Origin of the sequence: Pseudomonas sp. MWU12-3103b, from assembly GCF_023100615.1 — a bacterium.
In the GTDB taxonomy this organism is placed as follows: Bacteria; Pseudomonadota; Gammaproteobacteria; order Pseudomonadales; family Pseudomonadaceae; genus Aquipseudomonas; species Aquipseudomonas putida_A.
Map to the genome: position 1 here is coordinate 57,672 of NZ_JALMEY010000017.1, position 54,069 is coordinate 111,740.

The following is a 54,069-nucleotide window of genomic DNA, read 5'->3' on the forward strand; positions in this document are numbered from 1 at the left end:
CCCAGTGCGCCAAACGCTACTGGCGCGGTGTTGGCAATCAGGCACAGGCCGGCGGCGTACAGCGGATTGAAGCCGAGGCCGACCAGCAGCGCGGCGGTGATCGCTACAGGCGCGCCGAAGCCGGCAGCACCTTCAAGGAACGCACCGAAGCAAAAACCGATCAGCAATACCTGCAGGCGCTGGTCGTCAGTGATCGACAGCACCGAACTGCGAATGACCTCGAACTGACCACTCTTGACCGTCAGTTTGTAGAGGAACACCGCCGCGACAATGATCCAGGCAATCGGCCACAGACCGTAGGCAAAGCCGTATCCGGCCGCGGCGAAGGCCATGTCGACCGGCATGTGGAAGGCGAAAATCGCCACGGCAATCGACAGGGCCAGCGTGATGCTGCCGGCCACGTGACCCTTGAGGCGGAACACCGCCAGCGCGAGAAAGAAGAAAACGATGGGGATGACGGCCGCAAGAGCGGAGACGCCGAGACTGCCGAGCGGGGTATAGAGCTGTTGCCAGGTTTGCATATGGGGTGGCCCCTAATTGTTGTTGGTCAGGCACTGTCAGCGTTCTTGGTTAATTGGTAATACCAATTTACAATCGCTGTTGGCTAGGGTAAAAGCCTTGATATCGGTGTGTCAATTTGTCGCCCTGAAACTTTTGTCGAATAAGCGGTGCAGAGGGCATCTGATCCGGTCGGGCGAATGTGCGCTGACAGGTGTCGGCGGGGCGCCGATAGGCCAGAATAGAGAGCCCGGCGAGCGGTCGGGATCGTGGAGAAATGAGTTATGGGGTTTGATCAGATTCGTCAGCGCCGTTTGTCTGACGATATTGTCGAGCGCCTCGAGGGGATGATCCTCGAGGGCACGCTGAAGTCCGGTGAGCGGCTTCCGGCCGAGCGCGCCTTGGCCGAGCAGTTCGGCGTGTCGCGTCCGTCTTTGCGCGAAGCGATTCAGAAACTGGCGGCCAAAGGCTTGCTGGTCAGTCGCCAGGGTGGCGGTAACTATGTGGTGGATACGCTTGGCTCGACCTTCAGCGATCCCCTGCTATTGCTGCTTGAGAGCAACCCCGAAGCGCAGCGTGACTTGCTGGAATTTCGGCACACTCTGGAGGCATCGTGTGCCTATTACGCCGCATTGCGCGCCACGGATGTGGATCGTGAGCGTCTTACTGCAGCATTCAACGAGCTGCAGGATTGCTACACGCGACATGACGAAGTGAGCCGGGCGGAAGAAGGGGCGGCGGATGCGAAGTTTCATCTGGCGATCGCCGAAGCCAGCCACAACGCAGTGCTGCTGCACACCATTCGCGGGTTGTTCGATCTGCTCAAGCGCAACGTGGTGACCAACATTGGCGGCATGTACAAGCAGCGCACGGAAACCCGCGACATGCTGATCTCTCAGCACCGGGAGCTGTATCTGGCGATTATCGAGGGGCGTGCGGAGCAGGCGCGGGAGGTTTCCAGTCGGCACATTCTGTATGTGCAGGAAGTGCTGGAGGAGGTGCGGCAGGAAGTTCAGCGCATGGCTCGGGCGGAGCGGCGCAAGGGAATGTAGCTTTTAGAGGCAAAAAGATCGCAGCCTTCGGCAGCTCTTACAGGGAAATTCTCATTCCTGTGTAGGAGCTGCCGCAGGCTGCGATCTTTTAAAGCAGGAAAATTATTCTTCCTTGCCCTTGTTGCGCACGGCGCGCTGCAGCTCTCGACCGGCGTCGCGTTCGCGCTCGGTGTCACGCTTGTCGTATTCCTTCTTGCCCTTGCCCAGAGCGATCTCGCACTTGACCATGTGCTTGCTCCAGTAGAAGGACAGGCACACGCAGGCGTAGCCTTTCTGTTGCACGGCAGCGGCGAGTTTTTCCAGCTCGCGCTTGTTCAGCAGCAGTTTGCGGGTGCGGGTCGGATCGGCGATGACGTGGGTGCTGGCGGTCATCAACGGCGTGATGTGACTGCCGAGGAGCCAGGCTTCGCCATCCTTGAGCAGCACGTAACTGTCGACCAGTTGCAGCTTGCTTGCCCGCAGACTTTTTACTTCCCAGCCGGCCAGGACCAGACCAGCCTCGAAACGATGTTCGATGAAGTAATCGTGTCGCGCCTTTTTGTTCTGCGCGATGGTCCCTGTTGGGTGTTTCTTCTGTTTAGCCATAGGGGCGGCATTATATGGAGATAAACGGTCCTCGGCTACGGTGATGCTGCGTGCTTGAGCACGTTGAGTGAATCCCGGACAATGCGGCCTCTTTTTCTAACGCTTGGGCGTGATATTCAATGTCGACAGACAAGGTTTCTGTCCACGGCAGTTGGGCTAGCCGCTGGGTTTTCATATTCGCCGCGACCGGTTCGGCCGTGGGACTGGGCAGCATCTGGAAATTCCCCTACATGGTCGGGGTCTACGGCGGCGGCGCCTTCGTGCTGATGTTTCTGGCCTGCATCGCCCTGATCGGGATCCCGGTCATGCTGGCTGAAACCCTGATCGGCCGCCGCGCACGGCAAAGTCCGGCGAACGCCCTGAAGGTGCTGGCGCTGGAAGCCGGGCATTCGGGCAAGTGGTCGTGGGGCGCATTTGCCGGGATGATCACGGCGTTGCTGATCCTGTCTTTCTATAGTGTGGTTGGCGGCTGGTCGCTGGATTACATCATCGACATGGGGCGCGGCGACTTCCAGGGCGCCACGGCGGAGCAGGTCGGCGCTTATTTCGGCAATGTCATCTCCGATCCCTGGCGCCTGACACTTTGGCACACAGTTTTCATGCTGTTGTCGGCCGTGGTGATCGCCAAAGGCGTGGTTGCCGGGCTTGAGCGCAGTCTGCGGATCATGATGCCGCTGCTGTTCGTGATGGTGCTGGTGTTGCTGGGTTACAGCATGACCACCGGGCATTTCATGGAAGGCGTGCATTTCATGTTCGATTTCCACCCGGAAAAAGTCCTCGACGGCTTGCTGCCCGCCATGGGCCATGCGTTCTTTTCCCTGAGCGTGGGCGTCGGCTCGATCATGATCTACGGCGCTTACATGACCAAGGAAGCCTCGTTGTCCGGCACGGTGGTCGGTGTGGCACTGCTCGACACCTTCGTGTCGCTGGTGGCCGGTCTGGCATTGTTTCCGATTGTGTTTGCTGGCGGTTTGAACCCTAGCGAAGGTCCGGGCCTGATGTTCGTCAGTCTGCCATTTGCCTTCGGTAACGTGGTTTTCGGCCAGTTGATGGGCGTGGTGTTCTTTGTCCTGGTGGCAATTGCCGCCTGGAGCTCGGCGATTTCCCTGCTCGAACCGATGGTTGCCTATTTGGTTGAACGCACGAAAATCAGCCGTGGCTGGGTGACTTTCTGGCTGGCATTCATTTGCTGGTTCGTCGGTCTGGGTACGGTTTTCTCCTTCAATATCTGGAAGGAAGCCAAATTTTTCGTGAACGATGGCGGGCTGTTTCACCTCTACCAATGGGGGGCGGCAGGCGGTCTGGACTTCTTCGGCGTGATTGATTTCTTCACCTCGCGGATCATGTTGCCGCTCGGTGGCTTGTGCTTCGTGCTGTTTGCCGGTTGGGTGATGGGGCGTGAGGCGGTGCGTGACGAGTTGTCGATTCGTAACCCGGCGCTGTTTGCCCTGTCCCTGTTCTTGATGCGCTACGTGGCGCCCATCGGCATTCTGGTAGTGTTTGCCGCTCAGCTCTGGAAGTAACGCTTACATGACGACACATATTCAACGTTCGGCGTTGCTGCCATACCCGGCGCAATTCCTCTACGACCTGGTCAACGACGTCGCGCGTTACCCGGAATTCCTGCCGTGGTGCTCGTCCGCCGAGGTGCTGGAGAGTTCGCCCGAGCACATGCGTGCCAGCGTTGGCGTGGCCAAGGGTGGCCTCAGTCAGCACTTCGTCACGCGCAATACGCTGGTGCCGGGGCAATCGATCGAGATGAACCTGGAAGAAGGCCCGTTCAACCAACTGCATGGCGTCTGGGTCTTCAAGGCGTTGAACGAGAAGGCCTGCAAGATCAGTCTTGACCTGTCTTTCGACTACGCCGGCCCGCTGGTGCGCGCGACACTCGGCCCGCTGTTCAATCAGGCGGCGAATACGTTGGTGGATGCGTTCTGCCAGCGCGCCAAGCAGATGCATGGTTGAGCCGGTGATCGAGATTGAGGTGGTGTATGCCGCCGTGGATCGTCAGATCTTGCGCACTTTGAGCGTTCCTGAAGGGACGACAGTGCGTGAGACGGTGCTCAAGTCAGGTATTGGCGATGAATTTCCGGAGCTGGACCTGAACGAATGTCCGCTGGGAATCTTCGGCAAGGTGGTGGCTGATTCACAGGTTCGCTTGATTCAGGCAGGGGATCGCATCGAGATCTACCGACCATTGCTGGCTGACCCGAAAGAGGTGCGGCGTCTGCGCGCGGCCAAGGCTGCCGAGGCGAAAGCGCGAAATCAGTAGATGGGCCAAATCGCAGGCAATAAAAAACCCGGAAATTCCGGGTTTTTTATTGCCTCGCACCTTACTGCGGCGAGGTGTCCAGCGGTTCAGGCGTCGGAACCGGAACGGTTTCAACACCGTCCACGTCCTTCTGGATCGAATCCAGCAAGGAGCCTGGTTTGGCTGGTTGTTCCGGCTTCGGCTTCTCGGCGTTTTCAGCAGGGGCGGTCACGCTGGTGCCACTGTCCTTGCCGAGAATGGCTTCGTCACGGCTCACGCCCGGCATGAAGTCACCGGACAGGCTGACAAGCTGGTCGTTGGAGTTGAAATTAACACTCATGCGTTCCTGTTGGCGTTCACCGCCACCAGGTTGCAGGCTGTACAGATAATCCCAGCGATCGGCATGGAACGTGTCGGTCAGCAGAGGGTTACCCATGATAAACCGTACTTGCCGACGGGTCATTCCCGGGCGTAACTGGTCTATCATGTCCTGCGTGACGACATTGCCCTGCTGGATGTCGATTTTGTAAACCCCGGGGAATGAACAACCGGCGAGTGCGAGCAGTCCCACAAAGGTGAAACTGGTTAGCAAGAGCTTGGTGTTTTGCATCGGTGGGCGACTTCCACTATCTTGGCTGGGACAACGTAAACGCCGATCATACCCGCATTAAGAGAAGCTGCGAAGCAGCATCGCGAGAAAGCTGACCATGGTTGAAAATAGCGAACTACGCAAAGCCGGCCTCAAAGTGACCCTGCCACGGGTCAAGATCCTGCAAATGCTCGACTCTACCGAGCAGCGTCACATGAGTGCCGAAGACGTCTACAAGGCGTTGATGGAAGCGGGCGAGGACGTCGGTCTGGCCACGGTTTACCGTGTTCTGACCCAGTTCGAAGCCGCTGGCCTCGTGGTCCGTCACAACTTCGACGGTGGCCACGCGGTATTCGAATTGGCCGACGGTGGCCACCACGACCACATGGTCAACGTGGAAACCGGTGAAGTCGTCGAATTCGTCAGTCCGGAAATCGAAAAGCTCCAGAAGGCAATTGCCGAGGAGCACGGTGTTGATCTGGTAGATCACAATCTGGTGCTGTACGTACGCAAGAAAAAGTAAGCATGTCGCGCGAATTTCAGGTTCGCGAAACGAACGAAGGCGACCCAAGGGTCGCCTTCGTGCTTTCTGCTGCTCTTATACTTTTGCGGTAACCACCATTTTTTTTGCGTGAGCCAAAGACTCTTTGGTCAGGTCGATGCCGCCCAGCATCCGCGCCACTTCTTCTATACGGTCGTTCTTGCTCAGCTTGGACACGGCGGTGTGAGTCGCCTGTTCACCACGCACCTTGTGCACGAACAAATGCTGATGACCCTGCGCTGCCACTTGCGGCAAGTGCGTCACGGTCAGTACCTGCCCGCGATCGCCAAGACGTCGCAACAACTGGCCGACGATTTCGGCGGTCGGCCCGCCGATACCCACGTCCACTTCGTCGAATACCAGGGTTGGTACCCGTGAGGTCTGCGCGGTGATCACCTGAATCGCCAGACTGATCCGCGACAGCTCGCCGCCGGAGGCCACTTTGGCCAGCGCCTTCAGTGGCTGGCCGGGGTTGGCGCTGACCAGCAGTTCAACCTGTTCCAGACCATTGGGCAGCAGTTCGTCGCTGCTATTGGCGCGCAATTCAATGGTGAAGCGCCCGCCCGGCATGCCCAAGCGCTGGATTTCCTGCTCCACGGCGCTGGCAAGGCTGCCGGCGGCCTGATGACGCAAGTCGCTCAGCTCGCGGGCCTTCTCTTGATAATGGCGTGCGTAGGACGCCAGTTCTTCACCCAGGCGCTCGATAGATTCGTCGTTGGCGTTAAGGGTTTCGATCTCATCCAGCAACTTCTGCTGCATCTCGGCGACTTCGGTTGGCTGGATCCGGTGCTTGCGGGCCAGGGTGTAAATTGCGTCGAGGCGTTCTTCCAGATACTGCAGGCGCGCCGGATCGGCATCGAAGTTGTCGAGGAAGCGATTGAGTTCGCCCACGGCTTCTTCGACCTGGATCTGCGCGCTGGTCAGCAGGCTGCTGGCTTCGCCCAGTGCGCCAACCGAGTTGTTCACGCTCGACAGGCGATTGAGGCTGGCGGTCAGTGCGTTCAGTACGTTGCCGGAATCGCTTTCGCTGCACTGCTCGACCACCTGTCGGCAAATGCCGAGCAGGGTTTCGGCATTGGTCAGGTTTTTGTGTTCCTGCTCCAGCTGTTCCAGCTCGTTGTCGCCGAGGCCGAGGTTTTCCAGTTCTTCGAGCTGGTAGCTGAGTAGTTGGTGGCGCGCGCGTTGTTCGTCGCCGGAGTTGGAGAGGCGCTCCAGCTCCTGGCGAGTCTGGCGCCAGCGCTGCGCAGCCAGTTGAACCTGGCGGGCCAGATCGGTGGCACCGGCGTATTCATCGAGCAGGCGGCGATGGGTATCGGTTTTCAGCAGGGACTGGTGTTCGTGCTGGCTGTGGATATCGATCAGCAGTTCGCCGAGAGCCTTGAGATCGCCGAGCGGGCAGGGCGTACCATTGATATAGCCACGCGAACGGCCTTCAGCGGTGATCACCCGACGCAGGATGCATGGGCCGTCGTTTTCGAGATCGCGTTCGGCCAGCCAGGCATGGGCTTCGGGAATGTCGACCAGATCGAAGGTGGCCAGAATGTCGGCCTTGTCGGCGCCTGGGCGAACCACGCCGCTGTCGGCGCGATCGCCCAGGGTCAGGCCCAGGGCGTCGAGCATGATCGACTTGCCGGCGCCGGTTTCCCCTGTGATCACGCTCATCCCGCGATCGAGTTCGAGATCGAGATGTTCAACGATGGCGTAGTTATGTACGGACAGGTGCACCAGCATAAAGGCCGCTCCCAGGCTTTAGGTCTGGTTATTTATACAGTGTTTTGTTTCAGGCTGACAATGCCCTCGCTTAGCTCGATTTGCTTGATCCGATCAAGTGCTTAGTCCGAGCGGGAATGACAATGCAGCACTTTTTTGTAGGGTTAATCATTGCAGGCCCTTGAAGCCTGATTTTGCGGCCCCATATATCGGGGCAGAAGCGCGAGTACAGCTCGCGGACGTAATTGAAAGGAGAATTCTATGGCTGACGAACAGACAGTAGATACGCAAAATCCAGAAGCCAATCAGGCGCCCGAAACTTCGGGTGACGACCTGGCGACCCGTGTACAAGTGCTCGAAGAGCAGTTGGCCGCCGCGCAGGATCAGTCGCTGCGCGTAGCTGCCGATCTGCAGAACGTCCGCCGTCGTGCCGAGCAGGATGTCGAGAAGGCGCACAAGTTTGCGCTGGAAAAATTCGCCGGTGACCTGCTGCCGATCGTCGACAGCCTGGAGCGCGGCCTCGAGCTGTCGAGCCCGGACGACGAAAGCATCCGTCCGATGCGCGAAGGCATCGAGCTGACCCTGAAAATGTTCCACGACACCCTCAAGCGTTACCAGCTTGAAGCGATCGATCCGCATGGCGAACCGTTCAATGCCGTTCACCATCAGGCGATGGCCATGCAGGAAAGCGCCGACGTCGAACCGAACAGCGTTCTGAAGGTGTTCCAGAAGGGCTACCAGCTCAATGGCCGCCTGTTGCGTCCGGCCATGGTTGTGGTCAGCAAGGCGCCGGCGCCAATTTCGCCTTCGATTGACGAGAAGGCTTGAAATTAGCCGCAAGGCCCCCATTTAGAAGTCAAGCGTTTAAGTATTACCGCAGTTAGCCACCACTGCTGCGGCAACAAAATCCAAAGTTTCGGGAGAGTGAACATGGGCAAAATTATCGGTATCGACCTGGGGACTACCAACTCCTGCGTCTCCGTGCTGGAAAATGGCGTAGCCAAAGTTATCGAAAACGCCGAAGGCGCGCGTACCACGCCGTCGATCATCGCTTACGCCAACGATGGTGAAATCCTCGTTGGTCAGTCGGCCAAGCGTCAGGCAGTGACCAACCCGCACAACACCCTGTACGCGGTGAAGCGTCTGATCGGTCGCAAGTTCGACGAAGAAGTCGTACAGAAAGACATCAAGATGGTCCCGTACAAAATCGCCAAGGCTGACAACGGCGACGCCTGGGTTGAAGTGAACGGCCAGAAAATGGCGCCGCCACAAATCTCGGCTGAAATTCTGAAGAAGATGAAGAAGACCGCCGAAGACTACCTCGGCGAGCCTGTGACCGAAGCGGTGATCACCGTTCCGGCCTACTTCAACGACAGCCAGCGTCAGGCGACCAAAGACGCCGGCCGCATTGCCGGTCTGGACGTTAAACGTATCATCAACGAACCAACCGCAGCTGCTCTGGCTTACGGTATGGACAAGGCCAAGGGCGATCACACCGTGATCGTTTACGACCTGGGTGGCGGTACTTTCGACGTTTCCGTGATCGAGATCGCTGAAGTTGACGGCGAGCACCAGTTCGAAGTGTTGGCCACCAACGGTGACACTTTCCTCGGCGGTGAAGACTTCGACATTCGTCTGATCGACTACCTCGTTGACGAATTCAAGAAAGAAAGCGGCATGAACCTCAAAGGTGACCCGCTGGCCATGCAGCGCCTGAAAGAAGCCGCTGAGAAAGCCAAGATCGAGCTGTCGTCCGCTCAGTCGACCGACGTCAACCTGCCGTACATCACTGCAGACGCTACCGGTCCTAAGCACCTGAACGTGAAGATTTCGCGTGCCAAGCTCGAAGCTCTGGTTGAAGACCTGGTTCAGCGCACCATCGAACCTTGCCGCATCGCCATGAAAGACGCCGGTATCGACGTTGGCGCGATCAACGACGTGATTCTGGTCGGCGGTCAGACCCGTATGCCGCTGGTGCAGAAGCTGGTGACCGACTTCTTCGGTAAAGAAGCTCGTAAAGACGTGAACCCGGACGAAGCGGTTGCCATGGGTGCTGCGATTCAGGGCGCCGTTCTGGCCGGTGACGTGAAAGACGTTCTGCTGCTCGACGTCAGCCCGCTGACCCTGGGTATCGAAACCATGGGTGGCGTGATGACCGCGCTGATCGAGAAAAACACCACGATTCCTACCAAGAAATCGCAAGTGTTCTCGACTGCCGATGACAACCAGGGCGCTGTGACCATTCACGTTCTGCAAGGTGAGCGTAAGCAAGCCGCACAGAACAAGTCCCTGGGCAAGTTCGACCTGGCCGACATTCCACCAGCTCCACGTGGCGTGCCACAGATCGAAGTGACCTTCGACATCGACGCTAACGGCATCCTGCACGTTGGTGCGAAAGACAAGGCGACCGGTAAAGAGCAGAAGATCACCATCAAGGCCAACTCCGGTCTGTCGGATGAAGAAATTCAGAAGATGGTTCGCGATGCCGAGCTGAACGCCGAGGAAGACCGCAAGTTCGCTGAACTGGCTGAATCCCGTAACAAGGGTGATGCACTGGTTCACTCGACTCGCAAAATGGTTACCGAAGCGGGCGACAAGGTCAGCGCTGAAGAGAAGACCGCGATCGAAGCTGCCGTGGTTGCACTGGAAGCCGCTGTGAAAGGCGACGACAAGGCTGCCATTGAAGCGAAGATCGAAGAGCTGTCGAAAGTCTCGGCTCCGGTTGCTCAGAAGATGTACGCCGAACAGGCTCAGCCTGCTGAAGGCGCGGCGCCGCACGACGAGAAAGCTGAAAAGGCTGACGATGTTGTCGATGCCGAGTTCGAAGAAGTCAAAGACCACAAGTAAGTTGTTGGTCGGCCGGTTGACTGCCTTGCGGCGGTGACTGGTAGGATGTCGCCGCGCGGGAGCTTGCTCCCGCGTTGGCGTATCTGGAATACACGAATTTTTACAGCATGCGACAAGGTTTGCCTGCTGCTGGTATGGCCGGGAATGCTCCTGCTTTTCGCGCCGCAAGTACCAAAAGAAACAAAGACCAGGATCGTTGAATTGACGTGAGTTGGGTCCGGGCCTGTATTGGGGCTCAACGAGTTTGGCCATCCTCAGGAGGGGTTTGCCGAACGTCCTCAAGAGTGCAAAAGACTTATGGCAAAGCGTGACTATTACGAAGTATTGGGTGTAGAGCGTGGTTCAAGCGATGCAGACCTGAAGAAGGCCTATCGTCGTCTGGCGATGAAGCATCACCCGGACCGTAATCCCGATGACAAAGCGTCGGAAGAACTGTTCAAAGAGGCCAACGAGGCCTACGAAGTATTGTCCGATTCGAGCAAGCGCGCGGCGTACGACCAGTACGGTCATGCTGGCGTCGACCCAAGCATGGGTGGCGGTGGCGCCGGTTTCGGCGGGCAGAATTTCTCGGACATCTTTGGCGATGTCTTCAGTGACTTCTTCGGTGGCGGTCGCGGCGGTTCCCGTGGCGGCGCCCAGCGTGGCAGCGATCTGCGCTACACCCTGGAGCTGAATCTGGAAGAAGCGGTACGCGGTACCACCGTGAATATTCGCGTTCCGACGCTGGTCAATTGCAAGCCATGCGATGGTTCCGGCGCGAAGAAAGGCTCGTCGCCATCGACCTGCCCGACCTGCGGCGGCATCGGTCAGGTGCGCATGCAGCAGGGCTTCTTCTCGGTGCAGCAGACCTGCCCGCGCTGCCATGGCCAAGGCAAGATCATTTCCGATCCGTGCGATTCCTGCCACGGCGACGGTCGCGTCGAAGAGTACAAGACCCTGTCGGTGAAGGTGCCGGCTGGCGTTGATACCGGCGACCGCATTCGTCTGTCTGGCGAGGGCGAGGCGGGCACCCAGGGCGGCCCGACCGGCGACCTGTACGTGGTGATCAACGTGCGCGAGCACGACATCTTCCAGCGCGATGGCAAACATCTGTTCTGCGAAGTGCCGATCAGCTTCGTTGATGCGGCGCTCGGTGGCGAGCTGGAAATCCCGACCCTCGACGGTCGCGTCAAACTGAAAATCCCTGAAGGCACCCAGACCGGCAAGCAGTTTCGTGTACGCGGCAAAGGCGTGGCGCCAGTGCGTGGCGGTGGTGCGGGCGATCTGATGTGCCGCGTAGCGGTCGAGACCCCGGTCAATCTGAATCGTCGTCAGCGCGAATTGCTCGAAGAGTTCCGCAGCTCGCTGGCGGATGACAACAGTCACTCGCCAAAAACCACCGGTTGGTTCGATGGCGTGAAGCGCTTCTTCGGCGATCTGTAAGGAGTCGGCATGCGACGTATAGCTGTGATGGGCGCCGCCGGGCGCATGGGCAAGATTCTGGTCGAGGCCGTGCAACAGCGCGCGCCGCTGACCGGCCTGACCGCGGCGATCGTTCGTCCCGGCAGTACGCTGATCGGGGTGGATGCCGGTGAGCTGGCTTCGCTGGGTCGCATCGGTGTGCCGTTGTCCGGCAATCTCGAATCGGTGGCTGAAGAGTTCGATGTGCTGATCGATTTCACCCTGCCGGAAGTCATGCTGAAAAACCTCGCGTTCTGTCGCAAGGCTGGCAAGGCCATGGTCATCGGCACCACCGGGCTCGATGCTGCGCAGAAGCAACTGTTGGCCGAAGCGGGCAAGGATATTCCGATCGTCTTCGCGGCCAACTTCAGTGTTGGGGTCAATCTGTCGCTGAAGCTGCTCGAAATGACCGCTCGGGTGCTGGGCGATGATGCGGACATCGAGATCATCGAGGCGCATCACCGGCACAAGATCGATGCGCCTTCGGGCACGGCCCTGCGCATGGGTGAAGTGATCGCCGAGGCGCTGGATCGTGATCTGCAGAAGGTTGCGGTCTATGGCCGTGAAGGCCACACCGGTGCGCGCGAGCGGGAAACCATCGGTTTCGCTACCGTGCGTGGTGGTGATGTGGTCGGCGATCACACCGTGCTGTTCGCTTGCGAAGGCGAGCGCCTGGAGATCACGCACAAGGCTTCCAGTCGCATGACATTCGCCAAGGGTGCGGTGCGTGCGGCGTTGTGGCTGGATGGTCGCGAGCCGGGTCTGTACGACATGCAGGACGTGCTCGACCTGCATTGATTGACTGCTTTACCCAGCGCAAACGCCCGGTTTGCGCTGGTTTTTCTGCACCGCGCGACGGCCTGTCGCATTCTCCGGCCTTTTAGGCTCTTTAGCGGTGGACCAAAAAAGCCTTTTTCTGTAAGCTACAGCTTTAGTGTGTCCACTAAAAGCGCGCAGAATAATTCAGTGAAGAAGCGGGGTGACGTGTCCATACGTCACTCCGCTTTTTTACAACCTGCGATTGCCCTTTCATGCGTTATTTACGGGAGGTCTTCTTGACTAAGCCAGCCATACTCGCCCTTGCTGATGGCAGCATTTTTCGCGGCGAAGCCATTGGAGCCGACGGTCAAACCGTTGGTGAGGTGGTGTTCAACACCGCAATGACCGGCTATCAGGAAATCCTTACCGATCCTTCCTACGCCCAGCAGATCGTTACCCTGACTTACCCGCACATCGGCAACACCGGCACCACGCCGGAAGACGCCGAGTCTGACCGCGTATGGTCCGCAGGCCTGGTGATTCGTGACCTGCCGCTGGTAGCGAGCAACTGGCGTAACACGATGTCCCTGTCCGACTACCTGAAAGCCAACAATGTTGTGGCAATCGCTGGTATCGATACTCGTCGCCTGACCCGCATCCTGCGTGAAAAAGGCGCACAGAACGGCTGCATCATGGCCGGCGACAACATCTCCGAAGAAGCTGCAATTGCCGCCGCGCAAGGCTTCCCGGGCCTGAAGGGCATGGATCTGGCGAAAGTCGTCAGCACCAAGGAAAAGTACGAATGGCGCTCCACTGTCTGGGACTTGAAGACCGACAGCCACGCGACCATCGAAGCCTCCGAGTTGCCGTACCACGTGGTTGCCTACGACTACGGCGTCAAACTGAACATCCTGCGCATGCTGGTCGAGCGCGGCTGCCGCGTGACCGTGGTGCCGGCGCAAACCCCGGCTGCCGATGTGCTGGCACTCAAGCCGGACGGCGTGTTCCTGTCCAACGGCCCTGGTGACCCGGAGCCTTGCGACTACGCGATCAAGGCGATCAAGGAAGTGCTGGAAACCGAGATTCCGGTATTCGGTATCTGCCTCGGTCACCAACTGCTGGCTCTGGCCTCCGGCGCCAAGACCCTGAAAATGGGTCACGGCCACCACGGTGCCAACCACCCGGTACAGGATCTGGACACTGGCGTTGTGATGATCACCAGCCAGAACCACGGTTTCGCAGTTGACGAAGCGACCCTGCCGGCCAACGTGCGTGCGATCCACAAGTCGCTGTTCGACGGCACCCTGCAAGGCATCGAGCGCACTGACAAGAGCGCGTTCAGCTTCCAGGGCCACCCTGAAGCGAGCCCGGGCCCGAACGATGTGGCGCCCCTGTTCGACCGCTTCATCAACGAGATGGCCAAGCGACGCTAAGCGTTCGCCTTGAGACTGTAGCGAGAAGCCCTCGAGGGCGGCCCCGACACCGGTGGCGCCCCTCAGGGCTTCAGAAATCGATCAAGACGGCTTGCCGACTGACCTGCGGATTTGAGTGACAAACCCATGCCAAAACGTACAGACATTAAAAGCATCCTGATTCTCGGCGCTGGCCCGATCGTTATCGGCCAGGCCTGCGAATTCGACTACTCCGGCGCCCAGGCCTGCAAAGCCCTGCGCGAAGAGGGTTACCGCGTCATCCTGGTGAACTCCAACCCGGCCACCATCATGACCGACCCGGACATGGCCGACGCCACGTACATCGAGCCGATCAAGTGGCAGACCGTGGCCAAGATCATCGAAAAAGAGCGTCCGGATGCCGTGCTGCCAACCATGGGCGGCCAGACTGCACTGAATTGCGCCCTGGACCTGGAGCGCGAAGGCGTCCTGGAAAAGTTCGGCGTGGAAATGATCGGCGCCAACGCCGATACCATCGACAAGGCTGAAGACCGTTCGCGTTTCGACAAGGCCATGAAGTCGATCGGCCTGGAATGCCCGCGTTCCGGTATCGCCCACAGCATGGAAGAAGCCAACGCCGTCCTCGAGCGTCTGGGTTTCCCGTGCATCATCCGTCCGTCCTTCACCATGGGCGGCACCGGTGGCGGCATCGCGTACAACCGTGAAGAGTTCGAAGAAATCTGCGCCCGCGGTCTGGACCTGTCGCCGACCAAAGAGCTGCTGATCGACGAATCGCTGATCGGCTGGAAAGAATATGAGATGGAAGTTGTCCGCGACAAAAAGGACAACTGCATCATCGTCTGCTCGATCGAGAACTTCGACCCGATGGGCGTGCACACCGGTGACTCGATCACCGTTGCTCCGGCACAGACCCTGACCGACAAGGAATACCAGATCCTGCGTAACGCCTCGCTGGCGGTACTGCGCGAGATCGGCGTCGAGACCGGCGGTTCCAACGTGCAGTTCGGCATCTGCCCGGACACCGGCCGCATGGTCGTGATCGAGATGAACCCGCGTGTATCGCGTTCCTCGGCACTGGCTTCGAAAGCCACCGGTTTCCCGATCGCCAAAGTCGCGGCCAAGCTGGCTGTGGGCTACACCCTCGACGAACTGTCGAACGACATCACCGGCGGCAAGACTCCGGCGTCCTTCGAACCGTCGATCGACTACGTCGTCACCAAGCTGCCACGTTTCGCTTTCGAGAAATTCGCCAACGCTGACGCACGCCTGACCACTCAAATGAAGTCGGTCGGCGAAGTCATGGCCATCGGTCGCACCTTCCAGGAATCCCTGCAGAAAGCCCTGCGCGGTCTGGAAGTCGGTGTTTGCGGTCTGGACGAGAAGCTCGACCTGAGCAATCCGGAAAGCATGAGCATCCTCAAGCGCGAGCTGACCGTGCCGGGCGCCGAGCGTATCTGGTACGTGGCGGACGCCTTCCGCGCCGGCATGACCGTCGAAGACATCTTCGGCATGAACATGATCGACCCGTGGTTCCTGGTGCAGATCGAAGATCTGATCAAGGACGAAGAGAAGGTCAAGACCCTCGGTCTGTCCGCCATCGACCGCGACCTGATGTTCAAACTCAAGCGCAAAGGCTTCTCCGATCAGCGTCTGGCAAAACTGCTGGGTGTGACCGAGAAGAATCTGCGTACTCACCGTCAAAAACTGGAAGTGTTCCCGGTCTACAAGCGCGTTGACACCTGCGCCGCCGAGTTCGCCACCGACACCGCTTACCTCTACTCGACTTACGAGGAAGAGTGCGAAGCCGCGCCGTCCGGTCGCGACAAGATCATGATTCTGGGTGGCGGTCCGAACCGTATCGGCCAGGGCATCGAGTTCGACTACTGCTGCGTACACGCGGCCCTCGCACTGCGCGAAGACGGCTACGAAACCATCATGGTCAACTGCAACCCGGAAACCGTTTCCACCGACTACGACACTTCCGACCGTCTGTACTTCGAGCCGGTAACCCTGGAAGACGTGCTGGAAATCTGCCGCGTCGAGAAGCCGAAAGGCGTAATCGTCCAGTACGGCGGCCAGACGCCGCTGAAACTGGCGCGTGCCCTCGAAGCCGCTGGCGTGCCGATCATCGGTACCAGCCCTGACGCCATCGACCGCGCCGAAGACCGCGAGCGCTTCCAGCAAATGGTTGAACGCCTGAACTTGCGTCAGCCGCCAAACGCCACCGTGCGCAGCGAAGATGAAGCCGTTCGCGCTGCCGCGAAAATCGGTTATCCGTTGGTGGTGCGCCCGTCCTACGTACTGGGCGGCCGCGCGATGGAAATCGTTTACAAGGAAGACGAACTCAAGCGCTACCTGCGTGACGCGGTGCAAGTCTCCAACGACAGCCCGGTGCTGCTCGACCACTTCCTCAACTGCGCCATCGAGATGGACGTGGATGCGGTCTGCGACGGCAAAGACGTGGTGATCGGCGCGATCATGCAGCACATCGAACAGGCGGGCGTTCACTCCGGTGACTCCGCGTGCTCGCTGCCGCCTTACTCGCTGCCGGCGCACATCCAGGACGAGATGCGCGAGCAGGTCAAGAAAATGGCCCTGGAACTGGGCGTTGTCGGCCTGATGAACGTGCAACTGGCGCTGCAGGGCGAAGACATCTACGTCATCGAAGTCAACCCGCGCGCTTCGCGTACCGTGCCGTTCGTGTCCAAGTGCATCGGTGTCTCCCTGGCAATGATCGCGGCTCGCGTCATGGCCGGTAAGACCCTGAAGGAAATCGGCTTCACCAAGGAAATCATCCCGAACTTCTACAGCGTGAAAGAGGCGGTGTTCCCGTTCGCCAAATTCCCTGGTGTTGACCCGATCCTCGGCCCAGAGATGAAGTCCACCGGTGAAGTGATGGGCGTCGGCGACACCTTCGGTGAAGCATTCGCCAAGGCCCAGATGGGCGCCAGTGAAGTGCTGCCGACCGGCGGTACCGCGTTCATCAGCGTGCGTGATGATGACAAGCCGCTGGTTGCAGGCGTGGCCCGTGATCTGATCAACTTGGGCTTCGAAGTGGTCGCGACTGCTGGCACTGCCAAGCTGATCGAAGCTGCAGGCCTGAAAGTGCGCCGCGTGAACAAGGTGACCGAGGGGCGTCCGCACGTGGTCGACATGATCAAGAATGACGAAGTCACCCTGATCATCAACACCACCGAAGGCCGTCAGTCGATCGCTGATTCCTACTCCATTCGTCGTAATGCCCTGCAGCACAAGATCTACTGCACCACCACCATTGCTGCGGGCGAAGCTATCTGCGAAGCGCTGAAGTTCGGTCCCGAGAAGACCGTGCGCCGCTTGCAGGATCTACACGCAGGATTGAAGGCATGATCAAATACCCAATGACCGTCCAGGGCGCGAAAGCCCTGGAAGAAGAACACGCTCACCTGACCAAGGTCGTTCGTCCGAAGCTCAGCCAGGACATCGGTACCGCTCGCGAGTTGGGTGACCTGAAGGAAAACGCCGAGTACCATGCCGCCCGCGAACAGCAAGGCATGGTCGAGGCGCGGATCCGTGACATCGAAGGCCGGATTCAGAATCAGGTCATCATCGACGTCACGACTATCCCGCACACCGGCAAAGTGATCTTCGGTACTACCGTCGAAATCGCCAACGTCGAGACTGATGAGAGCGTCACTTACCACATCGTGGGTGAGGACGAGGCTGACTTCAAACTCGGCAAGATTTCGGTCGGCTCGCCTTTGGCCCGTGCCTTGATTGGCAAGGAAGAGGGTGATGTGGTTGCCGTGAAAACGCCGAGTGGCGTTATCGAGTACGAGATTGTCGAAGTCCGTCACATCTGAAGGCAGGCGCCCGCTACGTGCGGGCGCCATGCTTTGGCAGCTGACCCAGATGTTGTGGGTCGGCGGCTTCTGGTTGATACATCTCGGTTTGCGACCGGTGTTGGGCAAGATTGGCCTGGCACCGTTGCTGATCGATGAAGTTGCCGATGCATTCGAAGTGCCGGTGGCGGGTTTTGCCGCGGCATGCGTGATTTTTCAGGCTTTGGTGCTGGTACAGGCCGATGGCCTTGCCAGTCTATGGCGGGATTTTCGCGGGCAGGTGTTGCTGATGGCGTTGTATGCGTGTGCGATGTTTATTGCAGTGCGTGTCGGCTGGCCGCAAGCGCAGCGCTGGCAGGAATTCAGTTTTCTGCTGTTGGGCTTCTCCGGTGTGGTGTTGGTGTTGCAACCACTGCCGGGATGGAGTGGCAGGGTGCGCGAAGCACACCCTTGACCCTTGTCATCACTTGAAGCGATGAACGTTCGACAGCTGCTTGTTGACGCTGAAGTTCTTGCGATATACCAGTGCCATCTTGCCGATGACCTGAACCAGGTCAGCCTTGCCGACCTTGCACAACTCTGCAATGTGCGCCAGGCGCGACTCGCGATCGAGGATGTTGAGCTTGATCTTGATCAGCTCGTGATCCGCCAGTGCGCGTTCGAGTTCGGCTAATACACCTTCAGTCAGTCCGTTGTCCGCCACCGTCAAAACCGGCTTCAGGTGGTGGCCAATGGATTTGTACTGTTTCTTCTGCTCTGGAGTGAGCGGCATAATCTGACCCTTTCGTCTGGATTCTGTAAAATGGCGGCCATTTTACCCGAGGGTTCGTGGATCCGCCCAATTAATCACGACCCTAATCATCGAGGTGCCCAATGGCGCGTTCCAAGACAAGCCTTGGTTGGCTGAAACGACATGTCAACGATCCTTATGTGAAGCAGGCGCAGAAGGATGGCTACCGTTCGCGTGCAAGTTACAAGCTTCTGGAGATCCAGGAGAAATACAAGCTGATCCGTTCCGGCATGAGCGTTGTCGACCTGGGCGCAGCGCCCGGCGGCTGGTCGCAGGTCACCAGCCGGCTGATCGGCGGTCAGGGGCGTCTGATCGCTTCGGACATTCTGGAAATGGACAGCATCCCGGACGTTACCTTCATTCAGGGTGACTTCACCGAGGACGAAGTGCTCGCGCGAATCCTTGAGGCCGTGGGTAATTCGCAGGTGGACCTTGTGATTTCCGATATGGCCCCCAATATGAGTGGTACGCCTGAAGTGGATATGCCGAAAGCCATGTTCCTTTGCGAACTGGCGCTTGATCTGGCGGAACGGATACTCAAGCCGGGTGGCAATTTCGTGATCAAGATCTTTCAGGGTGAAGGTTTCGATGTTTACCTGAAGGATGCCCGCAAGAAATTCGACAAGATCCAGATGATCAAGCCGGATTCTTCCCGAGGCAGCTCCCGCGAGCAATATATGCTGGCTTGGGGGTACCGCGGTGGTAACGAGTAAAACGAGGTTTTTTGCCGGGGCGATAGGTTTTTCGTATTTTGCCCCGCGTGCATAAGCGAATATTGTGTAGAAAGTGTTTCACAAAGGGTTACAGACGGCGCCTGCCAGAGTTGTAGGTAATGTAGTAAGTTAGGCCGGTGAATATCATGCGAAGCGCGCGCCAGTAGCGGAGCTTGCTTCAGAGGGTAGTTAATTGAACGATATGGCAAAGAATCTGATCCTGTGGTTGATCATCGCGGCAGTCCTCGTGACGGTGATGAACAACTTCTCCAGCCCTAACGAGCCGCAGACCCTCAACTATTCCGACTTCATCCAGCAGGTCAAGGATGGCAAGGTCGAGCGCGTAGCCGTTGATGGCTATGTGATTACCGGCAAGCGCAACGATGGCGACAGCTTCAAGACCATTCGTCCGGCGATCCAGGACAATGGCCTGATCGGCGACCTGGTCGACAACCACGTTGTGGTTGAGGGCAAGCAGCCTGAACAGCAAAGCATCTGGACTCAACTCCTGGTGGCGAGCTTCCCGATCCTGGTGATCATCGCGGTGTTCATGTTCTTCATGCGCCAGATGCAGGGCGGTGCTGGCGGCAAGGGCGGACCGATGAGCTTCGGCAAGAGCAAGGCACGCCTGCTTTCCGAAGATCAGGTGAAAACCACCTTGGCTGACGTTGCAGGTTGCGACGAAGCCAAGGAAGAGGTCGGCGAGCTGGTTGAGTTCCTGCGTGATCCGGGCAAGTTCCAGCGCCTGGGGGGGCGTATTCCTCGCGGCGTATTGATGGTCGGCCCTCCGGGTACAGGTAAAACCTTGCTGGCCAAGGCGATTGCCGGCGAAGCGAAGGTTCCGTTCTTCACTATTTCCGGTTCCGACTTCGTTGAAATGTTCGTGGGTGTTGGTGCAAGCCGCGTTCGCGACATGTTCGAGCAGGCCAAGAAGCATGCGCCGTGCATCATCTTCATCGACGAAATCGACGCCGTCGGTCGCCACCGTGGCGCCGGCATGGGCGGCGGTCACGACGAGCGTGAGCAGACTCTCAACCAGTTGCTGGTAGAGATGGATGGCTTTGAAATGAATGACGGCATCATCGTGATCGCCGCTACCAACCGTCCTGACGTACTCGACCCTGCGCTGCTGCGTCCGGGCCGTTTCGACCGTCAGGTCGTTGTAGGTTTGCCGGATATCCGTGGTCGCGAGCAGATCCTCAAGGTTCACATGCGCAAAGTGCCAATGGGTGACGACGTTGCCCCGGCCGTTATCGCACGTGGTACCCCGGGCTTCTCTGGTGCCGATCTGGCCAACCTGGTCAACGAAGCGTCGCTGTTCGCTGCACGCAGCGGCAAGCGCATCGTCGAAATGAAAGAGTTCGAGCTGGCCAAAGACAAGATCATGATGGGCGCCGAGCGCAAATCGATGGTCATGTCCGAGAAAGAGAAGCAGAACACCGCTTATCACGAAGCGGGTCACGCTATTGTCGGTCGCGTCGTACCTGAGCATGATCCGGTCTACAAGGTTTCGATCATTCCACGTGGTCGTGCGCTGGGTGTGACCATGTTCCTGCCGGAAGAAGATCGCTACAGCCTGTCCAAACGTGCGTTGATCAGTCAGATCTGCTCGCTGTACGGTGGCCGTATCGCTGAAGAAATGACCCTTGGTTTCGACGGTGTGACCACCGGCGCTTCCAACGACATCATGCGTGCCAGTCAGATTGCGCGGAACATGGTGACCAAGTGGGGTCTGTCGGAAAAGCTCGGTCCGCTGATGTACGCCGAAGAAGAGGGTGAAGTGTTCCTCGGTCGCGGTGGTGGCGGTCAGAATGCAAGTTTCTCCGGTGAGACTGCCAAGCTGATCGACTCCGAAGTGCGCAGCATCATTGACCAGTGCTACGGCACGGCCAAGCAGATCCTCACGGACAACCGTGACAAGCTGGATGCCATGGCTGATGCGCTGATGAAGTACGAAACCATCGATGCCGAGCAGATCGACGACATCATGGCGGGTCGTACGCCTCGCGAACCGCGTGACTGGACCGGTGGCACGGGTACGCCCCCGCCTCCAGTGATTCAGGATGAGCGCCCGGAAACACCGATCGGCGGTCCGGCTGCTGATGTTTAAGGCTTGAAATGACTTCTGTACAGTCCCTGACCCGGTTGCCTTGCGGCAACCGGGTTCTTGATTTGGCCCAGACGCATGTCATGGGTATTCTCAATGTCACTCCCGATTCCTTTTCCGACGGTGGCCGATACAACCAGCTCGACGTGGCCTTGCGTCACGCCGAGGCCATGGTGGCTGCTGGTGCGACGCTGATCGATGTCGGCGGCGAATCGACCCGGCCTGGCGCTCGAGCGGTTTCGCCGTTGGAAGAGTTGGAGCGCGTAGCTCCAATCGTGGAGTTGATCAATCGCGAGCTGGATGTGGTCATCTCGGTCGATACTTCGACGCCAGCGGTGATGCGTGAAACGGCGCGCCTGGGTGCCGGGTTGATCAATGATGTGCGCTCGCTGCGCCGCGATGGCGCGCTGGATGCCGCAGCCGCGACCGGGTTGCCGGTCTGCCTGATGCACATGCTCGGCGAGCCGGGTGACATGCAGGACAATCCGCATTATCAGGACGTTACCCGGGAAGTGGGTGAGTTTCTGGCAGAGCGCATGACTCAATGTGCGGCGGCGGGTATTCCTGCCGAACGGATCATTCTTGATCCCGGTTTCGGTTTCGCGAAAACCCTGCAGCACAATCTAAGCTTGTTCAAGCATATGGAAGCCCTGCATGCGCTGGGGCGTCCGCTATTGGTCGGTGTCTCACGCAAAAGCATGATCGGCCACGCATTGAACCGCCCCGTGGGTGAGCGTCTTTATGGTGGTCTGGCTCTCGCAGCACTCGCTTCGGTTAAAGGAGCGCGTATATTGCGCGTCCATGATGTGGCGGAAACGGTAGACGTGGTGCGCATGCTCGCGGCCGTGGAATCAGCCGAATAAGAATGATGGAGCACTTATGAGCAAGAAATACTTTGGTACTGACGGTATTCGTGGTCGTGTCGGTGAATATCCGATCACTCCTGACTTCATGCTTAAGCTCGGCTGGGCGGCGGGTATGGCCTTTCGCAAGATGGGCGCCTGCAAGGTGCTGGTCGGCAAGGACACGCGCATCTCTGGCTACATGTTCGAATCGGCACTTGAAGCAGGCCTGACCTCGGCTGGTGCGGACGTGATGCTGCTCGGTCCGATGCCGACGCCTGCCATTGCTTATCTGGCGCGCACGTTCCAGGCTGAAGCCGGGATCGTGATCAGTGCTTCGCACAATCCGCATGACGATAACGGCATCAAGTTTTTCTCCGGCAAGGGCACAAAGCTGCCTGATGAGCTGGAGCTGATGATCGAAGAGCTGCTCGATACCCCAATGACTGTGGTTGAGTCGAGCAAGATCGGCAAGGTGTCGCGCATCAATGACGCCTCCGGCCGCTACATCGAATTCTGCAAAAGCAGTGTGCCGACCGGTACCAGTTTTTCCGGTTTGAAGATCGTGATCGATTGTGCGCACGGAGCGACCTACAAGGTTGCTCCGAGTGTGTTCCGTGAGCTGGGTGCTGAAGTGGTCGTGCTGTCGGCGCAGCCCAACGGGCTGAACATCAATGACAATTGCGGCTCGACCCATATGGGTCAGCTGCAGGCCGCGGTTCTGGCCGAGCACGCTGATCTGGGCATCGCCTTTGATGGTGACGGTGATCGGGTGTTGATGGTTGATCACACTGGCGCCATCGTTGATGGTGATGAGTTGCTGTTCATCATTGCGCGCGATCTGCACGGGCGGGGCAAATTGCAGGGCGGCGTAGTCGGTACACTGATGAGCAACCTGGGTCTTGAACTCGCGCTGGCAGAGCTCTCGATTCCATTCATTCGTGCCAATGTCGGTGACCGTTATGTGATCGCCGAACTGCTGGAGCGCGACTGGCTGGTAGGCGGTGAAAACTCGGGGCATATCGTCTGCTTCAATCACACCACCACCGGTGATGCGATCATTGCTGCGCTCCAGGTGCTGATGGCACTGAAGGCCCGCAATGAAGGTCTTGCGCAAACGCGTCAGGCCTTGCGCAAGTGTCCTCAGGTACTGATCAATGTCCGTTTTGGTGGCGGTGAAAGTCCGCTTGAGCATCCGGCGGTCAAGGAAGCCAGTGCGCGTGTCACCCAGGCAATGGCGGGGCGTGGCCGGGTGCTTCTGCGCAAGTCCGGTACAGAGCCTTTGGTGCGCGTGATGGTCGAAGGTGAGGATGAAACTCAGGTTCGCAGCTACGCCGAAGAACTGGCAAAACTGGTAAGTGAAGTTTCTGCCTGATTCGGCTTGCCAGCCATGATTGTGTTGGGTAACATCTGCGCCCACTTTGACCGACGAGGTACAGCATGCGTCGCCCTATGGTAGCTGGTAACTGGAAGATGCACGGTACCCGCGCCAGCGTCGCTGAGCTGATCAACGGCCTTCGTCATCTGGCCTTGCCAAGCGGTGTTGATGTCGCGGTATTCCCGCCTTGCTTGCATATCAATCAAGTGATTGATGGCTTGAAAGGCAAATCGATTTCGGTCGGTGCGCAGAATTCTGCGGTGGAATCCATGCAAGGTGCGTTGACTGGCGAGATTGCTCCTAGTCAGTTGGTGGATGCAGGTTGTTCCCTGGTACTTGTCGGGCACTCCGAACGCCGCCAGATAATGGGCGAGCGAGACGGGATGCTGAATCGCAAGTTCGCAGCGGCACAGGCATGTGGCTTGATTCCGGTGTTGTGTGTAGGGGAAACCCTCGAGCAGCGCGAAGCCGGAAAAACTCTTGAAGTTGTCGGGCGTCAGCTGGGCAGCATCATCGAGGAGCTGGGTGTTGGTGCCTTTGCCAAGGCAGTCATTGCTTACGAGCCTGTCTGGGCCATTGGTACCGGACTGACTGCAACGCCGCAACAGGCTCAGGATGTGCATAAAGCCATTCGCGAGCAGTTGGCGGCAGAGAATTCTGAAGTCGCACGAGGTGTGCGGCTTCTATACGGCGGCAGCGTGAAGGCGGCCAATGCGGTCGAACTGTTCGGCATGCCGGATATCGATGGGGGGCTCATTGGTGGAGCTTCCCTGAATGCAGATGAGTTCGGTGCGATTTGTCGCGCCGCGGGAAACTGAAAAAATGCTGGAAACAGTCGTAGTCGTTTTTCATCTGCTGGGTGCATTGGGCGTAGTTGCTCTGGTTTTGCTGCAGCAGGGTAAGGGTGCGGACGCTGGCGCGTCTTTCGGAGCAGGTGCTTCAAATACTGTGTTCGGAAGCCAAGGTTCCTCTACCTTTCTTAGTAAGTTTACTGCTATACTTGCCGCCGGTTTCTTCATAACCAGCTTGGGGTTAGGTTACTTTGCTAAAGAGAAGGCTCATCAGCTGACTCAAGCAGGTTTGCCAGATCCAGCAGTGTTGGAAGTGCCTAAGCAACAACAACCGGCTTCTGATGATGTCCCGGTGCTTCAAGAGCAAAAGTCGGCTACTCCAGCGACTGACGTACCTCCAGCTCAAGAGCAGAAGTAAGAAGGGTTTCAAACGTAGTTTTGCCGAGGTGGTGGAATTGGTAGACACGCAACCTTGAGGTGGTTGTGCCCATAGGGTGTAGGGGTTCGAGTCCCCTTCTCGGTACCAATTAGTCAGGAGAGCCCGCTGTTGCGGGCTTTCTTGCAGGTGGAAGGTTACATTGACCCTATAAGGGATCGGTCGTATACTTCCGCCCCAGCTTTATCGCGGGGTGGAGCAGTCTGGTAGCTCGTCGGGCTCATAACCCGAAGGTCGTCGGTTCAAATCCGGCCCCCGCAACCAGTTTAAGGAGCCCCTTTTCAGGGGCTTTTTGTTAGCTGGACACTTTCTACGCCGATGTTCGACGGCGTTTCAAGGATGGGCGTTTCGCCCATTTTTTTATTTTGCAGCGCATGCATTTACATGCACGAGGGGGTTCAGGTGTCGAGCAAGCTAGAAGAGTTGCAGGCCTTGTTGGCCCCGGTGGTCGTGGCCCTAGGCTATGAATGCTGGGGTATCGAGTTTTCGGCTCAAGGTCGTCACTCGATGTTGCGCGTTTATATCGATAAAGAGGGTGGCGTGCTGGTGGACGATTGCGCCATTGTCAGCCGTCAGATCAGCGGTGTCCTGGATGTTGAAGATCCGATCTCCGTTGAATACACCCTCGAAGTTTCCTCGCCTGGCATGGAACGCCCACTGTTCACTCTTGAGCAGTTTGCAAAATTTGCCGGTGAACAAGTGAAGATCAAGCTGCGCTCGCCTTTTGAAGGTCGACGCAACTTTCAGGGCCTTCTGCGCGGTGTAGAAGAACAGGATGTCGTGGTGCAGGTAGATGACCATGAATTCCTGTTGCCGATCGATATGATCGACAAGGCCAACATTATTCCCAGTTTTGACTGAGACGCGGATCCCGCGGATCCAATGGCTTGCGAAAGGCGAGGCGTACGATGAGCAAAGAAGTACTGCTGGTTGTTGAGTCGGTATCCAATGAAAAGGGCGTACCGGCAAGCGTGATTTTTGAAGCGCTGGAGCTGGCTCTGGCCACTGCTACCAAAAAGCGTTTTGAAGACGAAGTTGACCTGCGTGTGGAAATTAACCGCCACACCGGTTCCTACGAGACTTTCCGTCGCTGGACAGTCGTCGAAGAGAATGATCTCGACGATCCTGCGATCGAAACCTGGCCAAGCAAGGTTGCCGAAACGCATCCGGGCGCCAAGGTCGGCGACGTCGTCGAAGAAAAGATCGAATCCATCGAGTTCGGCCGTATTGCTGCACAGACCGCCAAACAGGTCATCGTGCAGAAAGTGCGTGAAGCCGAGCGCGCTCAAGTGGTCGACGCCTATCGCGAGCGCCTGGGAGAAATCATCTCCGGCACCGTGAAGAAAGTCACCCGCGACAACGTGATCGTCGATCTGGGCAACAACGCCGAAGCGTTGCTGGCCCGTGAAGACATCATTTCTCGCGAAACCTTCCGTGTCGGTGTGCGTCTGCGTGCACTGCTCAAGGAAATCCGCACCGAGAACCGCGGCCCGCAGCTGATCCTGTCGCGTACCGCGCCGGAAATGCTGATCGAGTTGTTCCGCATCGAAGTGCCGGAGATCGCTGAAGGCCTGATCGAAGTCATGGCGGCATCCCGTGATCCGGGTTCGCGTGCCAAGATCGCTGTCCGTTCCAAGGACAAACGCATCGACCCGCAGGGCGCGTGCATCGGTATGCGCGGTTCGCGCGTCCAGGCCGTGTCGGGCGAGTTGGGTGGCGAGCGTGTCGATATCGTCCTGTGGGACGATAACCCGGCGCAGTTCGTGATCAATGCCATGTCGCCGGCAGAAGTGGCGGCCATTATCGTTGACGAAGATGCCCATGCAATGGACATCGCCGTTGGCGCAGACAACCTGGCTCAGGCCATCGGTCGAGGTGGTCAGAACGTGCGTCTGGCGAGCCAGTTGACTGGCTGGACCCTGAACGTGATGACCGAATCGGACATCCAGGCTAAGCAGCAAGCAGAAACCGGCGACATCCTGCGCAACTTCATCGACGAGCTGGAAGTCGACGAAGAACTGGCTCAGGTGCTGGTAGATGAAGGCTTCACCAGCCTGGAAGAGATTGCCTACGTACCGTTGGAAGAAATGCTCAACATCGACGGCTTTGACGAAGATATCGTCAACGAGCTTCGCGCTCGTGCCAAGGATCGTTTGTTGACCAAAGCCATCGCTACTGAGGAAAAGCTGGCAGACGCCCATCCGGCCGAAGACCTGCTCTCGCTTGAGGGTATGGACAAGGATTTGGCGATGGAACTGGCGGTGCGCGGCGTAATTACCCGCGAAGACCTGGCCGAGCAGTCTATTGACGACCTGCTCGACATCGACGGCATTGACGATGATCGTGCCGGCAAGTTGATCATGGCCGCCCGAGCCCACTGGTTCGAGTAATTAGGCGCGGCCTGAGGAGAGAAGTGCATGACGCAAGTCACGGTGAAACAACTGGCCGATGAGGTCAAAACACCGGTAGAGCGCCTGTTGCAGCAGATGCGTGAGGCAGGTCTGCCGCACACCGCCGCCGAAGAAAATGTGACTGACAGTGAGAAGCAATCCCTGCTGACTCACTTGAAGAGCAGCCACAAGGCGAAAGTGGAAGAACCACGCAAGATCACGCTGCAGCGTAAAACCACCAGCACCCTGCGTGTGGCTGGTAGCAAGAGCATCAGCGTTGAAGTTCGCAAGAAGAAAGTTTTCGTACAGCGTAGCCCGGAAGAAATCGAAGCCGAGCGCAAGCGTGAACTGGAAGAGCGTCGCGCAGTAGAAAATGCTGCTCGTCAGAAGGCTGAAGAAGAAGCCAAGCAGCGCGCTGAAGAAGAAGCGCGTCGCCAGCCTGCTGCTGCGCCGTCCGCTCCTGCTGAAGCTGTTGCAGCACCTGCGCCAGTCGCTGAACCAGTGCGCGACGCCGCGCCGGTTGCTGCTGCGCCGGCTGCCGACACTCGCAAGCGTGACGAACAGCGCCGTCCGGACAAGCCACGTGCCGACGATAACAATCGTCGCGGCGGTGGTGGCGATGGCGAGCGCAAAAACGCTCCGCATCGCGCATCGGTCAAAGAAAAAGCGCCGGCTCCACGTGTGGCGCCGCGCACTACCGACGAAGAAAGCGATGGCTTCCGTCGTGGTGGTCGCGGCAAGGCCAAGCTGAAAAAACGCAACGCTCACGGTTTCCAGAACCCTACCGGTCCTGTCGTGCGTGAAGTGAAGATCGGCGAGACCATCACTGTTGGCGATCTCGCCCAGCAGATGTCGGTCAAGGCTGCTGAAATCATCAAGTTCATGTTCAAACTGGGCACTCCAGCGACCATCAACCAGGTACTCGATCAGGAAACTGCTCAACTGGTAGCTGAAGAGCTGGGCCACAAAGTGACCCTGGTCAGCGACACCGCCCTGGAAGATTCCCTGGCCGAGTCCCTGAAGTTTGAAGGTGAGGCAGTTTCCCGTGCGCCAGTCGTGACCGTAATGGGCCACGTTGACCACGGTAAGACTTCCCTGCTCGATTACATCCGTCGCGCCAAAGTAGCAGCGGGCGAAGCCGGCGGCATTACCCAGCACATCGGTGCGTACCACGTTGAAACCGACCGTGGCATGGTGACGTTCCTCGACACCCCGGGTCACGCTGCGTTTACCGCAATGCGTGCCCGTGGTGCCAAGGCGACCGACATCGTGATCCTGGTGGTTGCGGCGGACGACGGCGTGATGCCGCAAACCATCGAGGCTGTTCAGCACGCTCAGGCGGCTGGCGTTCCTCTGGTGGTTGCGGTGAACAAGATCGACAAGCCGGGTGCCGACCTCGATCGCATCCGCAGCGAACTGTCGGTTCACGGCGTGACCTCCGAAGACTGGGGTGGCGACACTCCATTCGTACCGGTTTCGGCGAAAATGGGTACCGGCGTTGACGAACTGCTCGAAGCCGTTCTGCTGCAGGCCGAAGTGCTCGAACTGACCGCCACTCCATCGGCTCCTGGCCGTGGTGTTGTCGTTGAATCGCGTCTGGACAAGGGCCGTGGCCCGGTAGCCACTGTTCTGGTTCAGGACGGTACGCTGCGTCAAGGCGACATGGTGCTGGTCGGCTCGAACTATGGCCGCGTGCGCGCCATGCTCGACGAGAACGGCAAGCCGATCAAGGAAGCAGGTCCGGCCATTCCGGTCGAGATCCTGGGTCTTGACGGTACTCCGGACGCTGGCGACGAGATGAGCGTGGTTGCCGACGAGAAGAAAGCCCGTGAAGTGGCTCTGTTCCGTCAAGGCAAGTTCCGCGAAGTCAAACTGGCTCGCGCTCACGCCGGCAAGCTGGAAAACATCTTCGAAAACATGGGCCAGGAAGAGAAGAAGACGCTCAACATCGTCCTCAAATCCGACGTCCGTGGTTCGCTGGAAGCTTTGCAGGGCGCTCTGAACGGCCTGGGCAACGACGAAGTGCAAGTGCGCGTAGTCGGTGGCGGTGTCGGTGGTATCACCGAATCCGACGCCAACCTGGCACTGGCTTCCAACGCTGTACTGTTCGGCTTCAACGTGCGTGCCGATGCTGGCGCACGGAAGATCGTCGAGCAGGAAGGTCTGGACATGCGTTACTACAACGTGATCTACGACATCATCGAAGACGTCAAGAAAGCCCTGACCGGCATGCTCGGCAGCGATGTTCGCGAGAACATCCTGGGTGTGGCCGAAGTGCGCGACGTGTTCCGTTCGCCGAAGTTTGGCGCGATCGCCGGTTGCATGGTGATCGAAGGTGTTGTGCACCGTAACCGTCCGATCCGTGTACTGCGTGAAGACATCGTTATCTTCGAAGGCGAGCTGGAATCCCTGCGCCGCTTCAAGGATGACGCTTCCGAAGTACGTGCCGGCATGGAATGCGGTATCGGCGTGAAGAGCTACAACGACGTCAAAGTCGGTGACAAGATCGAAGTCTTCGAGAAGGTTCAGGTTGCTCGCAGCCTCTGACTCGCGCACTTCAAGGGCCACGCCGAGCCGCCGCATGCAGATGCGCGCCACGGCGTCCGGACTCTAAACGCAACGCCCGGTCTGGCTTTTGTCAGGCCGGGCGTTTGCCGCTTTCAGACCTTGCGGGTTTCACCGTGGGGCAGTAACAGGTAACAAAATCATGGCAAAAGAATACAGCCGTACCCAACGTATCGGCGATCAGATGCAGCGTGAGCTGGCCCAGCTGATCCGTCGTGAAGTCAAAGACCCGCGCGTCGGCCTGGTCACCATTACCGCTGTGGAAGTCAGCCGTGACGTCGGTCACGCGAAGATCTTCATCACCGTGATGGGGCAGGACAACGCCGAAGACATCGCGCAAAGCATCAAGGTGCTCAACGCTGCCGCAGGTTTCCTGCGCATGCAGCTGGCCCGTGAAATGAAGCTGCGCAGCGTGCCGCAATTGCACTTCCACTACGACGAAAGCGTCGTGCGTGGCGCGCATCTGTCGGCCCTGATCGAGCGCGCCGTGGCTGAGGACAATCAGCACGTGGTCGCTGCACCTGAAGACACCAAGGAGTAATTCGGTGGCTCAGGTCAAACGTATCCGTCGTAATGTCAGCGGTATCATCCTGCTCGACAAGCCGCTGGGGTTCACCTCCAACGCCGCGTTGCAGAAGGTTCGCTGGTTGCTCAACGCCGAGAAGGCCGGTCACACCGGCAGTCTCGACCCGCTGGCCACCGGTGTATTGCCGCTGTGCTTTGGCGAGGCAACGAAGTTCTCGCAGTACCTGCTCGATTCCGACAAGGGTTACGAAACCCTGGCGCAACTGGGCAAGACCACTACCACGGCGGACGCCGAGGGTGAGGTTTTGCAGGAGCGCCCGGTGACCGTTGGTCGCGCCGATGTCGAAGCGGTTCTGCCGAAATTTCGTGGGCAAATCAGTCAGATACCGCCGATGTACTCGGCACTCAAGCGTGACGGTCAGCCGCTGTACAAGCTGGCCCGTGCAGGCGAAGTAGTGGAGCGCGAACCGCGTTCTGTTACTATTGCGCGCTTGGAATTGCTGGCCTTCGAAGGCGATACTGCGCGTCTTGCGGTGGATTGCAGCAAGGGCACCTATATCCGCACCCTGGTGGAGGATATCGGTGAGCAACTCGGTTGTGGTGCGTACGTCGCAGAACTGCGTCGTACCCAGGCCGGGCCTTTCACCCTGGCGCAGACCGTGACCCTCGAAGAGCTGGAAGCGGTACATGCCGAAGGCGGCAACGAAGCGGTCGACCGCTTCCTGATGCCATCGGACAGCGGCCTGCAGGATTGGCCGCTGCTGCACTTCTCCGAAGCGAGTGCGTTCTACTGGCTCAACGGCCAGCCGGTACGCGCCCCGGATGCTCCGAAGTTCGGCATGGTACGGGTACAGGATCACAATGGTCGCTTCATCGGTATCGGTGAAGTGAGCGAAGACGGGCGCATCGCGCCGCGTCGACTGATTCGGTCAGAATGACCGAACGAGTGTGGCTGTTAACAGGCACGGTCACTACTCATTTATAGATACAGGGATTTGTCCCTGGCCTGTTGAAACTGTTTTTGAAACAGTTTCCTGATAAAAGGATTGCCTCATGGCTCTCGACGTTCAAGAAAAAGCTCAAATCGTTGCCGACTACCAGCAAGCTGTTGGTGATACTGGTTCGCCAGAAGTGCAAGTTGCACTGCTGACCGCCAACATCAACAAACTGCAAGGTCACTTCAAGGCCAACGGTAAAGACCACCACTCCCGTCGTGGTCTGATCCGCATGGTAAACCAGCGTCGTAAGCTGCTGGATTACCTGAAAGGCAAAGATCTGAGCCGTTACAGCGCTCTGATCGGCCGCCTGGGTCTGCGTCGCTAATCAGCGATTGCGCTATGAGGTTGGTTGTCTGTCAGGCATCAGCGGTTTTCCGCTGGTGGCTGGCAGGCTCCCAGCCTCAAGTTTTATCTGCACTACCGTTTTACCCGGACAGTCAGCGGGCCGATTCCCGACATTGCCCAAGAATTTCGCAAGAAACCAGTTCCCCCAAGAGCCACAAAGAAGGTAGGACACCGTGAACCCGGTAATCAAAAAATTCCAGTTCGGTCAGTCGACCGTTACCCTCGAGACTGGCCGTATCGCCCGTCAGGCCTCCGGCGCAGTATTGGTCACCGTTGACGACGACGTCAGCGTATTGGTGACCGTAGTCGGTGCCAAGCAAGCCGATCCAGGCAAGGGCTTCTTCCCTCTGTCCGTTCACTACCAGGAAAAGACTTACGCTGCCGGTAAGATCCCTGGCGGTTTCTTCAAGCGTGAAGGCCGTCCTTCCGAGAAAGAAACCCTGACTTCCCGACTGATCGACCGTCCGATCCGTCCGCTGTTCCCGGAAGGCTTCATGAACGAAGTGCAGGTTGTCTGCACCGTCGTTTCCACCAGCAAGAAGACCGATCCGGACATCGCTGCGATGATCGGTACCTCGGCTGCCCTGGCCATCTCGGGCATTCCGTTCGACGGCCCGATCGGCGCCGCTCGCGTCGCTTTCCACGAAAGCACCGGCTACCTGCTGAACCCGACCTACGAGCAGCAAGCTGCTTCGAGCCTGGACATGGTCGTTGCCGGCACCTCCGACGCCGTACTGATGGTTGAATCGGAAGCCAAAGAGCTGACCGAAGACCAGATGCTGGGCGCGGTACTGTTTGCTCACGACGAGTTCCAGGTGGTGATCAACGCCGTCAAAGAACTGGCCGCTGAAGCTGCCAAGCCAACCTGGACCTGGGCTCCTGCTCCAGAAGCCACCGAACTGCTGGGCGCGATCCGTGCCGAGTTCGGCGAAGCGATCTCCCAGGCTTACACCATCACCGTCAAGGCTGACCGCTACGCACGTCTGGGCGAGCTGAAAGACCAGGTCGTTGCCAAGCTGTCCGGCGAAGAAGGCCAGCCTTCTGCTGCTGACGTCAAAGCCGCTTTCGGCGAAATCGAATACCGCACCGTTCGCGAAAACATCGTTAACGGCAAGCCACGTATCGACGGCCGCGACACCCGCACCGTACGTCCGCTGAACATCGAAGTCGGCGTTCTGCCTAAGACTCACGGTTCGGCGCTGTTCACCCGTGGCGAAACCCAGGCTCTGGTAGTCGCGACGCTGGGTACTGCCCGCGACGCACAGCTGCTGGACACCCTGGAAGGCGAGAAAAAAGACCCGTTCATGCTGCACTACAACTTCCCTCCGTTCTCGGTGGGCGAGTGTGGTCGCATGGGGGGCGCTGGTCGTCGTGAAATCGGTCACGGCCGTCTGGCCCGTCGCTCCGTTTCGGCCATGCTGCCGGCCGCTGACGTGTTCCCGTACACCATCCGTGTGGTTTCGGAAATCACCGAATCCAACGGTTCGAGCTCGATGGCTTCCGTTTGCGGCGCTTCCCTGGCCCTGATGGACGCTGGTGTGCCAATGAAGGCACCGGTTGCCGGTATCGCCATGGGTCTGGTTAAAGAAGGCGAGAAGTTCGCCGTCCTGACCGACATCCTGGGTGACGAAGACCACCTGGGCGACATGGACTTCAAAGTAGCCGGTACCGCCAAAGGCGTTACCGCGCTGCAGATGGACATCAAGATCAAGGGCATCACCGAAGAGATCATGGAAATCGCTCTGGGCCAAGCCCTGGAAGCGCGCCTGAACATCCTCGGCCAGATGAACCAGATCATCGGCCAGTCGCGTACCGAACTGTCGGCCAACGCTCCGACCATGATCGCGATGAAGATCGACACCGACAAGATCCGTGACGTTATCGGTAAAGGTGGCGCGACCATCCGTGCGATCTGCGAAGAAACCAAGGCTTCGATCGACATCGAAGACGACGGCTCGATCAAGATCTTCGGCGAAACCAAGGATGCCGCAGAGGCTGCTCGTCAGCGCGTTCTGAGCATCACTGCAGAAGCCGAGATCGGCAAGATCTACGTCGGCAAGGTTGAACGCATCGTCGACTTCGGCGCATTCGTCAACATCCTGCCGGGCAAGGACGGTCTGGTGCACATCTCGATGCTGAGCGACGCTCGCGTAGAGAAAGTCACCGACATCCTGAAAGAAGGCCAGGAAGTGGAAGTGCTGGTACTGGACGTGGACAACCGCGGCCGTATCAAGCTGTCCATCAAAGACGTGGCAGCGGCCAAGGCTTCGGGCGTTTAATCAGCCCACAGCTTTAGCGCAATGAAAATGCCCCGCCGTGAAAACGGCGGGGCATTTTTTTGTCTGCGAAATACCGGGACAGGCTTTGAAGTTGCCGGACTTCAAGACCGGTGCTAGGTTTAGCCCACCGCCCGTGTAGCTCAGCCGGTAGAGCAGCGCACTCGTAACGCGAAGGTCGCAGGTTCGATTCCTGTCTCGGGCACCAAATCTACTTTCGCTGATGTTCGGCGACTTTCACACCCTCCAAAATCAGGCCGCAGATATTGGCCTTCTTCTTTCGCGGTCTTTCGCATTCTTTCGCTGCGTGCCGCGCATTTTTAGTACATCATCCAGCACACGTTAATTCGAGTGACTAGGTGATGTACTAAATGCCCCTCACGGATACCGCTGTACGACAGGCCAAGCCGGCCGACAAAGACTTCACGATCACGGATGGCAGCGGCCTTTCCCTATTCATTGCCAGCAATGGCACCAAGTCCTGGCACTTCAGGTTCTCCTGGCACGGCAAGCAGCCGCGCATGTCGCTGGGCACTTACCCCGAAATCACACTGAAAGAAGCCCGCGAACTGCGTGACCAAGCCCGGTCGCTTGTGGCCAAGGGCATAGATCCTCGATCGCAGCGGCGCGAGGAAAAGCGCGTCGCCGCCGGCAACGCCGTCAAGACGTTCGAAGTGGTCGCCAACGACTGGCACAAATTCAAGTCGCCTCGGGTTGCTGAGTCGAAAAAGGGCTCGGCCTATCAGTCGCGCTTTTACCTGGACAAGGATCTGATCCCGGTGCTGGGCAAAATCCCGATAGCCGACGTTCGGCGCGGTGATGTACTGACCGCGCTGCGCCGGATCGAGGATCGCGGTTCACTGAACTCGGCGCGCAAGTGTCGCGCCTGGCTGAATGAGATATTCCGGTATGGCATTGCGTCTGGCTATCTGGAAATGAATCCAGCGTCTGACCTCGACATCGTGGCCGCCAAAGAGCCGCCGGTGAAGCACAACCCAATGTTGCGCCAGCACCAGCTGAAAAAGTTCCTGCATGACCTACGGGCGTTCAAGGGCACGGCCGGGTATGTGAAGAGTGCGATCCGAATACTGTTGCTAACGGGGGTGCGTACCGGCGAGGTGCGTCAGGCGACCATCAGCCAGTTCGACCTGGATAACGCGCTGTGGACGATCCCGCCGGATACGGTAAAGCAATTGAGGAAGGTGATTCGTAGCAAGGGTGGGGACGAGATACCGCCGTATCTGGTTCCGCTGTCGCGGCAGGCGGTCGAAGAGGTGCGCAAGGTGCATAAGTTGACCGGCTGCTACAAGCTGCTGATCGCCGGCCGGAATGAACCGACCAGACCACTCAGCGACAACACGGTCAACAATGCATTGCGGCGCATGGGATATGACGACCAACTGACCGGGCACGGGATCCGCGCCACGATTTCAACGGCCTTGAACGAGATGGGTTACAACGAGGACTGGATCGAGGCACAGCTTTCGCACGCCAGCTCAAGCAAGGTCAGGAAGACCTACAACCATGCGGAATATGTGGAACAACGGAGGGGGATGATGCAGGACTGGGCTGATTACTTGGACGCGCTGGAGGCCGAAGCCTGATCCGGTGTGCCACGCGCGGCGGCGATCTGGGCATGGTTCCATTGCAGAACCTCGGACTTGATCCAGCCCACGGAGCGGCCGCCCAGCGGCACCTGTTTCGGGAACAGGCCTTCGGCGGCCATGGTGTAAATCTTGGTGGTGCCCAGGCCTACGAGTTTCTTCACCTCGGGCAGGCGGATGAATTCGACCTGCTCTTCTGGCAGGTCTTGGCGTTCGGCGTTCATGGATTCACCTCAGTCGAAGGTTTGTTGTTCAGCGCGGCGGTGGCTTCGAGGCAGGCGCGGGCTTGCCATCCCGACCATTGAACAGATCCTAGATCGCGAAAGGCTTTGGCTGCTTCGTGGTAGCCCGTACGAATCAGCGAGGCTATCTGCGCTTCCCGCCACGCCTCGAATTCAGCGTTTTCATTCAGCACCACTGCGACCGGCGCTGGCGGGGCGGTGTAAATCTCAGCGCTCCCGTTTTCATCGCACAGGTCATTGGCTTCCGGCATAGCGAAGAGAACTTGTCCAGCAAACTCCAATTCCGAAATGCCGCCCTCAAGAAGCCATTCAAGTCGCAACCCTTCATCGTCATCATCGCGTGTCACTGCGACCGCTTGGATCAGTACCGGCTCACTTCTCCCGCTCTCCAGGTCAGCGATACGCGTACGCAGGCCGCCGACAAGATTGAAATCAGGGGCTTTTCCAAGCGGAGGCTTCCAAAGCTGGCCGCCGTTGTACGAATAGCCCATGCCGATCAGGGTTCGTAAAGCCGCAGCGGCAGAATCGGAGTCGAGCTGCTCATCGCGTTCGTTCAGCAATTGCTGCAGGGCGTCACGCTCGCGGATCGCTTGGGCGTGTTTGCCGCGCCAATGCTGCACAGCCTCCAGTTCCTCAGCGGCTGTAACTGCGGGCTGCCCGGTCATGCGCCGCTCTATCATTTGCCAGACAGGCTCGTATTCCGGCCAGTCGGCCTCCACCACCGCACAGTCAACTTTCGGAATGCCATTGGTCAGCAGGAAGTTCACCAGTGGTGCCCGTTGCTGCGCGGCCAGGTGTTTCAACTTGACCACGATATAGCGCTCTTCGCGCTTGAATTGGGTGCTCATCACAAAGGCCTCAGCAAAAGAGTTGGGCCAGCGCCAGCAGGCACAGGCCGTATTCAAGTAGTTGGTTGGTCACGGTCGTTCTCCCGCGCGGCATGCTCGCGCTGTCGGGCCTTGCTGCATTTGTCGTGGTTGCCGACGTGGCGGGGTCTGTTGCACTTGTCGCAGCGTGCGGTGAACTCCATCACGCCGGCGCTGAGCTTGCCTGTGCTGGTCACGGTGTCGGCTCCGGCAGGAAGTGATAGACGATCCCTTTTTCGTGGCTGCAATGGCCGGAGAACTTCACCGCTTCGTCGAAGGTGTAGATCCCAGCTTCTGACACATCGGTGGTGTATCCACAGCCGTTCGCCCGCCAGTAGCATTGCCATTCATCCGACCAGATGCGTACGAGCCGCTGCCCTTGTTCGGCGCGCCACTTTGCCAAAGTTCCTTTGGTCTTCAGTCCGTGCAGAGTTCGTCGAAGTCCGGTCATCGCCACGGCCCTCGGTAGATGTGCTGAAGCATGAACAGGCTGGCGATGATCATGGCGCCACCCCATCAGCAGCCAGCTCGGCCAGTAGCTGTGCTTTTCTGCGTTCGTACCACGGGTACCAGGTACGACTGACGCCACGCCACCGGATGGTTACTCCGCGCTTTTTCAGCTTGCGGGCACGGGCGGCAGACACGCAGCGCTCGCCCCAGCCTGCGGTGTTCTCTGCTGCTCGCTGGTCCAGCCATTCAATGGTGTACTGCGGGTTGTACTTGTGGTACCGGCTGCTCGGTTGGTTTGCATCAAGCCACGCCTGAAGTTTGGCGGCCGAGATCTGTCCGCCGAAAAAGACGTAGCACTTTTCCAAGGACTCAAGGGTTCCCACACCTACCTGCACCACAGGCTCCGGCGGCGATGGGTCGAACTCGTCCCAGACCTGGCCGTCGCATTCAAGGGTGCCGCCGTCATCGAGGGCGATAGTGAACTTGCGGCCGGCGAACGCATCGCGTGTACCTGGGCGCTCGACCATGAACGAATAAAACCCACTGTCGTGGGCCATCAAGCGGCGCTGCTTGCGGTAGCTGTGCCAAACCTCTTCCTCGCCACGGCGATACACAAAGGCCGGGAGTCGATCGACAACCACGTAGTAGTGGGTATGCTGGCTGTAGGGCACGGTGCGCGCGATGACATCAATGATCTGGATATCTGATTGCTGGCTCATGTTCTGCCCGCCTGTGCCAGTTCGAACTGTTCTTTCGTGAGCGACACGGCGTTGTCCGGCATGCCAGCCAAGAAATCGGCGGGGATATCGCCGGCGCTGAACAGATTGTTCGTGGTCCATAACTTGCCGGTGGTGATCTGGTACAGGTACCAGCGTGAACCGCCGAACCCGAGCCAGCTTTTGTTGCCGTTGGGTTGGTCGCCGCTGTCGCCGTAAACCCAGCCACTCATCACCAGCATGCGGCCTTTACGCTGCTGAGCGTTGTAGGCGGTACGCTTGTCGTGCCAGAAGTCACAGCGGTGGCAAAGACCATTGGCCTTGAGCTTTGCAGCAACTGGCTCTTGGTACTGAGCCTGTTCAGGTTTTCCGCAGTGGTTGCAAAAGTGAACGTGGCCGCCGGCGCCGACATCACGCAACATCAGGTGCAGGTTCGACAGGTAGTTGGTCATGTCGTTGAAAGCTCTCACCCGTGCATTACGGTCATCCATGCAGATGATCTTGGCGATCCGCTCTTTGCCCCAGTCGGTGACGTTGTAACAGTTGCGGTTGATGCGGCACTGCTCTTCGTATTCGGGTGTTCCGTACGCTGGTCTGTTCATCACGCCCCCTTCAACACATCGATGACGATCTTTACGCCGCTCGCCACGCTGGCCGGCTGCTGCGCGGCGTACCTGGTCAGATCGGCAACCGCCTTTTCACGGATTGGCTTGCGCCGGATGGACGATCCCAGCGCCCGAACGAACTCAAGGGCATACCGCTTGCCCTCCAGTTCCATGACGCGGTTGATCGGTCCGACGATGTTCAGCTGTGGGAGCGGGACGGGGCCAAACGCGCCTTTTCCCTCTGCCGTGGCCCGTGTTTGCTGGGTTTTGCCTGTGGGAGCGGACAGAGCCTTGCCCAAGGCGCTGGCGAGCGCCTGTTGTGCGATTGAGTTCATGGGGTTACCTGCTGAGAAACGCTCAGACCGACAGCCACAGGGCGTACCCAGATCGGCATGCTGTTGAGCATGAAGGTTTCGCCGGCGGCAGCCAGCAGTAGGGTGGTGCTGTTGTTCAAGCCACCTGAGCAGGCGGGTTCATGGCGAAGTAGATGCGGGCGCAGGCCTCGGTGTCGGGCCGCGCGCGGTGGCCGCCCACCAGCTCTTCGCCAGTGAAGTGCAGCAGGGCCTCGGCAACGGTGGGCTGCTTGTATTGGCGCCCAAAGCCGGCGCGGATCATCTTCTCGGTTGGCGGGCACTTCACCAGGTTCTTGCTGCTCTGGCAGGTGCAGTAACCGGGGCCGGCCTTGTAGGCCTCGGCCGCGAAGTCGTCCATGTAGCGCTTGATCGCGATGCGCATGATGCGGTCGTCAAAACCGATGTTGTGGGCAACGCGCAGCGCGGCACGGTCGTGAATGCCGAAGAACCCGGCGAGCGCTTCTGCCTCGGGAATTCCATGCTCAAGCGCCATTTCAGTGGTGATGCCGTGGATAACCGCGACCTCGTTTGGAATCTCCCAGCCATCAGGTCGGATCATCGCTTCGAACGAATCGACCAGCTCGCCTTCAGGCGTGTAGAGCAGCGCACAGATGTCCACCAGATGGGGCTGGCGCGGATCCTCACTCGGATCTTTGAAGCGCGGCAAGCCGGTGGTTTCGGTATCAAAAAAGCAAATCAAATCGGTACGGTCGGACATTGGTTTTCTCCAGGCGAAAAGAAGGCGCCCGTAGGCGCCTGTGGTATTGCGATGGGTTGGCTCAACTGGCTTTCTGTAGTTGCTCGGTACCGGCTGCTACGCCGTTTTCGATCCAGACGGCGTTTATTTCAGGCGGAAGCTTGGCCGGGGGCGCCTTGAGCGTGCCGCAGACAATGGCGCTGTCGATGGTGCCGGCGCTGGCCATGGCCTTCAGCATGCCGAGCAGTTGGCCGCGCCCGGGCAGGTCGAGGACGTCGAAGCGATCGAGGATCAGGAAGCGCAGTCCAGAATGCTCGGCGATGGCCAGGGCCAGCAGGCAGTCAACGCGCCACCGTTCCGACTCCGACAGCAGCGTGTACAGCCGGCGGCCGGCGGTGATGTTCATATCGGCGCCGATCTGCACCTTCTTCCAGCCAGACAGGCCGGACGACTTGGACAGGCTTTCGTTGAACGGCTTCAATGCGCCGGCCAGGATCTCGGCCGGGATGCCGTCGGGAGACAGCAGGTCGGTGATGGCCGACCACTCCTTGACGTCGGCGTGGTGTTTGCCAGCATCAATAGCTTTCTGCTCGGCGCTGGCCAGCAGGTCGAGACGTTCGCTGATCGCTTCTACCTTGGCCTTGGCGGCGTCGCGCAGGTTGCGCTGTACCTGAATGGCGTCCTCGACGCGCTTGATCATCGCGTCAGTTACAGGCTCTTCCATGGTGTCGGTAAGCGCCTGAAGATCACGGCCGGCCTGTTCCGATTCGTCCACGGCCTTCTGGTCGTTGACCTGAGTGCGGGCGAGCAGGTTGTAAGCGTCGTTCGCCTTCTTCAGTTCGGCTTGGGCAGTTGCCAGCTTGCCGGCGTCCGCAGCCTTGCCCTTGAACAGTTCCAGCACCTTGCCGACGATCTTGAGCTTTGTGCCACAGGATGGGCATTCGCATGGGCTTTCGCCGCTGAAGGCCTGCACCTGCTGTTCGGCGGTGCTGACCTTTTCCTTCCACGGCTCCAGCTCTTTGTTGGTGGCTTCGAGCTTATTCTTGCGGCGGTTCAGTTCCAGATAAACCGCTTCCAGCGCAGCGCGGCGTTCATCCAGCTTGGTTGCCGCGTCGCGTTTGGCGTTCAGGCCGCCCAGGTGTTGAGTGCCTTTCTCGATTTCGGTGGCCGCTTTGGTCAGATCAGCCTGAGCGGCTGCCAAATCATCGGCAGTCAGCTCCGGTGCGTCGTCCGGCAGTGGCTGGATATCAACCGTCCAGCCTTCAGCCTTGACGTCGCCGTAAGCCTCACCGGTCAAGCCCTTCCAGGCACCGCGGCTTTCAGCGGCGTAGGTCTTGGCCTGGTCTTGAGCAGCGGCGAAACCGCTCAGCAGCAATGGTTTGATTTTTTCGATCTTGTCCGCGTTTGCGCCCTTGGCCAGCAGCTTGTCGACCACAACTTGCGGCTTGCTGCTGGATTTGGTCAGAGCGAACAGCATTTTGCGGCGCTCGACGTCTTTCAGGCTGGCGAACAGCCCGGGCGTCAGCACGTAGGGCAGGTATTCGTCGCCGGTCGCCAGTGTGTGGTCGCCCTTGCCGGCGGGCAGCATGTAGCTGCTGGCAACGTCGTCATGGCTGACGATGATCTGGGCCTTTTTCTGGCCCTCGGTCACCAGCAACTGGTAGTCCTTCTTCAGCGAAACACGCGCCTGACCTCCCAGCGCCAGGTTGATCGCTTCCTGAAGGCTGGACTTGCCGGCGCCGTTCGGGCCGCTGACCAGGGTGATAGGTGCGGACAGGTCCAGGTTGCACGCGTGCAGACCTTGGAAGTTTTCAACGAACAGGTGGTTCAGGCGCATGGTGGGTTACTCCAGGTCGAGGTTCGCCAACTCGGCGATGACCTTGTAGGTGTTTTCGAGGGACGTTTCGCCCTCGGTTTCGAGTTCGATCACGGCGTTGTCGACGAGGCGCAGCAGCAGGGTGGTGGCCTGATCGCTGTCGATTTCGAGGCGGCGTTGCAGGTAGGCGACATCGACCGTCTTGGCGTGCAGCACGACCAGCTGGGCGGCGTCTTCGTAGCTGAAGTCGCCGAACTCTTTTCTGGTGTGGAAGTCATCCGGATGTCCGGCGTCAACCAAACCAAAGTTCCGATCCTCAGCGGCGCCCTCGACCTCGACCTCGTCGAACTCAGGAGCAGGTGCGATCACCTCGCGACCGCCGTTGGTGTTCACCTCGGTGACGATGCCCTGGGTTTCCATGGCTTCAATGAGGCGAGCGGCGCGGTTGTAGCCAATCTTCAGCGCACGCTGAAGAGCGCTGACGCTGGGGCGGCGGGTGGTGATCACGAAACTGACGGCCTCGGCGTAAAGCGGGTCCTCACCTTCACCGTCGTGGTCGGGAAGTTGTTCGCCGTCCGGTTCATCCGGCCCGGCACCGCCGCCGAAAAGGCTGCCGGTCAAATTGCTGACGTGCAGCGGCAAATCAGGCTGATCGCGGTCAGGTTGGATGAAGTCCAGGCCTTCGGCATAGTCGTCTGGCGCCATCACCAGCAGGCAGAGGCGGCCGGCGCTGTCGATTAGGTCGTGCCGGTTCGGGTCTTTCGCGTCGACGATCGACGTCAAGGTTAGCTGCTTGGAGTTGAACTTGACCTCTTTCATCGTGACTTCGATGGTCGAGACGTTGCGCGAGCTGATGATTGCAATCGCGTTATGCACGGCTTTTTCAGCCGCTTCGGTGAGGCGATCAATCACTTCCTGCTGCTGGCCTTCGTTCAGTTTGCTGTAGGGCGAGTGCAGGTTCTTCAGCTCAAACAGACCGGCTTCAACCAGGTCGTGCACCAGCAGTTCGTGCGCAATGTAGGACGGCGGAACGTCCGCCATCTTGGCGCGCTCAATGATTGCCTTATGTTCAGGTTTCATGGGGTGTCCTCAGGCTTTCGCAATGCGTTCGAGCTTCGACTTTTGTGTCGGACTCAGGTGGGTGTGCGCGCCGTAGCGCTTGAAGTTGGCCCGCAGGCTCTCGGTAAATTCCAGCTCCCAGGCGCCGCTGGCGTGAAGCTCAGCGGCGGCTAACAGGGCTTGGAATTCCTCGACGCGGTCGTAAATCTCGATGACCGATTGAGTAGCCATTGCGGTTACTCGAACTGCAGGTCGCCGGTATCGGCGGGTTTGGTGTCGGTTTCATCGGTTTCTGTAACGGTTTCGGCCTGATTTGTTGCAGTTTTTGCCGTTTCTGTTGCAGTTTCCGGCGAATCTGATGCATTTTCGTCGGCCAGATCATCATCGCTGTCCACAACTGATGGCGGCTCGGGCTCCCTGTTGCGTAGGTCGTTGACGTCGACCGTGTAATTGCCAGCACCGTCAGGGGTCGCCTCAATGAAATCCTCGACCTCTTCTCGGGTTTGCAGGCCCATCAGCAGTTCCGGGGCATACAGGCGTCCCAGCATGCTGGCGGCGCGATAGCGCAACATAACCTCGGGCATCGTCAGCCACTTGCTGCCGTTTTTTGTAAGCCAGCCCTCATCGATTGCCATCTGAATCGAAATCTCTGGGCCCTCAATTACTGGAACGCCGTATTGCCTGCAGAGCTCCAGCTGTGTGTTTTTTCGCAGCTCTTCAGGGGTAAACTGAGGAATGTTCACCCCTCGCTCTACGGTCCAAGCAATGCAGGTTCTGTGCTTTACGGTGGCCTTTCGTTGCTCAGTTACCTTCTTCCCGTCCTTCCAGAATGTTGCGCTGTATGTCAGTTCTTCTGTCTTGCCTGGCTTGCTCAACTCGAAACGCAGCGGGCTGAAGCGTCCACAACTGTTGAGCGCAGCGATGACGAACTGGCTTGACCAGCTCGGACGCCCTTCAATCACATGAAGGTTCTGCATGACCATAAGTGGGTCAGCACCCATGCGCTGCGCCATGTTCATGGCTACGATGCAGTTTGGAAGGCCGGCGCCGTTCGGCTGGTGGCCGACGACCTTGCCGTATTCCTTTACCTCGGTGAACGCGCGGTACTGGACGGGCACCAGGGTCGAACCGGCCAGGGCTTTGGCAACGCGTTGGATCTGATCGAATCCGGCGCCAGTCAACAGAGACATTGGTGCGTCGTTTTTGGGTGCGGCAACAGCGCTGGTCTGCATTGCCGCCAGAGTGGTCTGGCTCATTTATTCACCTTCCGCGATTCGATGTATTCGGCTTCAGTGGCGACCGAGACCAGACGGCGATCCTCGATCTTCTTTTTCGGGTCTTCATGTTGCTTCACCTGCGATTCGTAGAACCGCTCCCGGTCCCAGACTCGATGGGAGTTGATAACGGTGCCGTGCTTTCCGGTGGGATCCACCAGGCGAATGAACATGTCTTGCGCTTTCATGGGCAATTACTCGTGGTAAGGGCAGGAGGACCAGCGCGGGCAGTAGCGTGCGCTGCACAGAAAACTCTGTGGGTTAGGGGGGAACAGGCCAGTGCGGAACATGTCGGCGCCGATCTGGATCAGGCCGGGGAATTCTTCGGTGCCGACCATCATCTGGCGTGCGTTGCGAATCTCGCCGATACCCGTTTCCGGCTTGCCACCGGTCTTCAGGCCGATGATGTGAGCCGGTGCGGTGCATGGCTCGCCGGTAGTGTGTTCTTCGAGAATTTCGTAGGTGCCGATCTGCGCGGCGTGGCCTTTGGTCTTGGCCTTGCCATCGGATGCAGCGACCCGGCCCGACTTCACGTCGGCAATGCCTTTGCCGGTGCCGGTCTTGCAGATCCGCGCCCGGTCGAGTTGGCCAGTCAGGCGGACAATGACGCCGCCACCACAATCGATTTCCAGCGGCGTGGCCGTGCGCTCCACCGCCACGAACTCATAACGCGGGCTGATTTCGTTGCAGTATTTGGTGTGCAGTTGCAGGCCGATCGACTCGGCCTGCGCCAGGGTTATATCCGAACCGCGCCAGTCAACGTCGTAATCCGGGTTGCGCAGCGTGTGCACGAACATCTCGGCGGTGTCGAAGGCCGACAGGTTGCTGCCATTGATCCTGGCCGAATCGAACGCCGCGGTGCCGGCGTGAATCGCGGTGCCGAGTTGCGAGCGCGGGCTACCCGGCGACCGGTGGCCCAACAAGTGAATCCACTCCCACTTGAAGGCGCAGTCGAAAAGCGAACCCCATGAAGATGCGCGCACGGTTGTTACGGCCATGTGATTTTCCTCACGTTTTTGAAGGCTTCGACCCAGGCATTGGTGTTGCCGGGAGTGGCCGCGAGATCTTCAGTGCAAATAGCTAAGGCCTTTGCGCAGGCACTATGGTCGAACCAGCCGAAGTGACATTCGCCAACCTCAATGGCCATTTTTCCTGCCAGCCACTGGTAAGCCAGGGAGCGACTGAAACCACGCTTTTCTTTAACGCGATGGAATGCGCCTTTGGCTGCGTTCCGATCCTTACGCAATTGCGCGTCCGCCAAGGTTCCCAGCGGGATATCCGTGTCCGGGTGCAGGCCGACGTAGGCTTTGCAGTCAGAGCAGAGGTAGGCATATGGCCAATCACCGTAAGTTCGGCCGTTGTAGATTTCAGAGTTGCTGACAAGCTCGACGCATCCAGCGCAATAGCGGCAGATGGTGGGAACTGGCAGCGGGTTTTTTACGCGTTTGAGTGCGCGGCGGCTGACGTGTGGCAGCGGTTCCGGCGCAGCAATACGCTCGGGGGCGTTCGCCCGAGGATCGATCGTCATTGTGTTACCTACTGAGTGATCAGTCCGCCGAGCGCAGGCGCCAGCAGGACAATGGTGAGGAAGGTCAGGCCGACAGCGGCCGAGATGGCGCGGATCGCGCGGCGCCGGTAGCGCTGGTTGGTGGTCATGGCAACGAGTCCAGCGCCTTGATGGCTGATTTGCCCAAGGCGCGCAGTGAGCGCCGAAAGTTGCCCAAGTCTCGGCGTTCCTTCTTGCGCTCCCTGACGAAATACCAAGCCCGAGTGCAGTGGACACAGCCTTGCCTAAGCAGGTAAGCCGAAACCTCATCGTCATTTAGGCCCCGGTCTTCTTCATCTGACCAAGACCTGAACGCCTCCCACATATGCGTTCTGCGCTGACCTTTTTCGTCATACAGGATTCGCCAATGCTCTTCGCTACCGTTCGGCCAAGGAAGGTCGCCAAGCTCTGGATATGGGTTGGCAGGCTTTGGTCCTATCAGATCAAACCGGTTCTCACACCGACCAAGGTGCAGCCCAATCTCTGCAGTCAGGGACTTGATCCGTTGCAGTGAGAGTTCGTGAGCAGCAAGAGCCATGAGGACTTTCTGCGCAAGGGTCATGGCATGCGCACCACGATTTCACCGCGCCGGATCTCGATGCGGGTGAACGGCGGCAAATCGGTAACCAAAAAAAAGCCCCGAAGATTCAGGGCTTTTGCGAGTTCCTTGCAGTTCTTGGCGGTGATCGTCACGGTGCTGACCTCCGAATATCGGTGAGGAACGCTTCTGCCTGCGTCTGATAGATGCGATCCAGACGGGTCACGTAGTGGCGGTGCTCTTTGATATCGATCGCGCCCAAGGCGTGAGCCATTTCGATGGCCATGCTGGTTTCGGCATGCAGTTGCGCCGACGAGTCGCCAGCGCGCAGCAGGGCAAACCGCGAATCGATCATTCCCAGCGCGGTGTCGTGTGCGCGGCTCATGCTGCCCACCGTGACCGGCGCTGCTGGGCATCAATCTCAACCCACAGCGCCGTCTCAATCTGTTTGGCGTACTGCTTGCCGAACACCCTCAGCTCTTCGCTGGTAACGCTCATGCGAACGCCGTCGTTGTCGTAGGTGTTGCCCGACAGAACCTTGAACTCCAGCTCCCGGCTTCCGTAAAAGTCCCAGTCGCTGTTCCAGGCATTGAAACAAGGCTGGATGTTCTCGCAGTGAGTCACCTCGACCTGCAGCACAAACCATTCAACAATCACTTCGTACGTCATGGCGTTCGCCTCCGTGGTGGCGGGTGTTGATCCAACAAAACTCGGATGCACTCGTTCGCTCCGCTGGTTGCCGTTGGGCGCGGGGTGAGTGCATTCGGGTTTGTGTCGGGAAAAGAAAAGCCCCAACTGGACGGGAGGGGCTTTTCGGTATTGCTCAGATGCAGCTTGCTGGTGTCGCTCAATGAGTTCCGGTTGTTTTGGGCGGGATCGTTCAGCGCCAGAACGCGGCGACCCCGGCGGTACATCGCCATCGCTCACGGTGTGCACGTTGCGGATCGGTTGGCAGCGCGATAGAGCAGGGCGGTTCTGGACGCACATGCGCAAGCGCTGCGCCGATCAGGATGATCAGGAGCATGGTATATCTCCGGTTGTTTTCCCAATGCACCCGTCGCCAGGTGCATCAGTGAAAAATTCCGGTGTTTCCTTCTCTCCAGCCGCGACCCTGTCCGCTGGAAAACTGATTCGGTGCTTTGCGCTGCACACCCAGGGCAGTTGCCACCCCTCTGAACCGTTGAGGCCGGTCCATCGCTTGCCTTTGAATCCGCCGGTGGTTATCCGGCAAGGGTGAAGCGGTGAAACTAAAGAGCGCTGGCTTTCGCCTGGTTTCGAATTTGCGCAATGCGCAACACATGGATTGCATTATGCGCAAAGTTTAATTTGCGTCAAGCGCAAATTTGCAAAAACAGCAGACGAAAAAAAGCCCGCTCATTGGCGGGCTGATTTACGGGATGGCGGGAGTTACAAGTTGTGGACGATCAGCCAGATGAAGAAAGCCGCTGCAACGGCCATTGTGGCGATATCGCTGCGCGAGGCCTTCTCGCCGAGCAGGGCGGAAATTATGCAGGTGATGAAGCAAACGGCCATTCCGACGCAGAACAGCATCCCGGCCTGCGCCCAATCAAAAAGCAGGTAAGACCCGCCCGCGAAGGCAATCAGCAGCAGACCGCAAGCGAACGTGGCGCCGGTGGCAGAGTCTCGGGTGATGATGGCGGGCATGGTGGGTACCTGGTTAAAGGCCGGTCATTTTGGTGTCGATCACTCGGCCAATGAACTTGCATTCGCCGTTGATCTGGATGGTACGGTAGCCAGGGTTCAGTGGGCGCAGGTATTTCAGCCCAGCATCTTCGATGTACTGCTTAAAGGTGCTTTCGCCGCTGTCCATCATCTTCACCACGTAATACTTGCCGCTGATCAGCTCGGCCTCTGGCATCACCAGGATGCGCGAACCCTCCGGGAAGCTTGGATTGCCGGCGCAGGTCATCGAGTCGCCGCGCACCGTGAGCCAAAAGCCGTGCTCTCCGGCATTTTCTGTTGAGGCAATCCATTCGTCAGCATCGCCCGGGTGGAAATTGTCGCAGGACTCCGCCCACTCACCAGCAATAACCCAGCTCACCAACGGATATTCCTTAGGCTCCCGGCTTGGTTGCAGGGCCATCTGCACGTTCGACATCCCGGCGTCTTGCGCCTGGGACAGTTCAATTCCTAGAACTTTCATGATTCGCCCAAGCAGCTCCTTACTCGCAAACTGCTTGCCGCGCTCCAGCCGTGAAAGATTGCCAGCGTCGGTTTCGACCTGGTGCGCAAGTTCGTCGAGCGTCCAGCCTTTGGCCTTCCGCGCGGTTCTGATGATCTGACCTATATCCATCTGGCAATTCTCTTTGTCTGTTGCGTCCCGCGCAAAGCGCCATGCGCAAATTTGGCTTGCACTTAATTTGCGCAATGCGCAAAATCAACTCGTCTTCCACTCAAGGCGACTTGCCATGACCCCCTTAAAACGTGCCCGACTCGCAAAGAAATGGACGTTGGCCGATGTTTCGGCCCGTCTTGCGCAGCTCGGTGATGCCGTCGATTCCGGCAACCTTTCCCGCGTCGAGCGCGGTGTTCAGCGTGCATCCGCAGCTCTTGCGGAGAACCTGAGCAAGGTGTTCGGCGGTGAAATCACCGAAATCCACATCCTCTATCCGGAGCGGTTTCCCGCATCCGGAGAAGAGGCCGCCTAATCATGTCCAGCCCATTGAACCAAGAGCAGACCGTAAGGGCCCGCAAGAACTACGCAGTTCTAATGCAGCGGCTTGCATCGATCGGCAACGGGCCTGTGGCGCTTGCAGTCGGTTGCGACGAAGCAACCATCAGTCGCATGAAGCCAGAGAAGTTCGAGCAGTTCGCCCAGATCCTGGCGGTGCTCGACCTGAAGATCGTTCCCAATGAAATGCGTTGCTTCAACCAGCGCGATATCGAGGCGATCTTTCACCAGGCCAAGCGCTGGATGGAGCATGTGCAGCACGTCGACCAGCTCGAGGAAGACTGACCATGGACTGGCTCAGGCTCTGGCATGACATGCCCAATGACCCGAAATGGCGAACAATTGCCCGCGTCTCCGGCCAGCCGATTGCGCTCGTCCAGGCGATGTATGTGCACCTGCTTGTTGATGCGTCACGAAATGTCACGCGCGGTCACGTGACAGTCACGAAAGAGGACATTGCGTCCGCTTTGGACGTGACAGACGAACAGGTCGAGGCTGTTTTTTCTGCCATGCAGAGTCGCGTTTTGGATGGCGACAAGCTGACTGGTTGGGAAGGGCGGCAGCCCAAGCGTGAGGACGCAGGTAACCCTGAAACAGGGGCCAAATCGGCAGCTGAGCGCAAACGTGCACAGCGCGAACGTGAAAGAAACGCACAAGCAGGAAATGCTGGAAATGACACGTCACAAGCTGTCACGGAAAGTCACGACAGATTAGATACAGATAAGAGTAAAGACATACACACACATACCGCGCAGACGAAATTTTCGCTGCACGACGCTTGGGAGCCAGACCCCAAGACGTTCACCGCCGTTCTGTTTCGCAACGGCATGGCCGGCCAGACCTTCGAAGCCGACCAACTTCTCGAATTCCGCTCGTACTGGATCAGCCGACCCGATGACCTGAAGACACAGGCTCAGTGGGAGCACGCGCTCGCCCAGCAACTGAAACGTCAAGCCCGCACCCAACAAGCAAGGGGGTTATCCCATGAAACCGGTGGACGAACTGATCAACGCCGCACGCGCAACGCTCACGACATCCTCACCGACCCCAATTGGTGAGCCGGTACCGGAGAACGTCACTCAGCTTGAGCACCAGGTGCGCAGCGCTGTGCGCCGAATCTTCGCAACGCTGAAGACCGCCTACCCGGCCTGGTACGAGAAACACTACGGCGATACCAAGGCCGAACAGCTTGCCCGCCGCGTGTGGATGTCTGTGATTCACGAACTTGGCGATGAAGCCGTGAACCGCGGACTGCATCGCATGGTGCAGGAGTGCAAATTCCCACCATCGCCAAGCGACTTCCTCGACCTGTGCAAGCAAGTCAACGACCTGCCAAGCACCCAGCAGGCGTGGGATGAAGCCCTGCGCGGCACCTACAGCCACAAGGCCGTCAAGGTCGCAGCCGAAGCCACCAGCACGTTCGACCTGCGAACGGCCACCCACGGCGACAAAGCCCTGTTCCAGCGCTTCGAGCGCAACTACGCCATCGTCATGCGCCGCGCCCAGACCGGCCAGCCGCTTGAAGGGCGTATCGCCAAAGGCTTGGGTCACGACGGCATGCGTCCGCGCCAGCAGGTCCAGCTTGAGCACAGCCGTAACGAGGTCGACCGCATCGTCGACGTCCTCGAAATCCCCAAAGACCCCAAGGCCTGCCGTGCGCTGCTGCTGGCGACGCTCAAGATCCGGAGAGACGAACATGTCTGATCTGAATCCCGTCGCGTTCGTGGTACCAGGCGAAGCCGTGGGCAAGGGCAGGCCACGGGTTCGCATGTTGGGCGCCAAGCCAGGCAAGAAGCCTGTGCCCATGCTGTACACGCCAGCTGAGACAAAAGCGTATGAGACCTTGATCGGTCAGCATGCAGCAACTGCCATGTCTGGCCGGGATCTGATCGCCGGCCCCGTCATGGTCGAGCTGAAAATCATCGTGTCCGTTGCTCAGTCCTGGTCGAAGAAGAAGCGCGCCGAAGCGCTCGCCGGCGACGTGAAACCCACCAAAAAGCCCGACATCGACAACGTGCTGAAAGCGATCTGCGACGGCATCAACGGCATCGTCTTCAAGGACGACGTGCAGGTCACCAATGTGTCCATGTCCAAAAAATTCGGCGAGACCCCGGGCGTGATGGTCCGGGTTGTACCGCTTGAGGGAAAGCCATCATGAACACCGTACTCGCCGCTGGTGCCGCTGCGTTGACCGTGCTGGTCTTCGCCGCATTCAAGCTCTACACACTCGGTCTGCCGACCGCTTGCCAGTGATTCACCGAACTACGCAGAACTACGCAACAAGGGGAGAACCATGAAACTGATCAGTGCGCGGCAAGCCTGGCGGGAAGCGTTGCACGAAAGCCGTGACTCGGTGCTGGCAGCGGCTCAGGAGCGGATCAAGCTGGGGAAGAAGGGGCGCGTGGTCGGTGAAACCATGCCGTCCATGCGCGACAGCAACGGCCGGTGCGCCCACATGTTGGCCGCCGGTCTTGTGCAATCTGCCATCGGCACGCTGCCCAAGCCGCTGCAGCACTTCGGGCACGCGCTGTACTCACCTGTCGCCAATGGCCAGGACATCAACGTGGCGCACGCGCTGGTGTGGCTGACCGTTGACCTCGACGGCTACCCGGCAAAACGCCGCGAGGTGGCTTACTGGATGGCGCTGGCGGCGATCAAGAGCCATCAGGCCGCCGTGAATGGCCGTGAGGCTTGGGGGCCCGGGCGTGTCGCTGAGTTCGTGCAGGACTGGTACGGCACAAAGTTCGCTGTATCCCATTGGGCGCGCGATTGGGCGCCGGTCTGGGCAATCATCGCTCGCGCCGTGGATCAGCTCGACGCGAAAGCGCTGAAGCCTGTTGCGGCGGTTATCGTGCGAATGGCTGAGCGCAAAGTCTTCGGCACCTGCCGGTGGGATATCTACGACCGCGAGCATGTCGCCGATCAGCGGGCTGAAGCGTACGCCGCGCGCCGTGGATCTGCCCGCGAGGCGCTGCACAATCGCCTGAACGCCATGGACGTCGATCAGTTGCGTCGGTGGTTCCACCGCATGAACGTCTACGGCGCCGCATACCGCCGCGAATGGGGAAGCGACACGCACGAAAATCAGGCGCGGCACCTGCGGTACAGCGACCGGATCTGCGAATACTGGAACCAGCGCCAGCGCGTTGGAGACGTCGCAAAAAGGGTCGCTTGACCAAATGGCGAGCGTTTTGATACCTTTTTCCCACGTTGCGAAGTTACGCACCGATTTCACAAACCCGCCTTGAGCGGGTTTTTTGTTGCCAAAAATTCAATCTTGAGCCTCGCCGTCGTGCGGGGCTTTCTCGTTTTCTGGGGTACGCAAATGGCAGAGCCAAGCAGCGGTGCAGTGTTGGCCGCTCAGGCGGCTGCAGGCGTGGCTGGAGTTACCGGTGTGACGGCGGCGAGCATGATGCCGGGCGTCGATGTGAATGCCGTTGTGGGAGCCTTTGCCGGCGCCATGTTCTTCGTGGTGTTCGCCAAGGACCTGAAGCCGCTGGCCCGGTTCGGCTACTTCATCGCGTCCTGGGTGCTGGGATACTACGTGGCCAGCGAGGTCATCGGCCGTGAGTGGGCCAGGACTTCCGGTCTGGTCGCATTCTTCGGCGCGCTGTTCTGCGTGGCCGTGTGTATCAGTCTTCTGGAGTGGATCGAGGGCGGCAAAATGCCCGGATGGCTGCAATGGGTCGCCGAGAGATTCGGAGGTAGCCGCAATGGTTGACCAATGGACTTTGGCCGCAGCCGCGATCTGTGGCGCGATTTGCTTTCGCATCGCGTTCTATCAGCGCCAGGGCGCCCGGTATCGCGCCGGCGTGTCGTGGTGCGCCTATGCCCTTGCCGCAGCAACTGGCTGTGAGTGGCTGTCGGTGATGCTCGCCATCCTGCTGGCCAAGCCAACCACGGCCGTTTCCCCGTTCATCCTGATCGTGCTGCTGGTGCTGGCAGTGCTTGTCTACCGCGCCGGCGGCAACGTCGCCCGCATCCTGAGAATGGACTGATGAAAATCACCCCATCCCACCTGGCCGCAATCATGCGCTGCCAGGACGCCACCGCTCGCCTGTGGGCTGACCCGCTGAACAACGCTTGCGAGCGATTCCGGATCACCACGCCGCTGCGCCTCGCGGCATTTCTGGCGCAGGTCGGACACGAAAGCGTCCGCTTGACCCGCATGGTCGAGAACCTGAACTACAGCGCCGCCGGCCTGATGATCCAGTGGAAGGATCGGTTTGACGCGGATCTGGCAGCGGAGTGCGCACGCAAGCCCGAGCGCATCGCGAACATTGCTTACGGCGGCCGCATGGGCAACACCGCCCCGGGCGACGGCTGGAAATTCCGCGGCCGTGGCCTGATCCAGATCACCGGGAAGACCAACTACATCGCGTGCGGCGCTGCGCTGCAGCTCGACCTGATCACGCATCCGGAACTTCTGGAGCGCCCGCAGCACGCCGCAACGTCCGCCGCCTGGTACTGGGACAGCATGAACTTGAACGCATTGGCCGATGCCGGCGACAACCAGAACATCGGCAGCCTGATCAACACCGGCCGGCGCGGACGTGTGCCGAACGGTGCGGAAGAACGCAAAGCGCTGTACCAGGTCGCGCTGAAAGCGATGGCCTGACATTCCCCCACCAGAGGCATACACCGTGAACGACAAAACGATTGAGCAAGAAATTCAGGCGAAGGGTCTGACCGCTCCCCGCATTACGCCGGCTGATCTGCAAGCGAACATTGCCAGCGTGCACTACTTCACGGCCGGCGACGGCTATGCAGGCGCAGGGTCTCTCACCGTCGAGGAAGGCGGCACCATCACTCCTCCCGATCAGTTGGATTTGCTGACGTTCTGCGTCCTGATCCTGCGCAACGGATTCACCGTCACTGGAGAGAGCGCCTGTGCCAGCCCTGAAAACTTCAACGCCGAGATCGGTCGCAAGATCGCCCGTCAGAACGCCGAGCAGAAAATCTGGCCACTGATGGGCTACGAACTGAAAGAGCGCCTGTTTCAACAGGCATTACCAGACCAAGGCGTTGCGAACGGGGGTGTCAGTCATGACTGAACACTATGTAGGTACCAAGATCGTCATGGCCTGGGCACAAGACAAGGACGGTCAGCCTGGCTATGCCGTCAAATACAGCGACTGCTACACCAGCTGGTGTCCGAAGGCGCAGTTCGAAGAGGCCAACGTCGCCATTGGGCATGTTGGTCATCTGCCCCAGCATCAACAGCGCGTGATTGCAGAGCGCGGGCAGTTGGCTGATCGTCTGGACAAGCTATCCGGATTCTTCGAAACGCCACTGTTCGCCGGGCTGGATGCCGCTGAGCAGGGGCGCCTTAAGCTTCAGGCTGATGCGATGTCGGTCTACCTCGATGTGCTCAGCCAGCGCATTGCCGCATTCGCCTGACCGGTGCCAGCCATGAATCGCTACCTGCTCATTGCTCTCGCCGCGTGTGCGGTAGCGATTCTGTTCGGCTGGCAGCACATCGAGCGCCAGGCCGATCAACTGGCCACCGCGCGCGATCAGGTCACCACGCTGACCAAGGCCGCCAAGTCCCGCCGCAACACCCAGCGCCTACTGGCTGACCTCGACACCGAACACACAAAGGCCCTGACCGATGCGCAAGCCGATAACCGCAAGCTTCGTACTGCTGTCGCTACTGGCCAACGCCGGCTGTCAGTCCTCGCCACCCGAACCACCACCGGCGCCGCCGGCGTGGGTGATGCAGAAGCGAGAGCCGAACTTGACCCAGCGGCTGGTGAAAGAATTGTCGCCATCACCGACGACGGCGACCAAGGACTGATAGCCCTGCGCGCGGCACAGGACTACATCAACACCGTCTGCCTGGGCGGTACCACTCAAAAGGGGCGGTGATTCATGGCCCTGACTTCGAAGCAACAGGCGTTCGTCATCGAGTATCTGGTTGACCTCAACGCTACGCAGGCAGCCATTCGGG

General features: G+C 59.0%; 66 protein-coding genes, 3 tRNA genes and 1 pseudogene (2 of these 70 running past the window's edge). 43 read left to right on the forward strand and 27 right to left on the reverse strand.

What is annotated here, in order from left to right; translation table 11 throughout:
* Positions 1–521: the beginning of a lactate permease LctP family transporter gene (locus tag M0808_RS23170; RefSeq protein WP_247842547.1), read on the reverse strand. It extends 1,174 nt beyond the left edge of the window; the window shows 521 of its 1,695 coding nt (coding positions 1–521); the start codon lies at positions 519–521; its stop codon lies off the left edge, out of view.
* Between the two features lie 261 nt (positions 522–782).
* On the opposite strand from M0808_RS23170, the gene M0808_RS23175 reads away from it, so the two are divergent.
* Entirely contained in the window at positions 783–1,550 is a 768-nt protein-coding gene (locus M0808_RS23175; protein ID WP_247842548.1) for a GntR family transcriptional regulator, read from the forward strand.
* Between the two features lie 102 nt (positions 1,551–1,652).
* On the opposite strand, the gene smpB is transcribed toward M0808_RS23175, so the two are convergent.
* The gene (gene smpB / locus M0808_RS23180; RefSeq protein WP_003221505.1) at positions 1,653–2,135 is read right to left on the reverse strand and encodes an SsrA-binding protein SmpB; all 483 of its coding nucleotides are present in this window, start codon (positions 2,133–2,135) and stop codon (positions 1,653–1,655) included.
* Positions 2,136–2,254: 119 nt separating this feature from the next.
* Between smpB and M0808_RS23185 the strand changes: the two genes are divergently transcribed.
* From M0808_RS23185 to M0808_RS23195, 3 genes are read left to right on the forward strand one after another with little or no spacing between them, the layout of a single operon-like run.
* The gene (locus M0808_RS23185) at positions 2,255–3,658 is read left to right on the forward strand and encodes a sodium-dependent transporter (protein WP_007961408.1); all 1,404 of its coding nucleotides are present in this window, start codon (positions 2,255–2,257) and stop codon (positions 3,656–3,658) included.
* 7 nt (positions 3,659–3,665) lie between these two features.
* The gene (locus M0808_RS23190; protein WP_003221509.1) at positions 3,666–4,100 is read left to right on the forward strand and encodes a type II toxin-antitoxin system RatA family toxin; all 435 of its coding nucleotides are present in this window, start codon (positions 3,666–3,668) and stop codon (positions 4,098–4,100) included.
* Positions 4,093–4,407 carry an RnfH family protein gene (locus M0808_RS23195; protein WP_183784723.1) on the forward strand — a complete coding sequence of 105 codons (315 nt, stop codon included), beginning with the start codon at positions 4,093–4,095 and terminating at the stop codon, positions 4,405–4,407. Before M0808_RS23190 ends, M0808_RS23195 begins: the two co-directional genes overlap by 8 nt.
* Before the next feature lie 61 nt (positions 4,408–4,468).
* On the opposite strand, the gene M0808_RS23200 is transcribed toward M0808_RS23195, so the two are convergent.
* Positions 4,469–4,996: an outer membrane protein assembly factor BamE gene (locus tag M0808_RS23200; RefSeq protein WP_247842549.1), complete on the reverse strand. Its 528-nt coding sequence runs from the start codon at positions 4,994–4,996 to the stop codon at positions 4,469–4,471.
* A gap of 97 nt (positions 4,997–5,093) precedes the next feature.
* Here M0808_RS23200 and fur point away from each other — a divergent pair, with 97 nt between their 5' ends.
* Complete coding sequence (gene fur / locus M0808_RS23205; RefSeq protein WP_003221515.1) at positions 5,094–5,498, forward strand: ferric iron uptake transcriptional regulator; 405 nt, start codon at positions 5,094–5,096, stop codon at positions 5,496–5,498.
* A 75-nt stretch (positions 5,499–5,573) separates the two neighbouring features.
* On the opposite strand, the gene recN is transcribed toward fur, so the two are convergent.
* On the reverse strand, positions 5,574–7,247 hold the full coding sequence (recN, locus tag M0808_RS23210) for a DNA repair protein RecN (protein ID WP_210559116.1): 1,674 nt from the start codon (positions 7,245–7,247) through the stop codon (positions 5,574–5,576).
* Between the two features lie 240 nt (positions 7,248–7,487).
* On the opposite strand from recN, the gene grpE reads away from it, so the two are divergent.
* The 8 genes from grpE to M0808_RS23250 all read left to right on the forward strand — a co-directional run bounded on the left by grpE (position 7,488) and on the right by M0808_RS23250 (position 17,959).
* A complete protein-coding gene (gene grpE / locus M0808_RS23215) occupies positions 7,488–8,054 on the forward strand; it encodes a nucleotide exchange factor GrpE (RefSeq protein WP_007961425.1) in 567 nt (188 codons plus the stop codon).
* 102 nt (positions 8,055–8,156) lie between these two features.
* Entirely contained in the window at positions 8,157–10,073 is a 1,917-nt protein-coding gene (gene dnaK / locus M0808_RS23220) for a molecular chaperone DnaK (RefSeq protein ID WP_003221521.1), read from the forward strand.
* A 297-nt stretch (positions 10,074–10,370) separates the two neighbouring features.
* Positions 10,371–11,495, forward strand: a complete 1,125-nt coding sequence (dnaJ, locus tag M0808_RS23225; RefSeq protein ID WP_003221522.1) for a molecular chaperone DnaJ — start codon at positions 10,371–10,373, stop codon at positions 11,493–11,495.
* A gap of 9 nt (positions 11,496–11,504) precedes the next feature.
* Positions 11,505–12,311: a 4-hydroxy-tetrahydrodipicolinate reductase gene (gene dapB, locus M0808_RS23230; protein WP_134785409.1), complete on the forward strand. Its 807-nt coding sequence runs from the start codon at positions 11,505–11,507 to the stop codon at positions 12,309–12,311.
* 257 nt (positions 12,312–12,568) lie between these two features.
* Positions 12,569–13,705: a glutamine-hydrolyzing carbamoyl-phosphate synthase small subunit gene (gene carA, locus M0808_RS23235; protein ID WP_027610776.1), complete on the forward strand. Its 1,137-nt coding sequence runs from the start codon at positions 12,569–12,571 to the stop codon at positions 13,703–13,705.
* A gap of 126 nt (positions 13,706–13,831) precedes the next feature.
* Positions 13,832–17,053 carry a carbamoyl-phosphate synthase large subunit gene (gene carB, locus M0808_RS23240; RefSeq protein ID WP_007961429.1) on the forward strand — a complete coding sequence of 1,074 codons (3,222 nt, stop codon included), beginning with the start codon at positions 13,832–13,834 and terminating at the stop codon, positions 17,051–17,053.
* Positions 17,050–17,526: a transcription elongation factor GreA gene (gene greA / locus M0808_RS23245; RefSeq protein ID WP_003221530.1), complete on the forward strand. Its 477-nt coding sequence runs from the start codon at positions 17,050–17,052 to the stop codon at positions 17,524–17,526. Before carB ends, greA begins: the two co-directional genes overlap by 4 nt.
* Positions 17,527–17,554: 28 nt before the next feature.
* Entirely contained in the window at positions 17,555–17,959 is a 405-nt protein-coding gene (locus tag M0808_RS23250; protein ID WP_027610778.1) for a hypothetical protein, read from the forward strand.
* 9 nt (positions 17,960–17,968) lie between these two features.
* On the opposite strand, the gene M0808_RS23255 is transcribed toward M0808_RS23250, so the two are convergent.
* A complete protein-coding gene (locus tag M0808_RS23255) occupies positions 17,969–18,277 on the reverse strand; it encodes a YhbY family RNA-binding protein (protein ID WP_003221534.1) in 309 nt (102 codons plus the stop codon).
* Between the two features lie 101 nt (positions 18,278–18,378).
* Between M0808_RS23255 and rlmE the strand changes: the two genes are divergently transcribed.
* From rlmE to M0808_RS23340, 17 genes are all read left to right on the forward strand, one after another.
* Entirely contained in the window at positions 18,379–19,008 is a 630-nt protein-coding gene (gene rlmE, locus M0808_RS23260; RefSeq protein WP_003221536.1) for a 23S rRNA (uridine(2552)-2'-O)-methyltransferase RlmE, read from the forward strand.
* A 202-nt stretch (positions 19,009–19,210) separates the two neighbouring features.
* Entirely contained in the window at positions 19,211–21,118 is a 1,908-nt protein-coding gene (gene ftsH, locus M0808_RS23265; RefSeq protein ID WP_027610779.1) for an ATP-dependent zinc metalloprotease FtsH, read from the forward strand.
* A gap of 8 nt (positions 21,119–21,126) precedes the next feature.
* Positions 21,127–21,978, forward strand: coding sequence for a dihydropteroate synthase (gene folP / locus M0808_RS23270; RefSeq protein WP_027610780.1), 852 nt, complete (start codon positions 21,127–21,129; stop codon positions 21,976–21,978).
* 16 nt (positions 21,979–21,994) lie between these two features.
* A complete protein-coding gene (glmM, locus tag M0808_RS23275; protein WP_027610781.1) occupies positions 21,995–23,332 on the forward strand; it encodes a phosphoglucosamine mutase in 1,338 nt (445 codons plus the stop codon).
* 65 nt (positions 23,333–23,397) lie between these two features.
* Positions 23,398–24,153 (forward strand): triose-phosphate isomerase, encoded by a 756-nt coding sequence (gene tpiA, locus M0808_RS23280; protein ID WP_008088336.1) that lies wholly within the window; start codon positions 23,398–23,400, stop codon positions 24,151–24,153.
* A gap of 4 nt (positions 24,154–24,157) precedes the next feature.
* Positions 24,158–24,544 carry a preprotein translocase subunit SecG gene (secG, locus tag M0808_RS23285; protein ID WP_027610782.1) on the forward strand — a complete coding sequence of 129 codons (387 nt, stop codon included), beginning with the start codon at positions 24,158–24,160 and terminating at the stop codon, positions 24,542–24,544.
* A gap of 22 nt (positions 24,545–24,566) precedes the next feature.
* Positions 24,567–24,652: transfer RNA gene (locus tag M0808_RS23290), tRNA-Leu, on the forward strand.
* Positions 24,653–24,749: 97 nt separating this feature from the next.
* Positions 24,750–24,826: transfer RNA gene (locus M0808_RS23295), tRNA-Met, on the forward strand.
* 138 nt (positions 24,827–24,964) lie between these two features.
* The gene (rimP, locus tag M0808_RS23300) at positions 24,965–25,423 is read left to right on the forward strand and encodes a ribosome maturation factor RimP (RefSeq protein ID WP_007915250.1); all 459 of its coding nucleotides are present in this window, start codon (positions 24,965–24,967) and stop codon (positions 25,421–25,423) included.
* A gap of 47 nt (positions 25,424–25,470) precedes the next feature.
* Positions 25,471–26,952, forward strand: a complete 1,482-nt coding sequence (gene nusA / locus M0808_RS23305) for a transcription termination factor NusA (RefSeq protein WP_003221546.1) — start codon at positions 25,471–25,473, stop codon at positions 26,950–26,952.
* Between the two features lie 27 nt (positions 26,953–26,979).
* Positions 26,980–29,499, forward strand: a complete 2,520-nt coding sequence (infB, locus tag M0808_RS23310; RefSeq protein WP_027610783.1) for a translation initiation factor IF-2 — start codon at positions 26,980–26,982, stop codon at positions 29,497–29,499.
* A 160-nt stretch (positions 29,500–29,659) separates the two neighbouring features.
* A complete protein-coding gene (gene rbfA / locus M0808_RS23315; protein WP_047597925.1) occupies positions 29,660–30,058 on the forward strand; it encodes a 30S ribosome-binding factor RbfA in 399 nt (132 codons plus the stop codon).
* 4 nt (positions 30,059–30,062) lie between these two features.
* Positions 30,063–30,980 carry a tRNA pseudouridine(55) synthase TruB gene (truB, locus tag M0808_RS23320; RefSeq protein ID WP_024011571.1) on the forward strand — a complete coding sequence of 306 codons (918 nt, stop codon included), beginning with the start codon at positions 30,063–30,065 and terminating at the stop codon, positions 30,978–30,980.
* Between the two features lie 115 nt (positions 30,981–31,095).
* Positions 31,096–31,365, forward strand: coding sequence for a 30S ribosomal protein S15 (gene rpsO, locus M0808_RS23325; protein WP_003221553.1), 270 nt, complete (start codon positions 31,096–31,098; stop codon positions 31,363–31,365).
* A gap of 193 nt (positions 31,366–31,558) precedes the next feature.
* The gene (gene pnp, locus M0808_RS23330) at positions 31,559–33,664 is read left to right on the forward strand and encodes a polyribonucleotide nucleotidyltransferase (protein ID WP_007961443.1); all 2,106 of its coding nucleotides are present in this window, start codon (positions 31,559–31,561) and stop codon (positions 33,662–33,664) included.
* 129 nt (positions 33,665–33,793) lie between these two features.
* Positions 33,794–33,869: transfer RNA gene (locus M0808_RS23335), tRNA-Thr, on the forward strand.
* 163 nt (positions 33,870–34,032) lie between these two features.
* The gene (locus M0808_RS23340; protein ID WP_247842550.1) at positions 34,033–35,265 is read left to right on the forward strand and encodes an integrase arm-type DNA-binding domain-containing protein; all 1,233 of its coding nucleotides are present in this window, start codon (positions 34,033–34,035) and stop codon (positions 35,263–35,265) included.
* Here the strand turns inward: M0808_RS23340 and M0808_RS23345 are convergent.
* The 22 genes and pseudogenes from M0808_RS23345 to M0808_RS23440 form a co-directional block, all read right to left on the reverse strand.
* Complete coding sequence (locus M0808_RS23345; RefSeq protein ID WP_247842551.1) at positions 35,235–35,489, reverse strand: AlpA family transcriptional regulator; 255 nt, start codon at positions 35,487–35,489, stop codon at positions 35,235–35,237. The genes M0808_RS23340 and M0808_RS23345 overlap by 31 nt on opposite strands.
* Positions 35,486–36,355 carry a hypothetical protein gene (locus M0808_RS23350; protein WP_247842552.1) on the reverse strand — a complete coding sequence of 290 codons (870 nt, stop codon included), beginning with the start codon at positions 36,353–36,355 and terminating at the stop codon, positions 35,486–35,488. The genes M0808_RS23345 and M0808_RS23350 overlap by 4 nt, the downstream gene beginning before the upstream one ends.
* A 53-nt stretch (positions 36,356–36,408) precedes the next feature.
* Positions 36,409–36,570 carry a hypothetical protein gene (locus M0808_RS23355; protein ID WP_247842553.1) on the reverse strand — a complete coding sequence of 54 codons (162 nt, stop codon included), beginning with the start codon at positions 36,568–36,570 and terminating at the stop codon, positions 36,409–36,411.
* Positions 36,567–36,824 (reverse strand): hypothetical protein, encoded by a 258-nt coding sequence (locus M0808_RS23360; protein WP_247842554.1) that lies wholly within the window; start codon positions 36,822–36,824, stop codon positions 36,567–36,569. The genes M0808_RS23355 and M0808_RS23360 overlap by 4 nt, the downstream gene beginning before the upstream one ends.
* A gap of 49 nt (positions 36,825–36,873) precedes the next feature.
* On the reverse strand, positions 36,874–37,542 hold the full coding sequence (locus tag M0808_RS23365; RefSeq protein ID WP_247842555.1) for a hypothetical protein: 669 nt from the start codon (positions 37,540–37,542) through the stop codon (positions 36,874–36,876).
* Positions 37,539–38,141: a hypothetical protein gene (locus tag M0808_RS23370; protein ID WP_247842556.1), complete on the reverse strand. Its 603-nt coding sequence runs from the start codon at positions 38,139–38,141 to the stop codon at positions 37,539–37,541. Before M0808_RS23370 ends, M0808_RS23365 begins: the two co-directional genes overlap by 4 nt.
* The gene (locus tag M0808_RS23375; protein WP_247842557.1) at positions 38,141–38,479 is read right to left on the reverse strand and encodes a hypothetical protein; all 339 of its coding nucleotides are present in this window, start codon (positions 38,477–38,479) and stop codon (positions 38,141–38,143) included. The genes M0808_RS23370 and M0808_RS23375 overlap by 1 nt, the downstream gene beginning before the upstream one ends.
* A complete protein-coding gene (locus tag M0808_RS28515) occupies positions 38,476–38,598 on the reverse strand; it encodes a hypothetical protein (protein ID WP_282188372.1) in 123 nt (40 codons plus the stop codon). Before M0808_RS28515 ends, M0808_RS23375 begins: the two co-directional genes overlap by 4 nt.
* Positions 38,595–39,215, reverse strand: coding sequence for a 3'-5' exonuclease (locus M0808_RS23380; protein ID WP_247842558.1), 621 nt, complete (start codon positions 39,213–39,215; stop codon positions 38,595–38,597). The genes M0808_RS28515 and M0808_RS23380 overlap by 4 nt, the downstream gene beginning before the upstream one ends.
* Positions 39,216–39,276: 61 nt before the next feature.
* A complete protein-coding gene (locus M0808_RS23385) occupies positions 39,277–41,031 on the reverse strand; it encodes an AAA family ATPase (protein ID WP_247842559.1) in 1,755 nt (584 codons plus the stop codon).
* Positions 41,032–41,352: 321 nt separating this feature from the next.
* Positions 41,353–41,559: pseudogene (locus tag M0808_RS23390) on the reverse strand (DNA translocase FtsK); the annotation flags it as partial.
* Between the two features lie 540 nt (positions 41,560–42,099).
* Positions 42,100–42,300: a hypothetical protein gene (locus M0808_RS23395; protein ID WP_247842560.1), complete on the reverse strand. Its 201-nt coding sequence runs from the start codon at positions 42,298–42,300 to the stop codon at positions 42,100–42,102.
* 5 nt (positions 42,301–42,305) lie between these two features.
* A complete protein-coding gene (locus tag M0808_RS23400; protein WP_247842561.1) occupies positions 42,306–43,325 on the reverse strand; it encodes a recombinase RecT in 1,020 nt (339 codons plus the stop codon).
* Positions 43,322–43,531, reverse strand: a complete 210-nt coding sequence (locus M0808_RS23405) for a hypothetical protein (RefSeq protein WP_247842562.1) — start codon at positions 43,529–43,531, stop codon at positions 43,322–43,324. Before M0808_RS23405 ends, M0808_RS23400 begins: the two co-directional genes overlap by 4 nt.
* 6 nt (positions 43,532–43,537) lie before the next feature.
* The gene (locus tag M0808_RS23410) at positions 43,538–44,341 is read right to left on the reverse strand and encodes a PD-(D/E)XK nuclease family protein (protein WP_247842563.1); all 804 of its coding nucleotides are present in this window, start codon (positions 44,339–44,341) and stop codon (positions 43,538–43,540) included.
* Complete coding sequence (locus M0808_RS23415; RefSeq protein ID WP_247842564.1) at positions 44,332–44,871, reverse strand: zinc-finger-containing protein; 540 nt, start codon at positions 44,869–44,871, stop codon at positions 44,332–44,334. The genes M0808_RS23410 and M0808_RS23415 overlap by 10 nt, the downstream gene beginning before the upstream one ends.
* Before the next feature lie 124 nt (positions 44,872–44,995).
* The gene (locus M0808_RS23420; protein WP_247842565.1) at positions 44,996–45,451 is read right to left on the reverse strand and encodes a hypothetical protein; all 456 of its coding nucleotides are present in this window, start codon (positions 45,449–45,451) and stop codon (positions 44,996–44,998) included.
* Positions 45,448–45,582 carry a hypothetical protein gene (locus M0808_RS28520; protein ID WP_257012249.1) on the reverse strand — a complete coding sequence of 45 codons (135 nt, stop codon included), beginning with the start codon at positions 45,580–45,582 and terminating at the stop codon, positions 45,448–45,450. Before M0808_RS28520 ends, M0808_RS23420 begins: the two co-directional genes overlap by 4 nt.
* Positions 45,579–45,812: a hypothetical protein gene (locus tag M0808_RS23425; protein WP_247842566.1), complete on the reverse strand. Its 234-nt coding sequence runs from the start codon at positions 45,810–45,812 to the stop codon at positions 45,579–45,581. Before M0808_RS23425 ends, M0808_RS28520 begins: the two co-directional genes overlap by 4 nt.
* Positions 45,809–46,096 (reverse strand): hypothetical protein, encoded by a 288-nt coding sequence (locus tag M0808_RS23430; protein WP_247842567.1) that lies wholly within the window; start codon positions 46,094–46,096, stop codon positions 45,809–45,811. The genes M0808_RS23425 and M0808_RS23430 overlap by 4 nt, the downstream gene beginning before the upstream one ends.
* A 738-nt stretch (positions 46,097–46,834) precedes the next feature.
* A complete protein-coding gene (locus tag M0808_RS23435; protein ID WP_247842568.1) occupies positions 46,835–47,092 on the reverse strand; it encodes a hypothetical protein in 258 nt (85 codons plus the stop codon).
* 13 nt (positions 47,093–47,105) lie between these two features.
* A complete protein-coding gene (locus tag M0808_RS23440; protein ID WP_247842569.1) occupies positions 47,106–47,741 on the reverse strand; it encodes an XRE family transcriptional regulator in 636 nt (211 codons plus the stop codon).
* A 115-nt stretch (positions 47,742–47,856) separates the two neighbouring features.
* Here M0808_RS23440 and M0808_RS23445 point away from each other — a divergent pair, with 115 nt between their 5' ends.
* The 13 genes from M0808_RS23445 to M0808_RS23505 all read left to right on the forward strand — a co-directional run.
* Complete coding sequence (locus M0808_RS23445) at positions 47,857–48,096, forward strand: helix-turn-helix transcriptional regulator (RefSeq protein WP_095667543.1); 240 nt, start codon at positions 47,857–47,859, stop codon at positions 48,094–48,096.
* 2 nt (positions 48,097–48,098) lie between these two features.
* Positions 48,099–48,404, forward strand: coding sequence for a CII family transcriptional regulator (locus M0808_RS23450; RefSeq protein WP_247842570.1), 306 nt, complete (start codon positions 48,099–48,101; stop codon positions 48,402–48,404).
* Positions 48,405–48,406: 2 nt separating this feature from the next.
* Complete coding sequence (locus tag M0808_RS23455) at positions 48,407–49,177, forward strand: DnaT-like ssDNA-binding domain-containing protein (RefSeq protein WP_247842571.1); 771 nt, start codon at positions 48,407–48,409, stop codon at positions 49,175–49,177.
* Between the two features lie 49 nt (positions 49,178–49,226).
* Entirely contained in the window at positions 49,227–49,823 is a 597-nt protein-coding gene (locus tag M0808_RS23460; RefSeq protein ID WP_247842572.1) for a replication protein P, read from the forward strand.
* A complete protein-coding gene (locus tag M0808_RS23465; RefSeq protein WP_247842573.1) occupies positions 49,816–50,277 on the forward strand; it encodes a RusA family crossover junction endodeoxyribonuclease in 462 nt (153 codons plus the stop codon). Before M0808_RS23460 ends, M0808_RS23465 begins: the two co-directional genes overlap by 8 nt.
* 135 nt (positions 50,278–50,412) lie before the next feature.
* A complete protein-coding gene (locus tag M0808_RS23470) occupies positions 50,413–51,294 on the forward strand; it encodes a hypothetical protein (protein WP_247842574.1) in 882 nt (293 codons plus the stop codon).
* Positions 51,295–51,444: 150 nt separating this feature from the next.
* The gene (locus M0808_RS23475) at positions 51,445–51,840 is read left to right on the forward strand and encodes a putative holin (protein ID WP_247842606.1); all 396 of its coding nucleotides are present in this window, start codon (positions 51,445–51,447) and stop codon (positions 51,838–51,840) included.
* Positions 51,833–52,117: a phage holin family protein gene (locus M0808_RS23480; protein WP_247842575.1), complete on the forward strand. Its 285-nt coding sequence runs from the start codon at positions 51,833–51,835 to the stop codon at positions 52,115–52,117. Before M0808_RS23475 ends, M0808_RS23480 begins: the two co-directional genes overlap by 8 nt.
* 32 nt (positions 52,118–52,149) lie before the next feature.
* The gene (locus tag M0808_RS23485) at positions 52,150–52,737 is read left to right on the forward strand and encodes a glycoside hydrolase family 19 protein (RefSeq protein ID WP_247842607.1); all 588 of its coding nucleotides are present in this window, start codon (positions 52,150–52,152) and stop codon (positions 52,735–52,737) included.
* Positions 52,738–52,762: 25 nt separating this feature from the next.
* Entirely contained in the window at positions 52,763–53,173 is a 411-nt protein-coding gene (locus tag M0808_RS23490) for a Gp49 family protein (protein ID WP_247842576.1), read from the forward strand.
* On the forward strand, positions 53,166–53,519 hold the full coding sequence (locus M0808_RS23495) for a hypothetical protein (protein ID WP_247842577.1): 354 nt from the start codon (positions 53,166–53,168) through the stop codon (positions 53,517–53,519). The genes M0808_RS23490 and M0808_RS23495 overlap by 8 nt, the downstream gene beginning before the upstream one ends.
* 12 nt (positions 53,520–53,531) lie before the next feature.
* Entirely contained in the window at positions 53,532–53,987 is a 456-nt protein-coding gene (locus M0808_RS23500) for a lysis system i-spanin subunit Rz (RefSeq protein ID WP_247842578.1), read from the forward strand.
* 3 nt (positions 53,988–53,990) lie between these two features.
* Positions 53,991–54,069, forward strand: the 5' end (the start) of a protein-coding gene (locus tag M0808_RS23505; protein WP_247842579.1) for a terminase small subunit. It continues 461 nt past the right edge of the window; 79 of the gene's 540 nt are visible here — the first part of the coding sequence; its start codon is at positions 53,991–53,993; its stop codon lies off the right edge, out of view.

Excerpts from the sequence above, each read along its gene's own strand:
- M0808_RS23175 (WP_247842548.1), top strand. The coding sequence starts at position 783 with ATGGGGTTTGATCAGATTCGTCAGCGCCGTTTGTCTGACGATATTGTC.
- smpB (WP_003221505.1), bottom strand. The coding sequence starts at position 2,135 with ATGGCTAAACAGAAGAAACACCCAACAGGGACCATCGCGCAGAACAAA.
- M0808_RS23185 (WP_007961408.1), top strand. The coding sequence starts at position 2,255 with ATGTCGACAGACAAGGTTTCTGTCCACGGCAGTTGGGCTAGCCGCTGG.
- M0808_RS23190 (WP_003221509.1), top strand. The coding sequence starts at position 3,666 with ATGACGACACATATTCAACGTTCGGCGTTGCTGCCATACCCGGCGCAA.
- M0808_RS23195 (WP_183784723.1), top strand. The coding sequence starts at position 4,093 with ATGGTTGAGCCGGTGATCGAGATTGAGGTGGTGTATGCCGCCGTGGAT.
- M0808_RS23200 (WP_247842549.1), bottom strand. The coding sequence starts at position 4,996 with ATGCAAAACACCAAGCTCTTGCTAACCAGTTTCACCTTTGTGGGACTG.
- fur (WP_003221515.1), top strand. The coding sequence starts at position 5,094 with ATGGTTGAAAATAGCGAACTACGCAAAGCCGGCCTCAAAGTGACCCTG.
- recN (WP_210559116.1), bottom strand. The coding sequence starts at position 7,247 with ATGCTGGTGCACCTGTCCGTACATAACTACGCCATCGTTGAACATCTC.
- grpE (WP_007961425.1), top strand. The coding sequence starts at position 7,488 with ATGGCTGACGAACAGACAGTAGATACGCAAAATCCAGAAGCCAATCAG.
- dnaK (WP_003221521.1), top strand. The coding sequence starts at position 8,157 with ATGGGCAAAATTATCGGTATCGACCTGGGGACTACCAACTCCTGCGTC.
- dnaJ (WP_003221522.1), top strand. The coding sequence starts at position 10,371 with ATGGCAAAGCGTGACTATTACGAAGTATTGGGTGTAGAGCGTGGTTCA.
- dapB (WP_134785409.1), top strand. The coding sequence starts at position 11,505 with ATGCGACGTATAGCTGTGATGGGCGCCGCCGGGCGCATGGGCAAGATT.
- carB (WP_007961429.1), top strand. The coding sequence starts at position 13,832 with ATGCCAAAACGTACAGACATTAAAAGCATCCTGATTCTCGGCGCTGGC.
- greA (WP_003221530.1), top strand. The coding sequence starts at position 17,050 with ATGATCAAATACCCAATGACCGTCCAGGGCGCGAAAGCCCTGGAAGAA.
- M0808_RS23250 (WP_027610778.1), top strand. The coding sequence starts at position 17,555 with ATGCTTTGGCAGCTGACCCAGATGTTGTGGGTCGGCGGCTTCTGGTTG.
- M0808_RS23255 (WP_003221534.1), bottom strand. The coding sequence starts at position 18,277 with ATGCCGCTCACTCCAGAGCAGAAGAAACAGTACAAATCCATTGGCCAC.
- rlmE (WP_003221536.1), top strand. The coding sequence starts at position 18,379 with ATGGCGCGTTCCAAGACAAGCCTTGGTTGGCTGAAACGACATGTCAAC.
- ftsH (WP_027610779.1), top strand. The coding sequence starts at position 19,211 with ATGGCAAAGAATCTGATCCTGTGGTTGATCATCGCGGCAGTCCTCGTG.
- folP (WP_027610780.1), top strand. The coding sequence starts at position 21,127 with ATGACTTCTGTACAGTCCCTGACCCGGTTGCCTTGCGGCAACCGGGTT.
- glmM (WP_027610781.1), top strand. The coding sequence starts at position 21,995 with ATGAGCAAGAAATACTTTGGTACTGACGGTATTCGTGGTCGTGTCGGT.
- tpiA (WP_008088336.1), top strand. The coding sequence starts at position 23,398 with ATGCGTCGCCCTATGGTAGCTGGTAACTGGAAGATGCACGGTACCCGC.
- secG (WP_027610782.1), top strand. The coding sequence starts at position 24,158 with ATGCTGGAAACAGTCGTAGTCGTTTTTCATCTGCTGGGTGCATTGGGC.
- nusA (WP_003221546.1), top strand. The coding sequence starts at position 25,471 with ATGAGCAAAGAAGTACTGCTGGTTGTTGAGTCGGTATCCAATGAAAAG.
- infB (WP_027610783.1), top strand. The coding sequence starts at position 26,980 with ATGACGCAAGTCACGGTGAAACAACTGGCCGATGAGGTCAAAACACCG.
- rbfA (WP_047597925.1), top strand. The coding sequence starts at position 29,660 with ATGGCAAAAGAATACAGCCGTACCCAACGTATCGGCGATCAGATGCAG.
- rpsO (WP_003221553.1), top strand. The coding sequence starts at position 31,096 with ATGGCTCTCGACGTTCAAGAAAAAGCTCAAATCGTTGCCGACTACCAG.
- M0808_RS23340 (WP_247842550.1), top strand. The coding sequence starts at position 34,033 with ATGCCCCTCACGGATACCGCTGTACGACAGGCCAAGCCGGCCGACAAA.
- M0808_RS23345 (WP_247842551.1), bottom strand. The coding sequence starts at position 35,489 with ATGAACGCCGAACGCCAAGACCTGCCAGAAGAGCAGGTCGAATTCATC.
- M0808_RS23350 (WP_247842552.1), bottom strand. The coding sequence starts at position 36,355 with ATGAGCACCCAATTCAAGCGCGAAGAGCGCTATATCGTGGTCAAGTTG.
- M0808_RS23360 (WP_247842554.1), bottom strand. The coding sequence starts at position 36,824 with ATGACCGGACTTCGACGAACTCTGCACGGACTGAAGACCAAAGGAACT.
- M0808_RS23365 (WP_247842555.1), bottom strand. The coding sequence starts at position 37,542 with ATGAGCCAGCAATCAGATATCCAGATCATTGATGTCATCGCGCGCACC.
- M0808_RS23370 (WP_247842556.1), bottom strand. The coding sequence starts at position 38,141 with ATGAACAGACCAGCGTACGGAACACCCGAATACGAAGAGCAGTGCCGC.
- M0808_RS23375 (WP_247842557.1), bottom strand. The coding sequence starts at position 38,479 with ATGAACTCAATCGCACAACAGGCGCTCGCCAGCGCCTTGGGCAAGGCT.
- M0808_RS23380 (WP_247842558.1), bottom strand. The coding sequence starts at position 39,215 with ATGTCCGACCGTACCGATTTGATTTGCTTTTTTGATACCGAAACCACC.
- M0808_RS23385 (WP_247842559.1), bottom strand. The coding sequence starts at position 41,031 with ATGCGCCTGAACCACCTGTTCGTTGAAAACTTCCAAGGTCTGCACGCG.
- M0808_RS23395 (WP_247842560.1), bottom strand. The coding sequence starts at position 42,300 with ATGGCTACTCAATCGGTCATCGAGATTTACGACCGCGTCGAGGAATTC.
- M0808_RS23400 (WP_247842561.1), bottom strand. The coding sequence starts at position 43,325 with ATGAGCCAGACCACTCTGGCGGCAATGCAGACCAGCGCTGTTGCCGCA.
- M0808_RS23405 (WP_247842562.1), bottom strand. The coding sequence starts at position 43,531 with ATGAAAGCGCAAGACATGTTCATTCGCCTGGTGGATCCCACCGGAAAG.
- M0808_RS23410 (WP_247842563.1), bottom strand. The coding sequence starts at position 44,341 with ATGGCCGTAACAACCGTGCGCGCATCTTCATGGGGTTCGCTTTTCGAC.
- M0808_RS23415 (WP_247842564.1), bottom strand. The coding sequence starts at position 44,871 with ATGACGATCGATCCTCGGGCGAACGCCCCCGAGCGTATTGCTGCGCCG.
- M0808_RS23420 (WP_247842565.1), bottom strand. The coding sequence starts at position 45,451 with ATGACCCTTGCGCAGAAAGTCCTCATGGCTCTTGCTGCTCACGAACTC.
- M0808_RS23425 (WP_247842566.1), bottom strand. The coding sequence starts at position 45,812 with ATGAGCCGCGCACACGACACCGCGCTGGGAATGATCGATTCGCGGTTT.
- M0808_RS23430 (WP_247842567.1), bottom strand. The coding sequence starts at position 46,096 with ATGACGTACGAAGTGATTGTTGAATGGTTTGTGCTGCAGGTCGAGGTG.
- M0808_RS23435 (WP_247842568.1), bottom strand. The coding sequence starts at position 47,092 with ATGCCCGCCATCATCACCCGAGACTCTGCCACCGGCGCCACGTTCGCT.
- M0808_RS23440 (WP_247842569.1), bottom strand. The coding sequence starts at position 47,741 with ATGGATATAGGTCAGATCATCAGAACCGCGCGGAAGGCCAAAGGCTGG.
- M0808_RS23445 (WP_095667543.1), top strand. The coding sequence starts at position 47,857 with ATGACCCCCTTAAAACGTGCCCGACTCGCAAAGAAATGGACGTTGGCC.
- M0808_RS23450 (WP_247842570.1), top strand. The coding sequence starts at position 48,099 with ATGTCCAGCCCATTGAACCAAGAGCAGACCGTAAGGGCCCGCAAGAAC.
- M0808_RS23455 (WP_247842571.1), top strand. The coding sequence starts at position 48,407 with ATGGACTGGCTCAGGCTCTGGCATGACATGCCCAATGACCCGAAATGG.
- M0808_RS23465 (WP_247842573.1), top strand. The coding sequence starts at position 49,816 with ATGTCTGATCTGAATCCCGTCGCGTTCGTGGTACCAGGCGAAGCCGTG.
- M0808_RS23470 (WP_247842574.1), top strand. The coding sequence starts at position 50,413 with ATGAAACTGATCAGTGCGCGGCAAGCCTGGCGGGAAGCGTTGCACGAA.
- M0808_RS23475 (WP_247842606.1), top strand. The coding sequence starts at position 51,445 with ATGGCAGAGCCAAGCAGCGGTGCAGTGTTGGCCGCTCAGGCGGCTGCA.
- M0808_RS23480 (WP_247842575.1), top strand. The coding sequence starts at position 51,833 with ATGGTTGACCAATGGACTTTGGCCGCAGCCGCGATCTGTGGCGCGATT.
- M0808_RS23485 (WP_247842607.1), top strand. The coding sequence starts at position 52,150 with ATGCGCTGCCAGGACGCCACCGCTCGCCTGTGGGCTGACCCGCTGAAC.
- M0808_RS23495 (WP_247842577.1), top strand. The coding sequence starts at position 53,166 with ATGACTGAACACTATGTAGGTACCAAGATCGTCATGGCCTGGGCACAA.
- M0808_RS23500 (WP_247842578.1), top strand. The coding sequence starts at position 53,532 with ATGAATCGCTACCTGCTCATTGCTCTCGCCGCGTGTGCGGTAGCGATT.